This window comes from Burkholderia sp. Leaf177 (assembly GCF_001424345.1).
Taxonomy (GTDB): domain Bacteria; phylum Pseudomonadota; class Gammaproteobacteria; order Burkholderiales; family Burkholderiaceae; genus Caballeronia.
Genome location: NZ_LMPF01000024.1, coordinates 115,344 through 173,014, shown reverse-complemented (window position 1 = coordinate 173,014; position 57,671 = coordinate 115,344). Strand labels below are relative to the sequence as shown.

46 protein-coding genes and 2 tRNA genes (1 of these 48 only partly in view) are annotated in these 57,671 nt (G+C 60.7%); 24 read left to right on the top strand and 24 right to left on the bottom strand.

The window, feature by feature from the left end:
• The 4 genes from ASG35_RS25150 to ASG35_RS25135 all read right to left on the bottom strand — a co-directional run.
• Positions 1–676: the 5' end (the start) of a DHA2 family efflux MFS transporter permease subunit gene (locus ASG35_RS25150; protein WP_056364129.1), read on the bottom strand. Its footprint begins 884 nt before the window's first position; only the first 676 of its 1,560 coding nucleotides appear in the window; it begins with the start codon at positions 674–676; its stop codon lies off the left edge, out of view.
• 30 nt (positions 677–706) lie between these two features.
• A complete protein-coding gene (locus ASG35_RS25145) occupies positions 707–1,966 on the bottom strand; it encodes an HlyD family secretion protein (protein ID WP_056364127.1) in 1,260 nt (419 codons plus the stop codon).
• 57 nt (positions 1,967–2,023) lie between these two features.
• Positions 2,024–3,550 (bottom strand): efflux transporter outer membrane subunit, encoded by a 1,527-nt coding sequence (locus tag ASG35_RS25140; protein WP_056364125.1) that lies wholly within the window; start codon positions 3,548–3,550, stop codon positions 2,024–2,026.
• 133 nt (positions 3,551–3,683) lie between these two features.
• Positions 3,684–4,205: a MarR family winged helix-turn-helix transcriptional regulator gene (locus ASG35_RS25135; RefSeq protein ID WP_056364123.1), complete on the bottom strand. Its 522-nt coding sequence runs from the start codon at positions 4,203–4,205 to the stop codon at positions 3,684–3,686.
• Positions 4,206–4,614: 409 nt separating this feature from the next.
• Between ASG35_RS25135 and typA the strand changes: the two genes are divergently transcribed.
• From typA to ASG35_RS25105, 6 genes are all read left to right on the top strand, one after another.
• Positions 4,615–6,441, top strand: a complete 1,827-nt coding sequence (gene typA, locus ASG35_RS25130; protein WP_056364121.1) for a translational GTPase TypA — start codon at positions 4,615–4,617, stop codon at positions 6,439–6,441.
• Positions 6,442–6,743: 302 nt separating this feature from the next.
• Complete coding sequence (locus ASG35_RS25125; protein WP_056364119.1) at positions 6,744–9,602, top strand: 2-oxoglutarate dehydrogenase E1 component; 2,859 nt, start codon at positions 6,744–6,746, stop codon at positions 9,600–9,602.
• Positions 9,603–9,808: 206 nt separating this feature from the next.
• Complete coding sequence (odhB, locus tag ASG35_RS25120) at positions 9,809–11,122, top strand: 2-oxoglutarate dehydrogenase complex dihydrolipoyllysine-residue succinyltransferase (protein ID WP_056364117.1); 1,314 nt, start codon at positions 9,809–9,811, stop codon at positions 11,120–11,122.
• A gap of 104 nt (positions 11,123–11,226) precedes the next feature.
• Positions 11,227–12,657, top strand: coding sequence for a dihydrolipoyl dehydrogenase (gene lpdA, locus ASG35_RS25115; protein ID WP_056364115.1), 1,431 nt, complete (start codon positions 11,227–11,229; stop codon positions 12,655–12,657).
• 105 nt (positions 12,658–12,762) lie between these two features.
• Entirely contained in the window at positions 12,763–13,860 is a 1,098-nt protein-coding gene (zapE, locus tag ASG35_RS25110; RefSeq protein ID WP_056364114.1) for a cell division protein ZapE, read from the top strand.
• 163 nt (positions 13,861–14,023) lie between these two features.
• Entirely contained in the window at positions 14,024–14,512 is a 489-nt protein-coding gene (locus tag ASG35_RS25105) for a transposase (protein WP_056364112.1), read from the top strand.
• Positions 14,513–14,575: 63 nt separating this feature from the next.
• Here ASG35_RS25105 and ASG35_RS25100 read toward each other — a convergent pair whose 3' ends face one another.
• The 3 genes from ASG35_RS25100 to ASG35_RS25090 all read right to left on the bottom strand — a co-directional run bounded on the left by ASG35_RS25100 (position 14,576) and on the right by ASG35_RS25090 (position 19,190).
• Positions 14,576–15,049 (bottom strand): DUF2147 domain-containing protein, encoded by a 474-nt coding sequence (locus ASG35_RS25100; RefSeq protein WP_056364107.1) that lies wholly within the window; start codon positions 15,047–15,049, stop codon positions 14,576–14,578.
• A gap of 151 nt (positions 15,050–15,200) precedes the next feature.
• Positions 15,201–16,904: a ShlB/FhaC/HecB family hemolysin secretion/activation protein gene (locus ASG35_RS25095; protein WP_056364106.1), complete on the bottom strand. Its 1,704-nt coding sequence runs from the start codon at positions 16,902–16,904 to the stop codon at positions 15,201–15,203.
• A 453-nt stretch (positions 16,905–17,357) separates the two neighbouring features.
• Positions 17,358–19,190 (bottom strand): collagen-like triple helix repeat-containing protein, encoded by a 1,833-nt coding sequence (locus ASG35_RS25090; RefSeq protein WP_056364105.1) that lies wholly within the window; start codon positions 19,188–19,190, stop codon positions 17,358–17,360.
• Positions 19,191–20,026: 836 nt separating this feature from the next.
• On the opposite strand from ASG35_RS25090, the gene ASG35_RS31090 reads away from it, so the two are divergent.
• The 13 genes from ASG35_RS31090 to ASG35_RS25030 all read left to right on the top strand — a co-directional run bounded on the left by ASG35_RS31090 (position 20,027) and on the right by ASG35_RS25030 (position 33,359).
• Complete coding sequence (locus ASG35_RS31090; protein ID WP_082508601.1) at positions 20,027–20,188, top strand: Flp family type IVb pilin; 162 nt, start codon at positions 20,027–20,029, stop codon at positions 20,186–20,188.
• 195 nt (positions 20,189–20,383) lie between these two features.
• Positions 20,384–20,953: an A24 family peptidase gene (locus tag ASG35_RS25085; RefSeq protein ID WP_056364104.1), complete on the top strand. Its 570-nt coding sequence runs from the start codon at positions 20,384–20,386 to the stop codon at positions 20,951–20,953.
• A gap of 8 nt (positions 20,954–20,961) precedes the next feature.
• On the top strand, positions 20,962–21,429 hold the full coding sequence (locus ASG35_RS25080) for a TadE/TadG family type IV pilus assembly protein (RefSeq protein ID WP_056364103.1): 468 nt from the start codon (positions 20,962–20,964) through the stop codon (positions 21,427–21,429).
• 30 nt (positions 21,430–21,459) lie between these two features.
• Complete coding sequence (gene cpaB / locus ASG35_RS25075; RefSeq protein ID WP_056364101.1) at positions 21,460–22,419, top strand: Flp pilus assembly protein CpaB; 960 nt, start codon at positions 21,460–21,462, stop codon at positions 22,417–22,419.
• A 109-nt stretch (positions 22,420–22,528) separates the two neighbouring features.
• Positions 22,529–24,049 (top strand): type II and III secretion system protein family protein, encoded by a 1,521-nt coding sequence (locus ASG35_RS25070; protein ID WP_082508600.1) that lies wholly within the window; start codon positions 22,529–22,531, stop codon positions 24,047–24,049.
• Between the two features lie 51 nt (positions 24,050–24,100).
• Entirely contained in the window at positions 24,101–25,438 is a 1,338-nt protein-coding gene (locus ASG35_RS25065) for a fimbrial protein (RefSeq protein ID WP_056364633.1), read from the top strand.
• A 3-nt stretch (positions 25,439–25,441) separates the two neighbouring features.
• On the top strand, positions 25,442–26,809 hold the full coding sequence (locus ASG35_RS25060) for a CpaF family protein (protein ID WP_056364097.1): 1,368 nt from the start codon (positions 25,442–25,444) through the stop codon (positions 26,807–26,809).
• Positions 26,802–27,803 carry a type II secretion system F family protein gene (locus tag ASG35_RS25055; protein WP_056364095.1) on the top strand — a complete coding sequence of 334 codons (1,002 nt, stop codon included), beginning with the start codon at positions 26,802–26,804 and terminating at the stop codon, positions 27,801–27,803. Before ASG35_RS25060 ends, ASG35_RS25055 begins: the two co-directional genes overlap by 8 nt.
• Before the next feature lies 1 nt (position 27,804).
• A complete protein-coding gene (locus tag ASG35_RS25050) occupies positions 27,805–28,806 on the top strand; it encodes a type II secretion system F family protein (RefSeq protein WP_056364093.1) in 1,002 nt (333 codons plus the stop codon).
• 29 nt (positions 28,807–28,835) lie between these two features.
• On the top strand, positions 28,836–29,744 hold the full coding sequence (locus ASG35_RS25045; protein ID WP_200945781.1) for a tetratricopeptide repeat protein: 909 nt from the start codon (positions 28,836–28,838) through the stop codon (positions 29,742–29,744).
• 10 nt (positions 29,745–29,754) lie between these two features.
• Entirely contained in the window at positions 29,755–30,135 is a 381-nt protein-coding gene (locus ASG35_RS25040) for a DUF3613 domain-containing protein (RefSeq protein WP_082508599.1), read from the top strand.
• 1 nt (position 30,136) lies between these two features.
• Positions 30,137–31,891: a TadG family pilus assembly protein gene (locus ASG35_RS25035; protein WP_056364086.1), complete on the top strand. Its 1,755-nt coding sequence runs from the start codon at positions 30,137–30,139 to the stop codon at positions 31,889–31,891.
• Between the two features lie 76 nt (positions 31,892–31,967).
• Entirely contained in the window at positions 31,968–33,359 is a 1,392-nt protein-coding gene (locus tag ASG35_RS25030; protein ID WP_056364082.1) for a sigma 54-interacting transcriptional regulator, read from the top strand.
• 9 nt (positions 33,360–33,368) lie between these two features.
• On the opposite strand, the gene surE is transcribed toward ASG35_RS25030, so the two are convergent.
• The 9 genes from surE to ASG35_RS24985 all read right to left on the bottom strand — a co-directional run bounded on the left by surE (position 33,369) and on the right by ASG35_RS24985 (position 43,860).
• On the bottom strand, positions 33,369–34,172 hold the full coding sequence (gene surE / locus ASG35_RS25025; protein WP_056364081.1) for a 5'/3'-nucleotidase SurE: 804 nt from the start codon (positions 34,170–34,172) through the stop codon (positions 33,369–33,371).
• 82 nt (positions 34,173–34,254) lie between these two features.
• Positions 34,255–34,494, bottom strand: coding sequence for a hypothetical protein (locus tag ASG35_RS25020; RefSeq protein ID WP_056364080.1), 240 nt, complete (start codon positions 34,492–34,494; stop codon positions 34,255–34,257).
• 170 nt (positions 34,495–34,664) lie between these two features.
• Positions 34,665–35,684, bottom strand: a complete 1,020-nt coding sequence (locus ASG35_RS25015) for a DUF1571 domain-containing protein (RefSeq protein ID WP_082508624.1) — start codon at positions 35,682–35,684, stop codon at positions 34,665–34,667.
• A gap of 175 nt (positions 35,685–35,859) precedes the next feature.
• Positions 35,860–37,167 carry an acetyl-CoA C-acetyltransferase gene (locus ASG35_RS25010; protein WP_056364079.1) on the bottom strand — a complete coding sequence of 436 codons (1,308 nt, stop codon included), beginning with the start codon at positions 37,165–37,167 and terminating at the stop codon, positions 35,860–35,862.
• Positions 37,164–38,066 carry a MaoC family dehydratase gene (locus ASG35_RS25005; RefSeq protein WP_056364629.1) on the bottom strand — a complete coding sequence of 301 codons (903 nt, stop codon included), beginning with the start codon at positions 38,064–38,066 and terminating at the stop codon, positions 37,164–37,166. Before ASG35_RS25005 ends, ASG35_RS25010 begins: the two co-directional genes overlap by 4 nt.
• A 5-nt stretch (positions 38,067–38,071) precedes the next feature.
• Complete coding sequence (locus ASG35_RS25000) at positions 38,072–39,502, bottom strand: 3-oxoacyl-ACP reductase (RefSeq protein ID WP_056364078.1); 1,431 nt, start codon at positions 39,500–39,502, stop codon at positions 38,072–38,074.
• Positions 39,503–39,668: 166 nt separating this feature from the next.
• Positions 39,669–40,412: a TetR/AcrR family transcriptional regulator gene (locus ASG35_RS24995; RefSeq protein WP_056364076.1), complete on the bottom strand. Its 744-nt coding sequence runs from the start codon at positions 40,410–40,412 to the stop codon at positions 39,669–39,671.
• Between the two features lie 175 nt (positions 40,413–40,587).
• A complete protein-coding gene (locus tag ASG35_RS24990; protein WP_056364074.1) occupies positions 40,588–41,814 on the bottom strand; it encodes an MFS transporter in 1,227 nt (408 codons plus the stop codon).
• Between the two features lie 270 nt (positions 41,815–42,084).
• Positions 42,085–43,860: a chloride channel protein gene (locus ASG35_RS24985; RefSeq protein WP_056364072.1), complete on the bottom strand. Its 1,776-nt coding sequence runs from the start codon at positions 43,858–43,860 to the stop codon at positions 42,085–42,087.
• 561 nt (positions 43,861–44,421) lie between these two features.
• Between ASG35_RS24985 and ASG35_RS24980 the strand changes: the two genes are divergently transcribed.
• Together ASG35_RS24980 and ASG35_RS24975 are read left to right on the top strand one after the other, a co-directional pair.
• Entirely contained in the window at positions 44,422–45,612 is a 1,191-nt protein-coding gene (locus ASG35_RS24980) for an HPP family protein (protein WP_056364070.1), read from the top strand.
• Between the two features lie 56 nt (positions 45,613–45,668).
• The gene (locus ASG35_RS24975) at positions 45,669–46,082 is read left to right on the top strand and encodes a MarR family winged helix-turn-helix transcriptional regulator (RefSeq protein ID WP_056364068.1); all 414 of its coding nucleotides are present in this window, start codon (positions 45,669–45,671) and stop codon (positions 46,080–46,082) included.
• A gap of 5 nt (positions 46,083–46,087) precedes the next feature.
• On the opposite strand, the gene ASG35_RS24970 is transcribed toward ASG35_RS24975, so the two are convergent.
• On the bottom strand, positions 46,088–46,618 hold the full coding sequence (locus tag ASG35_RS24970) for an Lrp/AsnC family transcriptional regulator (RefSeq protein WP_056364066.1): 531 nt from the start codon (positions 46,616–46,618) through the stop codon (positions 46,088–46,090).
• 152 nt (positions 46,619–46,770) lie between these two features.
• Between ASG35_RS24970 and mdeB the strand changes: the two genes are divergently transcribed.
• On the top strand, positions 46,771–49,491 hold the full coding sequence (gene mdeB / locus ASG35_RS24965) for an alpha-ketoglutarate dehydrogenase (protein WP_056364064.1): 2,721 nt from the start codon (positions 46,771–46,773) through the stop codon (positions 49,489–49,491).
• A gap of 17 nt (positions 49,492–49,508) precedes the next feature.
• Here mdeB and ASG35_RS24960 read toward each other — a convergent pair whose 3' ends face one another.
• Both ASG35_RS24960 and ASG35_RS24955 read right to left on the bottom strand, forming a co-directional pair.
• The gene (locus ASG35_RS24960; protein WP_235527709.1) at positions 49,509–50,036 is read right to left on the bottom strand and encodes a septal ring lytic transglycosylase RlpA family protein; all 528 of its coding nucleotides are present in this window, start codon (positions 50,034–50,036) and stop codon (positions 49,509–49,511) included.
• Between the two features lie 237 nt (positions 50,037–50,273).
• Positions 50,274–51,023 carry a sulfite exporter TauE/SafE family protein gene (locus tag ASG35_RS24955; protein WP_056364062.1) on the bottom strand — a complete coding sequence of 250 codons (750 nt, stop codon included), beginning with the start codon at positions 51,021–51,023 and terminating at the stop codon, positions 50,274–50,276.
• Positions 51,024–51,145: 122 nt separating this feature from the next.
• Between ASG35_RS24955 and ASG35_RS24950 the strand changes: the two genes are divergently transcribed.
• Positions 51,146–52,048 carry a LysR family transcriptional regulator gene (locus ASG35_RS24950; RefSeq protein ID WP_056364054.1) on the top strand — a complete coding sequence of 301 codons (903 nt, stop codon included), beginning with the start codon at positions 51,146–51,148 and terminating at the stop codon, positions 52,046–52,048.
• On the opposite strand, the gene ASG35_RS24945 is transcribed toward ASG35_RS24950, so the two are convergent.
• On the bottom strand, positions 52,027–53,124 hold the full coding sequence (locus ASG35_RS24945; protein ID WP_056364052.1) for a DNA alkylation repair protein: 1,098 nt from the start codon (positions 53,122–53,124) through the stop codon (positions 52,027–52,029). The two genes, ASG35_RS24950 and ASG35_RS24945, sit on opposite strands and share 22 nt — an antisense overlap.
• A 323-nt stretch (positions 53,125–53,447) precedes the next feature.
• Between ASG35_RS24945 and ASG35_RS24940 the strand changes: the two genes are divergently transcribed.
• Positions 53,448–54,989: a methyl-accepting chemotaxis protein gene (locus ASG35_RS24940; RefSeq protein WP_056364050.1), complete on the top strand. Its 1,542-nt coding sequence runs from the start codon at positions 53,448–53,450 to the stop codon at positions 54,987–54,989.
• Between the two features lie 20 nt (positions 54,990–55,009).
• On the opposite strand, the gene ASG35_RS24935 is transcribed toward ASG35_RS24940, so the two are convergent.
• The 4 genes from ASG35_RS24935 to ASG35_RS24920 all read right to left on the bottom strand — a co-directional run bounded on the left by ASG35_RS24935 (position 55,010) and on the right by ASG35_RS24920 (position 57,566).
• On the bottom strand, positions 55,010–55,705 hold the full coding sequence (locus tag ASG35_RS24935) for a cation diffusion facilitator family transporter (RefSeq protein WP_056364048.1): 696 nt from the start codon (positions 55,703–55,705) through the stop codon (positions 55,010–55,012).
• A gap of 184 nt (positions 55,706–55,889) precedes the next feature.
• Positions 55,890–55,974 (bottom strand) — tRNA-Leu (locus ASG35_RS24930).
• 103 nt (positions 55,975–56,077) lie between these two features.
• On the bottom strand, positions 56,078–57,145 hold the full coding sequence (alr, locus tag ASG35_RS24925; RefSeq protein WP_056364047.1) for an alanine racemase: 1,068 nt from the start codon (positions 57,143–57,145) through the stop codon (positions 56,078–56,080).
• A 336-nt stretch (positions 57,146–57,481) separates the two neighbouring features.
• Positions 57,482–57,566: transfer RNA gene (locus ASG35_RS24920), tRNA-Leu, on the bottom strand.
• Positions 57,567–57,671: the final 105 nt, after the last annotated feature.

The following is a 57,671-nucleotide window of genomic DNA, read 5'->3' as shown; positions in this document are numbered from 1 at the left end:
TATCGAGCATGACCTGCAGCGATCCGACCCAGATGACGAGCAAACTTAATCCCACCGTATCGATAGGCGCCTTGCGGATCACGGAATCACGTTCGCGGAAGATCGCAAACGTGGCAATCGCGGCGACGAAACCAACCGGAATGTTGACGTAGAAAATCCACGGCCACGAGATATTGTCGGAGATCCAGCCGCCGAGAATCGGCCCGGCGACTGGCGCGATCAGCGTGGTCATCGACCACATGGAAAGCGCCATGGGCGCCTTCGCGCGCGGATAACTCGCCAGCAAAAGCGTTTGCGAAAGTGGGATCATCGGCCCGGCGACCGCGCCTTGCAACACGCGCGCGGCGAGCAGGAAGGGCAGGCTCGGCGCGAGCCCGCAGAGCCACGACGCGATCACGAATAGCACGATCGACGTCATGAACAAACGCACTTGCCCAAATCGCTGCGTGAGCCAGCCCGTGAGCGGCACGGAGATCGCGTTGGCGACGGCGAACGACGTAATCACCCACGTGCCCTGATCCGACGATACCCCGAGGTCACCGGATATCGACGGAATGGAGACGTTTGCGATGGATGTGTCGAGCACATTCATGAACACCGCAAGCGATACCGCGATCGTGCCGATCACGAGTTTCGCGCCTTCCAGCGGCGGATGAACGGCGTTGGGTTGAGACATGAGAACGGTTCCGGAAAACTTGAAGGGCGCTTACATCAGCTTGGCGAGATCTTGCTTGGTCGCCGGCTGAACTTTTTCCTTCGATGTCTTCTGCGAACCGCCGCCCGTTCCCGGACCCGACGTACCCTCGTTCGCGGCGATGATGCGCGCGATTTCGGCATCGGCCTGATCGCCGTATTTGGCGAACACGTCGGTCTGATACACAGTGTTCGGCGCGGCTCCGAGCTGGCCGCCGTTCTCGTCCTTGATGGTTACATCCACGTTCATCGACAAACCGATGCGCAGCGGATGTTTTTCGAGTTCCTGCGGATCGAGCGCGATACGCACCGGCAGACGTTGCACGACCTTGATCCAGTTACCCGTTGCGTTTTGCGCCGGCAGCAGCGAGAACGCCGAGCCCGTGCCCGCCGAGAAGCCGATCACCTTGCCGTGGAACACGACACCCGAACCATAAACGTCCGCCGTCAATTCAACCGGCTGGCCGATGCGCATATGCGTCAACTGCACTTCCTTAAAATTAGCATCGATCCATACGCCGTTCAGCGGCACGATCGCCATAAGCGGATTGCCCGGCGAGACGCGTTGGCCGACCTGCACCGAACGCTTGGCGACATAACCCGTCACGGGCGCCGGCATGGTGTTGCGTGCATAGTTGATATACGAATCGCGGACCTTGGCAGCGGCCGCAAGCACGTTCGGATGGCTCGCAATCGTCGTATTCGATGTCAGCGAACGATTCGACTGCAGCTCTTGCTGCGCGGCGTTGAGCGAGGCTTGCGCGCCGCGCACAGCGTCGCGTGCGTGGGAAATTTCTTCGCCCGAGATCGCGCCGGTCTGCGCAATCGTCAAACGGCGGCGCAGGTCGTCCTGAGCCCGCGAAAGATCCGATTGACGCAGCGCGACTTGCGCCTGGTATTGATTGTCGTTGACGAAAAGCGTGCGAACCTGGCGCACGGTCTGCGCGAGATTGGCCTCGGCCTGATCGAGCGCGACCTTGGAATCGGCTGGATCGAGCACGACGAGCGGATCGCCCATCTTCACGGTTTGCGTATCGTCCGCGTTCACGGAGATCACCGTGCCCACCACTTGCGGCGTGATCTGCACGATGTTGCCATTCACATACGCGTCGTCGGTGCTTTCGTGAAAACGCGCGACGAGGAAGTAGTACAGCCCGTAGGCCACCGCCGCGATGATCACGACCAGCACGATCAGGGACATCAGCACGCGGCGCTTGGTGTTGCTGGTTTTAGGCGCCGGTGCTGCTGCGGCATTTTGTTGAGAGTCGCTCATGAATAGCTCCGTATTCTCTGTCTTGAGTTGCTGCTAATCGATTCGATTCGGTTTGGTTCAGTCGGCGCTCTTCGGCGCGACCGATGCGGTCTTCGACGTTTGCCCGTCGATGGCGAGATTCGCGTCGGCGGCATCGAAACCACCGCCCAGCGCCTTGATCAGGCCGATCTGAAGATCGCGGCGTTTCATCCGCAAGTTCGTCACGGTTTGTTCGTTCGACAAACGGTTCTGGTCGGCGGTCAGCACCTGAAGTTGCGGCGACAACCCAGCTTTGTACCGGATCACGGCGAGCTGGTAGGCGTGCGTGGAGGCGTCGAGTGCGCGGGTGGCATCGTTGGTTTGCTGATCGACCGAGCGAATCGAAGCAATTTGCGTTGCCACATCGTTCAGCGCGTTCACCAGCGTCTGGTTGTAGTTCGCGATGTCGAGATCGAAGTCCGCATAACGGCCTTTCAGCTGTGCGCGCAACGCGCCGGCGTCGAAGATCGGCAAATGGATGGCCGGGCCCGCGTTGAACTGGCGGCTGCTGGAGGTGAAGAATCGGCCCCATCCGAAGGCGTCGAAGCCTGCCGCCGCCGACAGATTGATATCGGGGAAAAACTCGGCCTTCGCTTCCTTCACGTTCGACGTCGCCGCTTCCACCTGCCAGCGCGCCGCGACAATGTCCGGCCGGCGCGCAATCAGGTCGGCGGGTACGTTGTCCGGCAACGTGACGTCGATCCTGGAAGTGAGCACCGGGTTCGCGATTTTCAGGCCGCGGTCCGGTCCCTGGCCGAGCAGCGCGCCGAGTTGGTAACGCGTGGTCGTGATCTGGCCGTCGAGCTCGGACAGATTCGTCTGGCTCGTCGCGATATTGCCTTCGGCCGTGCGGATTTCGACGTTGGTATCGAGCCCGGCAGTCACGCGGCCGTTCGTGATGCGGCCTACGTCGGTGCGGTTCGCAATCTCGCGCTGGGCGACATCGCGCAAAGCGTAGAGCAGCGCGAGCTGGTTGTACGTCTGCGCAACCGATGCCGCCAGCGTCACGCGCGCCTGCTGCATGTCGGCCTCGGCGGCCTTTTGCTGCGAGACGGCCTGATTCAGACGCGAGCGGTTCTTGCCCCACAAGTCCAGGTCCCACGACGCGCTCACCAGCGCATTGTTCTCGCTATACCAGGTGCCGCCGTACGGAGGCGGGTAGAGCGCGTTCGCGGAGAAAAGCTCGCGACTCCACGAATACGAGCCGTTTACCTTCGGATATAGCCCGGCTCGCGAGCTCTCTATATAAGACGATGCCTTCGCGATCCGCGCCTGCGCCTGCGCGATCGACGGATTGCCGGCAAGCGCTTCGTCGATCAGCTGCGGCAATTGCGGATCGCCGAATTGCTTCGCCCAGTCGAGCGATGGCCACTGGCCGCCTTGCGACGGCACGCTTTGCGTGGCTTGCAGCGCATCGCTCTGCGGCTCGGTGATCTGCTTGTCGCTCGAAATGCCCGCGTAGTTGGCGCAGCCTGCAAGGACCAGCACGGCAGCGGCCAAAGCGCTGCGTTTCAAACTTGTTGTAGACGTCGCGAATACGGACGCGGACGAATCAGGGAATTTCATCGCTCGACTCTCGGAGATGATATGTAAAGATGGACGCAGCAACCAATTTCTTTCAGTTTTATTACCCGATAAGGGGGCCGCTGAAGTGCGTCTTCAGAATATGAGCTTGGATTAAGGGAATGCGCCGCCCTGGTCAGGAAGTCGCTTTTGGCGTGGAGCTTTCGTACCCGCTGATCAGCGCGATGGCTGCCGGATCGCCCGAATTGAGCAGGATCCGGCGCAGCATACTCTTCAAAAATCCGACTTCCTCGGGTGTAAAACCGCCGAGAAGCTTGTCCAGCACCTTCGTGAAAATAGCCGGAATCTGTCCGGCAAGCTCGCGGCCTTCCGGTGTCAATGCAAGGCGAACAACGCGCCTGTCTTCCTCGCTGCGCACGCGGGTAATGAGTCCGCGCTTTTCCAGCCGGTCGATCAGGCGGGTGACGGCGCTTGCATCGATACCGTATTCACGCGCGAGATCTGCCGCTGCAAGACTGCGTCCGCTCGCGAGCATGAACATGATGCTCGCTTGCGTGCTCGTAATGCCGAGGTCGGCCATGGTGAGTTGCGTCACGTTGTTCCAGAGCGTGGAGCGCACGCGGCTAAGCAGATAGCCGACGCTCTCGCAAAGCACATAGTTGGCAATTTCAGGAACCGGCTGTTCGACGTCGCTCATGGATACTCGTGCGCTTGCAATAATTGACTATGCAAGATTATAAAAGGCAGTTCATTGACGCGGCAAGTACTTTCAGATCCGTTCTGATGTGCTCGCATTGAGCCGGCCAACCAAAGATTGTTGTTATTTTGAGATTCGAATCGCCCTGGCAAATGCCCGACGATAGGCGTTGACAGGGGTTTTCGGCTATCTCGGAAAGGAGAATTGAGGCAAAAACCCTTCCGGGTTTCGTCCTATTGCACATCGAGGAAGAAGAGGACACGCCGCCGTGCTACACTCTCGGGTTCCCATCGCGCCGAGTGCGGGGAAGTGGATTGTCTTCATGTTCGTTCCACGGCTAATTCCATTTGCTGACAACTAGCTTGCACCCACGGCGCTCAACTATCTGTACAAAGCTCCTCAAGCTCCTATGACCCGCGCCCTTCGCAACATTGCCATCATTGCCCACGTCGACCACGGCAAGACTACGCTCGTCGACCAATTGCTCCGCCAGACCGCCACGTTCCGAGAGAACCAGGCTGTGGTCGAGCGCGTGATGGACTCGAACGACATTGAAAAGGAACGTGGCATCACGATCCTTTCGAAGAACTGCGCGGTCGAGTACGAAGGCACGCACATCAATATTGTCGACACGCCGGGACACGCCGACTTCGGCGGCGAAGTGGAACGCGTGCTGTCGATGGTCGACTCCGTGTTGCTGCTGGTGGACGCCGTAGAAGGTCCGATGCCGCAGACGCGTTTCGTGACCAAGAAAGCGCTTGCGCTTGGTCTCAAGCCAATCGTGGTGATCAACAAGGTTGACCGGCCGGGCGCGCGGATCGACTGGGTGATCAACCAGACGTTCGACCTGTTCGACAAACTCGGCGCCACTGACGAACAACTCGATTTCCCGATCGTGTATGCATCGGGTTTGAATGGTTACGCAGGATTGAAGCCGGACGTGCGCGAAGGCGACATGCGTCCTCTGTTCGACGCAGTCCTGGAACACGTTCCGGTTCGCCCGGCCGATCCGGAAGCGCCGCTGCAGTTGCAAATCACGTCGCTGGATTATTCGTCGTACGTTGGCCGTATCGGCGTTGGCCGGATCACCCGTGGCCGTATCAAGCCGGGTATGTCGGTGGCCGTTCGTTCAGGCCCGGATGGCGCGATCATCAACCGCAAGATCAACCAGGTTCTGTCGTTCAAGGGCCTGGAGCGCGTGCAGGTCGAATCGGCTGAAGCCGGCGATATCGTGCTGATCAACGGCATTGAAGAAATCGGCATTGGCGTGACCATCTGCGCGCCGGACGTTCCGGAAGCGCTGCCCATGATCACCGTGGACGAACCCACGCTGACCATGAACTTCCTCGTGAACTCCTCGCCGCTGGCAGGACGCGAAGGCAAGTTCGTCACGAGCCGCCAGATTCGCGATCGCCTGATGAAGGAACTGAATCACAACGTGGCGTTGCGCGTGAAGGAAACCGGCGACGAAACCACGTTCGAAGTGTCGGGTCGCGGCGAACTGCACCTGACCATTCTCGTGGAAAACATGCGTCGGGAAGGTTACGAACTCGCCGTGTCGCGTCCGCGCGTGGTCATGACCGAAGTCGACGGCGTGAAGCATGAGCCGTACGAAAACCTGACCGTCGACATGGAAGATGCAAACCAGGGCGGCGTGATGGAAGAACTGGGCCGCCGCAAGGGTGAAATGCTCGACATGGCGTCGGACGGCCGTGGTCGTACGCGTCTCGAATATCGTATTTCGGCGCGTGGCCTGATTGGCTTCCAGTCGGAATTTCTGACGCTCACGCGCGGTACGGGTCTGATGAGCCACACGTTCGATTCGTATCAGCCGGTGAAGGAAGGCGGCGTGGGCGAGCGTCGTAACGGCGTGCTCATTTCCCAGGACGATGGCGCTGCTGTCGCCTACGCATTGTGGAAGCTGCAGGATCGCGGCCGCATGTTCGTCTCGCCGGGCGAGCCGCTTTACGAAGGCATGATCATCGGCATCCACAGCCGCGACAATGACCTGGTCGTGAACCCAATCAAGGGTAAGCAGCTGACCAACGTGCGTTCGTCGGGTACGGACGAAGCAGTGCGCCTCGTGCCGCCGATCCAGATGTCGCTGGAATACGCGGTCGAGTTTATCGACGACGACGAACTGGTCGAAGTCACGCCGCAATCCATCCGTCTGCGCAAGCGTTACCTGAAGGAACACGAGCGTCGCAGCGCCAGCCGCAAGGGCGCAGTGGATTAATTTCCGCCTGCTCGAGCCTCGCAAAAAGCCACCCTCGGGTGGCTTTTTTGTTGCGCCGCATCCTGCCGTTGCATGTGTCCCTTATTCGCGAAAGGTCCACGAAAGCCCGCCAGACAAGCTTTCCGGGCGCGACCATCGGCGCGTCGACTTAATGATATGTGCTATGCTAGCGGATGCATTGCCAGTTTTAGGTCCTTCCAAGCAGACTTGATTCGCGCAATCCGCTAAACGGTCAGGCCGTGTTGCGGAAGGTTGAGTAACCCGCTATTTCTCGAGAAACTCGAAGAAAGGTGAGCGTAAAAATGATGAAGCAATCCCAGCTGAACTCCTATTTGTTCGGCGGTAATGCCCCGTACGTCGAAGAACAGTACGAGGCATATCTCGATAATCCCGCGTCAGTGCCCGAGACCTGGCGTACCTATTTCGATGCGTTGCAAAACGTGCCCGCATCGGATGGGACAAATCACAACGACGTGGCCCACGGCCCAATCGTCGAGTCGTTCGCTCAGCGTGCGAAATCGAACGGCTTCGTGCCGCGCGAAAGCAGTGCTGACCTCGCGACCGCGCGCAAGCAGGTCTTCGTTCAGTCGCTGATCGGCGCGTACCGCTTCCTCGGCTCGCAATGGGCCAATCTCGATCCGCTCAAGCGCCGCGAGCGCCCGGCAATTCCCGAGCTCGAACCCGCGTTCTACGACTTCACCGAAGCCGACATGGACCAGACGTTCCATGCGCAGAACCTGTATTTCGGGCTCGAGCAGGCGTCGTTGCGTGAAATCGTCAAGGCGTTGCGCGATACGTATTGCGGCACCATCGGCGCCGAGTTCATGTACATCAGCGATCCGGAACAGAAGCGCTGGTGGAAAGAACGCCTCGAGTCGATCCGCTCCACACCGAATTTCTCCGCCGACAAGAAAAAGCACATTCTTCAGCGCCTGACGGCGTCGGAAGGACTCGAGCGTTTCCTGCACACCAAATATGTTGGCCAGAAGCGCTTCTCGCTGGAAGGCGGCGAAAGCTTTATCGCGTCGATGGACGAAGTCGTTCGCCATGCGGGCGCTGCGGGCGTGCAGGAAATCATCATCGGCATGGCTCACCGTGGACGCTTGAACGTCCTGGTGAACACGCTCGGCAAGATGCCGGCTGATCTTTTCGCCGAATTCGAAGGCAAGCACGTCGATGACCTGCCGGCTGGCGACGTGAAGTATCACAAGGGTTTCTCGTCGGACGTTTCAACCGATGGCGGCCCGGTTCACCTGTCGCTCGCGTTCAACCCGTCGCACCTTGAAATCGTGAATCCGGTGGTCGAGGGTTCGGCGAAAGCGCGGATGGATCGTCGCGGCGACGTGGACGGCCTGCAAGTGCTGCCGGTCCAGATTCACGGCGACGCGGCGTTTGCCGGTCAGGGCGTGGTCATGGAAACGCTGAACCTCGCGCAAACGCGTGGTTACGGCACGCACGGCACGCTGCATATCGTCATCAACAATCAGATCGGCTTTACGACGTCCGACCCGCGCGATGCACGTTCGACGCTGTATTGCTCGGACGTGGCGAAGATGATCGAAGCGCCGGTGCTGCACGTGAACGGCGACGATCCGGAAGCGGTCGTGCTGTGCACGCAGCTGGCTATCGATTACCGTATGCAGTTCCACAAGGACGTGGTTGTCGACATCATCTGTTTCCGCAAGTTGGGTCACAACGAGCAGGACACGCCGGCGGTCACGCAGCCGCTGATGTACAAGACGATCGCCAAGCATCCGGGTACGCGCGCGCTGTACGCTGAAAAGCTCGTGCAGCAGGGCGTGATCACGGCGGAAGACGCTGACGGTTATGTGAAGGCGTATCGCCAGGCAATGGATGACGGTCATCACACGGTCGATCCGGTGCTCTCGAACTACAAGAGCAAGTACGCGGTGGACTGGGTTCCTTTCCTGAACCGCAAGTGGACCGACGCAGCCGACACAGCCGTGCCGCTCGCCGAACTGAAGCGTCTGGCCGAGCGCATCACCACGATCCCGGAAAACTTCAAGGTGCATCCGCTGGTCGAGCGCGTGATCAACGATCGCCGTGCAATGGGCCGCGGCGAAGCGAAGCTTGACTGGGGCATGGGCGAACATCTCGCGTATGCGTCGCTGGTGGCATCGGGTTATGCCGTGCGTCTGACGGGCCAGGATTCGGGTCGCGGCACGTTCACGCATCGTCACGCTGTTTTGCACGATCAAAACCGCGAGCGCTGGAACGACGGCACGTACATTCCGTTGCAGAACATTGCCGATGGTCAGGCGAAGTTCACGGTGATCGACTCGGTGTTGTCGGAAGAAGCGGTGCTCGGTTTCGAGTACGGCTATTCGACGGCCGAGCCGAACACGCTGGTTGCTTGGGAAGCACAATTCGGTGACTTCGTGAACGGCGCGCAGGTTGTGATCGACCAGTTCATCTCGTCGGGCGAAGTGAAGTGGGGCCGCGTTTCAGGTCTCACCATGCTGTTGCCGCACGGTTATGAAGGACAGGGTCCGGAGCACTCGTCGGCGCGTATCGAACGATTCCTGCAGCTTTGCGCGGATCACAACATGCAAGTGGTTCAGCCGACCACGCCGGCGCAGATCTTCCATCTGTTGCGCCGTCAGATGATCCGCTTGTTCAGGAAGCCGCTGATCGTCGCCACGCCGAAGTCGCTGCTGCGCCACAAGGAAGCAGTGTCGGACCTGTCGGAACTGGCGAAGGGTTCGTTCCAGCCGATCATCGGCGAAACGGATACCGCGATCGAGCCGAAGAAGGTCAAGCGCGTGATCGTGTGTTCGGGCCGTGTTTATTACGACCTGATCGCGCATCGCCGCGAAGCGAAGGCGAACGACGTTGCGATCGTTCGTATCGAGCAGTTGTACCCGTTTGCCCACAAGCAGTTCGACGCGGAAATCAAGAAATACGAACACGCGACGGAAGTGGTCTGGGCACAGGACGAGCCGCAGAATCAGGGCGCCTGGTTCTACGTCGAGCATCATTTGCGCGAAGGCATGCGTGAAGGACAGAAGCTGGCTTACAGCGGCCGTCCGGCATCGGCATCCCCGGCAGTCGGTTATTACGCGAAGCACTACGAGCAGCTGAAGGCGCTGATCGAAGGCGCGTTTGGCCGGTTGAAGGGCGCGCAGACGATCTCGAAGTAAGCGGTTCCGACCGGGGAGCGCCGTAACGCGGCTCCCCGGTTGTTCATGCGCTGTCCTGTGATTCGATTTGGAATGTGGAATGCACAAGCAGCGCTCGCCGTAAGTTAGATGCGCGCTGCATTCACACGCTCTGGAAAACCCAAGAATAACGGCGTCGAACTCAATGGTCACGATGCCGTACCCAGATACATTCAGGAAAAAACATAATGTCTATCGTAGAAGTCAAGGTTCCCCAGCTGTCTGAGTCCGTGTCGGAAGGCACCATGTTGTCGTGGAAGAAGAAGCCGGGCGAGGCGATCGCCATCGACGAAATCCTCATTGAAATTGAAACGGACAAGGTCGTGCTGGAAGTGCCGGCACCGGCTGCGGGCGTGCTCACGCAAGTCATCAAACATGACGGCGACGTGGTCGGCGCGGAAGAAGTGATCGCAATGATCGATACGGAAGCGAAGGCCGGCGAAGCACCGGTGGCCGCAGCTGCTGGCGACGCAGAAGTGGCGCCGGCTCCGCAACCGCAACAGGAAGCCGCACCGGCCACGACGAGCGCTTCGGCTTCGAACACGTCGGCTTCGCCTTCGGCAGCGAAGATCCTTGCTGAAAAGAATGTGTCGAGCGATCAGGTTTCGGGTTCGGGCCGCGATGGCCGCGTGACCAAGGGTGATGCATTGGCCGCCACGCAAGGCGCGCCGGCTGTTGCTGCCACGCAAAGCGCGCCGGCGCCTGCGCCTGCTGCAAAAGCGCCGGCTGCGAAGGCTCCGGCTGCCGCCAAGCCGTCCCTGCCGGACGTGAAGGCACCGGGCGCCGACCAGTGGTTGAAGGATCGTCCGGAACAACGCGTTCCCATGTCGCGTCTGCGCGCGCGTATTGCCGAGCGTCTGCTCGAATCGCAGCAAACCAACGCCATCCTGACCACGTTCAACGAAGTGAATATGGCGCCGGTTATGGATCTGCGTAACAAGTACAAGGATCGCTTCGAGAAGGAACATGGCGTGAAGCTTGGCTTCATGTCGTTCTTCGTGAAGGCCGCCGTTCACGCGCTGAAGAAGTTCCCTCTGGTGAACGCTTCTATCGACGGTAACGACATCGTCTATCACGGTTACTTCGATATCGGTATTGCCGTCGGTTCGCCGCGTGGCCTGGTGGTGCCGATCCTGCGCAACGCCGACCAGCTGAGCCTGGCCGAGATCGAAAAGAAGATTGCCGAATTCGGTGCGAAGGCACGTGATGGCAAGCTGTCGATCGAAGAAATGACGGGCGGCACGTTCTCGATCTCGAATGGCGGCGTGTTCGGCTCCATGTTGTCGACGCCGATTATCAATCCGCCGCAATCGGCCATTCTCGGCGTGCACGCAACGAAAGAACGCGCGGTGGTCGAGAACGGCCAGATCGTGATCCGTCCAATGAACTACCTGGCGCTCTCCTACGATCACCGGATCATCGACGGTCGCGAAGCGGTGCTGTCGCTGGTTGCCATGAAGGACGCGCTGGAAGATCCGGCTCGCTTGCTGCTGGACCTGTAAGCCCGGAAGTTGCCCTTTAAATTCAGCGTTAGAACCTTATTTGGGACTCATGGCACGCTCGATAGACTCGGGCGTGCCGTGTATCCAACAAGAGAAGGATAGTCATGTCCAAAGAATTTGATGTCGTCGTGATTGGTGCAGGCCCTGGCGGGTACATCGCGGCGATTCGCGCGGCGCAACTCGGCAAGTCGGTTGCGTGCATTGAAAGCTGGAAGAACCCGGCCGGTAACCTGAAGCTCGGCGGCACGTGCCTGAACGTGGGCTGCATTCCGTCGAAGGCGTTGCTGGCGTCGTCGGAAGAATTTGAAAACGTCTCGCATCATCTCGGCGATCACGGCATCAACGTGGGCGACGTGAAGCTCGATATCTCGAAAATGCTTGCTCGTAAAGACGGCATTGTCGAGAAGATGACGAAAGGAATCGAGTTTCTGTTTCGCAAGAACAAGATCACGTGGCTGAAGGGCCATGGCAAGTTCACCGGCAAGACGGACGCCGGCGTGCAGATCGAAGTGAGCGGCGAAGCGGAAACGGAAACCGTGACGGCGAAGAACGTGATCATCGCGACGGGCTCGAAGGCGCGCCATCTGCCGACCATTCCTGTGGACAACCGAATCGTCTCGGACAACGAAGGCGCACTGACGTTTGATTCGGTGCCGCAGAAGCTGGCTGTGATCGGCGCGGGCGTGATCGGCCTGGAGCTGGGTTCCGTTTGGCGCCGTCTGGGCGCGAGCGTGACCGTGCTCGAAGCGTTGCCCGCGTTCCTCGGCGCATGCGACGAATCGCTTTCGAAGGAAGCCGCAAAGCAGTTCAAGAAGCAGGGTCTCGACATTCATCTCGGCGTGAAGATCGGCGAAGTGAAGACGACGGATTCGAGCGTTTCGGTCGCGTACACGGACAAGGACGGCAACGCGCAAACGCTCGACGCCGATCGTTTGATCGTATCGATTGGCCGCGTGCCGAACACGGACAACCTCGGTCTGGAAGCAATTGGCTTGAAGACGGACGAACGCGGTTTTGTTCCCGTCGATGACCATTGCGCGACGAGCGTGCCGAACGTGTACGCAATCGGCGACGTGGTGCGCGGCCCGATGCTCGCGCACAAGGCGGAAGACGAAGGCGTGCTGGTGGCCGAGATCATCGATGGTCAGAAGCCGCATATCGACTACAACTGCATTCCGTGGGTGATCTACACCGAACCGGAAATTGCGTGGGTCGGCAAGACGGAACAGCAACTGAAGGCTGAAGGCCGCGAGATCAAGACCGGGCAGTTCCCGATGATGGCGAATGGCCGCGCGCTCGGTATCGGCAAGGCTGACGGGTTTGTGAAGATGATCGCCGATGCGAAGACCGACGAACTGCTCGGTTGCCACATCATCGCGGCGAATGCGTCGGATTTGATCGCCGAAGCGGTCGTGGCGATGGAGTTCAAGGCGGCATCGGAAGATATCGGCCGGATCTGCCATCCGCATCCGTCGTTGTCGGAAGTGATGCGCGAAGCTGCGCTCGCCGTCGACAAGCGCGCGCTCAACATGTAATTGCAGCAGGCTTGAGCAGCATGGCGAAGGCGGGCGGGAGTTATCCCGCTCGCCTTTGTTTTTGTCCGTCTTCCTCAGTCTCAATTGGCCTTGAACCCACGCACCATGAACGTCACCGAATACTACGAACACGAACTAGAGACGCGGGGATATCAGTCGGACGCGGCGCAGCTCTCGGCGGTCGAACGCCTGCAGCGCTGCTACGACGAATGGGTCGCGTACAAGGCGCGCCGCTCGAACGCGTTCAAGAAGCTGATCTCGCGTCCGGAGTTGCCGCGCGGCGTGTACATGTGGGGCGGAGTGGGGCGCGGCAAGAGCTTTCTGATGGACAGCTTTTTTGCTGTCGTGCCGGTGCAGCGCAAGACGCGTCTGCATTTTCATGAGTTCATGCGCGAGGTGCATCGCGAGCTGGAAGAACTGAAGGGCATGGCCGATCCGCTCGATGAACTCGCGCGGCGCGTGGCGAAGCGGTATCGGCTGATTTGCTTCGACGAGTTTCACGTGTCGGATATCGCCGACGCCATGATCCTGTACCGTCTGCTCGACCGCTTGTTCGGCGCGGGCGTGCAGTTCGTGATGACGTCGAATTACGACCCTGACTTGCTGTATCCCGATGGTTTGCATCGTGACCGCTTGCTGCCTGCCATCGAACTGATCAAGTCCAAGCTCGACGTGATCAATGTCGATGCCGGCACGGATTATCGCAAGCGTACGTTGTCGCAAGTGAAGGCGTACCACACGCCGCTTGGCGCCACCGCGGACAAAGCCTTGCGCGCCGACTTTGCGAAGCTCGCCGCCGTGCCCGATGAAAGCCCGATCCTGCGCATTGAAAAGCGTGAATTGAAGGCGCTGCGCAAGGCCGACGGCGTGGTCTGGTTCGACTTCGCCACGCTCTGTGGCGGACCGCGATCGCAAAACGATTACCTCGAACTGGCAAGCCGTTTTCATGCCGTGATTCTCTCGGAAGTCCCGAAGATGTCGCCGCGCAATGCATCGGAGGCACGTCGTTTTACGTGGCTGATCGACGTGTTCTACGACCACAAGGTAAAGCTGCTGATGTCGGCGGAAGTGCCGGCCGAGGAGCTCTACGTCGAAGGTCCGATGGCCAACGAATTCGCGCGCACCGTCTCGCGGATCACCGAGATGCAGTCGAAGGAATATCTGGAGTCCGAACGTCGGCTGGTCGATACATCGCTGACCTGAGGACATAGACCGAACGGACGATTGACAATGCGAGACTCATAATTTCGCGCGCAGGTATCTGCCGTAAGGCTTTGCGCGCTATTTCAAGATTCAGACATGTCTGATACCGGGGTATCGGGCGGATGCGTATCTTCTGATCACTTACTTGTGATTGGAGGAAACCATGAAGCCTTACCGCGATATGTCCGACGAAGAATGGCAATTGGTGGCGCCGCTTCTGCCCGAATTGCGTCCCCGTTCAGAGTTGCGCGGCCGGCCGCTCGCCAACACCCGCGCCGTGCTCAACGGCGTACTCTGGGTGATGTACAGCGGCGCTTCATGGTCCACGCTGCCCCGCAAATATCCGTCGTATCAAACATGTCATCGCCGCTTCAAGGCGTGGCATGACTCGGGCGTGCTGGCTCGTGTGATGCAGCAATTGTTCGGCGGCGCGAGTGAAGGTTTGTACTTGCTGATGACATCGCGTATGCGTGTGCCTGTGGAGCTGCCAGCCGGTCTCGGCGGTCACTCGGCCGATCTGGTACGCAGCACATCGGTGAACGGCGATGCTCGTCCGGTTTTCGTGCCTGTCGTGCAAGCGCCGAATGCCACGCCCGGTGCCGCTCCAACTGTGCCCGGTGATTATGTCGATGGCGTACGCCGCGCCGCTTGATGCCTTAAAAAAAATCCGGCCTGGTGCCGGATTTTTGTTTTGGCCTCCGAACGTTCGCAAGGCTTATTGCTGCCTGACCCACGTTTGCGAGCGTCCAAGCAGCGACACACCAATGTAGCCGCGAACCACGAGCTTCTGGCCGTCTTCGTCAAGATGCATCTTGCACTTGTACAGCTTGCCGTTCTCGGGATCGAGAATCTGGCCGCCATCCCACGCATCGCCATCCGGCTTCATGCCGTTGATGATCGTCATGCCCTTGAGCAATTGATCCTTGCGGGAATCCGTGCAGGCTGTGCATCGGCGAGTGGGATCGTTGTTGTTGCCTATCCCTTCGAGAATTTTGCCGGATAGCGTGCCGTCGCTGTCCTGCATGATCTGAACCACGGCTTTGGGCTGGCCGGTTTTATCGTCGATGGTCTGCCAGAGTCCAGCTGGCGATGCAGCCTGTGCAAGCGTACTCGCGGCCGATGCCAGCAGCGCGCCGGTCAGCAAGATGCGTCTGAATTGCCGATGCGCGCGATCAGTCGTACTCGTCATGCTTCCTCCTGGAGGTGAAACGTCTCTTGATTGTATTTGCCGCTAGTTGGCGGACAGAATACGTTAAAGCATCATGGACGTTTGATAGGACTTCCTCTAGTTGGTTCGTGGCGGGCAGGCACGACTATCGCGCGCATCGTTCGGCCAGCGCTTAGTTGAACTGAAAGGAGAATGTCGCGTTTACGCGTGGGCTGCGCGATCCGTTGCCTTCCACGGGTGCGTCGCCAACAGGTTTTGCCAGCGATAAATCCAGGCTGTAGTACTTCGCATCCGACACGCGAAAGCCGACTCCGACCGACGCCAGCCTGCTCGGTTTCGCCGCGCCGCCATGCAGGTAGACGCGTGCGGTATCCACCGATACGTAGGGCGTGAAGGTCTTCAGGAACGCAAGCCCGATTGCGAATGGCCGGTTCACTTCGGCCGACGCCGCCCAGCCCGAATCGCCCGATACTTCGCCCGGCTGATAACCAAGTGCAAAGCGCTGGCTGCCGAACGCGATCTGCTCCGACGTCGGCAGCGAGTCCGGGCTGTATTGCCCGGTCGCGGCGACCGTAGTGCCGATCTTGTACGGCCATTCGTTGGTTTGCGAAATCGTGGCGCCCGTGCGCACGAAGGTGAGCGAGATCGGGTTGGTCGTGACAACGCCGGGAATATTGGTTTCGGCCGCCTTCGATGCCCCCAGCACGTTCAACGCCTTCGCCACGTTAATGCTTGCTCGCCGCACGGTCCCGGTATCGACGCCGGTGTAGTCGAGCTGGAGCGTCGTCACGCGGACTTGCGAACGCTGGCCGAGTTGCGCGCCCGTGATCGTGTTCTTGAAACGGTCTTCATCGTGGGACGCATATGCGCCGGCCGTTCCGATCAGGCTGCGTGTATTGCTCAAAATGAACGGGTACGAAGCCGACAAACCCACCTTGTCGTTGACGACGGTACGTTCGACGAAAGAGGGCAGGCCGGGGTTATCGACGGGATGACCGTAGTAATGCGAAGCATCGACCTTGGCGGTGAAACCATCGGTGCCGATGGGCAATGCGCCGTTGACCGCGAAGTAGGTTTGATCGTTGCGGCCCTTCGGCAGCAGGGCCGACGCGCCGATCGTCTCGCCCTGACCCAGCACGCCGTTTTCGGTGGCGCTCACGATGCCCTGCAGGCCCGGGTGATTCATGTCGATACCCGTGGCGAAGTTGAACGGCTTGCGTTCCACATCGAGTTCGAGCGACGTGGCGCCATCGGTCGTTTGCGGCGGCGCGACGGTTGCCGCGATCTTCACGCCAGGCGTGAGGCCAAGCATGTTGACGTAGCGTTCGAACGTATCCTGCTTGAGCGGGCGATCGGCGCGAATCCGGTCGGCGACGGCGCGAATGCGCTTTTCCGCGGTGCCGGGATCGCCTTTTATTTTTACATCGGCTACGAAACCTTCGACCACCGTGATGCGCACCACGCCGTCATCGAAGGTCTGCGCAGGCACAAACGCGAAAGACAGCGCGTAGCCACGTTCCTTGTAGAGCGCGGTCACGCCGTTCGCGGTTTCCATCAATTCGCCGATCGTGACGTCTTTGCCCACAAGAGGCGTGAAGCGTTGGGCGATTTCATCGAAGGGGAGAGTCTTGACGCCTTCAATCTGGATTTTCTGCGGCGTCAAATGACGCGCGAGCAACTCCTGGAGGTGAGGCGTTTGCGTCTGGACATCGACAGTGACCGACGGCGGCTTTTGCGGCGCGTTCACCTGCGGCAATGCGTCGAGCGGATTACCCGCCACGGACGGGCGCACGGCTTGCCCGCTGGTTTGCGCTTCAGCGGCGTGCGCAGCCACCGCTGCGGCCAGCAGCGTCCATTTCCATTCCTTGATCTTCACGGTACGGCCCTCGTTGACTTTTATCGTGCGAACTGCGGCTCTCGCCCGCGTTCGTCATCGTTTGCTGCTGATGCAGTGATACACGTCTGTATTACGGCTCTTACGGCCTTAACTTTCGCTTTATTTGCGGCTTATTTGCCGGTCTATTTTCTTTCCCCGATAAAACTCCGGGGCAGCGGGTGGTCATCCTCGCGTCGATCTTTTTGTCCGTCGTGCGCCGTCTGGCCGGGCGGGCTGCATCGATGGATCAAGTGTTTGCGTTCATGCGAAAACGGCGCCGCAAAGGGCGCCGGCGAAACCATGTATTGCGGGACATTAGAGCGTTCGAAGGGATCATGAAGGGGCGTATGGACGCGTACCTCCTCGTCGCAGGGACGTATCGAAGAAGTTTCACCATGAAACGCCGCCTGGGGATGGCGACGCTTCATGGACCCGTCTGCAGTGCCTTCAGTGTTACTTGTTATGCGCGCCAAGCAAGCCGCCGACAAGCGTGGTCACGCCGCCGAGAGGATTGGCCGGCGAATTGCTCGCGCTGCCGCCCGTGGTGCTCGCGAGACCGACGCCCACGCCCACTCCGGCGGTCGTTGTCGTCGTGCCGGTCGATGGCGATTTGGTCGTCGTCGCGCCTGCACCCACACCCACGCCTGCAGCCAGCGAGCCCGTCAATCCACCAACCACGCCCGATACCGGCGCGAGCAAGTTGCCCGCAGCGCCCGTGCCATTGCCCGAGGTCGCGCTGGTCAGGGCGCTTGTCGTGCCGCCGACCGCACCTGCAACCGGCGTAGCGACGCCTGTCGCGACCGTGCCGATGGTATTCGTCAAGCCACCCACCAGCCCCGACACCGGCGCGAGGGGACCTGCGCCTCCGGGCGCTGCGCCTACGCTGGCCAATGTGCCCGTCAGGCCGCTGACAAGGCCGGTAACCGGAGCCAGGGCGCCCGTTGCGCCGCCCGCGCCGCCGACACTACCCAGGCTGCCGGTCACGCCGCTGACAAGCGATGCAACCGGTGCAAGCGGACCTGCTGCGCCCGGCGCTGCGCCTAGTCCGGCAACCGTATTCGTCAAGCCGCCGACAAGACCCGTTACCGGGGCGAGGGGACTTCCTGAGCCGCCCGCGCCACCCGTTGTGCCGCTCAGGCCGGAAAGAATGCCGGTGATCGGCGACAGCGGCGTTGCGCCCGGCGTGCCGTTCACGAGACCGCCTGCCGATGCCAGCGTCGTCCCGGTGCTGGACACCACGTCGCCAAGACCGCTGGCAAGCGGATTGTTCCCCGTCGATGCCACCGTCTGACCCGCCGAGTTCAGCGTGCCGCCGAGCGTGGTAAGCAGGTTGTTGACCGGTGCGCCCAGGCCCGTCGCCGAGCCGACCGTTTGCGTGAGCGAGCTGGCCATCGTGGTGATCGGGGTGATCGCCGTGCTGACGCCTTGCGTGACCTGACTGACAGCGCCCGTCGATAACGTCGTGCCAAGCGCACCGCCGACCTGCGTAACCGCGCCGCCTACGCCGGTCACGAGCGTGCCGACCGGCGTGGTAACGGGTGCGAGCGGGGACAGCGCACCGCTGCCGACGCTCGTGACAAGTTCGCCTGTGCTCGATACCGCGTCGCCTGCCTTCTGCACAACGCCGCCGGTGCTGGCGAGTGTGGTGCCGACCGGATTTGCGCTCGATCCAATCTGTCCGAGGCCTTGCGATACGCCGTTGCCGAGCGCGCCCACGGCGCCGCCCAGATTCGATACAACGTCGCCCGCTGCCTGAGTTGTTGCAGGGCTCACGCCCGGAAGGTTGGCATTACCAACGACTGAGCCGAGACCAGAAACCGTATTGCCCACTGCCGTTACGACGTTGCCCGCATTCGTGGCGATGCCAGCGACCGGAGTCACGGTCGGCGTACCGCCGCCGGTTCCGCCGCCACCCGTGCCTCCACCGCCTGTGCCACCGCCGTTCCCACCGCCTGTACCGCCACCCGTTCCGCCGCCTGTACCTGTTCCACCGCCACCAACCACGACTGTTCCACCACCACCGACCACGACAGAGCCGCCGCCGGTTGTGCCCGTTCCGCTGCCACCGCTGGCGGTGTCGGTGCCGGTTCCGGATGTGCCGCCATTGCCGGCCGACGTACTTCCGTCACCGCCGGTGGTGGGAATCGCACCGCTCGAGCCGGAGCTACCGAGTTGTTTGCTGGTTGAACCTGAACCGCCGCATGCGCCGAGCGTCAGCATGGTCGCAATGGCAGCAGTAAGAATGGTGACGCGCAGTGCGCCCGTGTGATTGTGTGTGGTCTTCATAACGCCCTCGGATGGTATTTAGTTTTGTGTGCTCTTTTGAACTGCCATCGTTTTAATGCAGGACGCGTGCCATTGCGCACAGACATTTGCGCAGGACTCTGAACTACGATCGGGTTAACCAGATAGTACAAGGCGCGGTATGGCTTTGCGGGATGAGAAGGGAACGCGCGTGCAAGTGTTCCTGTTCCGGGCGACGTGTCACGTAACGTAACGTCCGTGCGATGTCGTTACGAAACAGGACGTAACACGTTTTGTCGCGGGCGCTGAAAAGCTTTCGAAATATCGAGAGTCCAAAATTGCAGCGCGTATGCCGCCATAAAGCACAGGTCAAACCCGCCGTTAACTAAATAGTGAACCGTAAAAAGTGAACGCGTATGCGTAACGACTCGCCGAACGCAACTCCACGCCAAATGCAACAACTCGGCAAACTCAATTCGATACATCTAATTCAGAGAACGCTAACAACGCGCACGAAAATGACACAGAATTTGACGATTGCCGCCAAGTCGTTGAGCAGAAAGTGTTGTTGTTCCACAATGCTTACCGATCAAGGGTATCAACCAATAAAATTATTGCCATGTACCCGTTGATTTCAAGATAGCGTTCAGCTATAAATCGTTACATGGATGCATCATTTAACATCGCGACGGGTGGAGGCTACATCGAGTACATATCTAGAACCTGAGAGAATCGACGAGTGAACCAGCGCGCCAAGACGCGCAACAAGGCATACGGACACAAGACTGCGGGTTAGAGAGAACCCGCTGGCTACGATCCACAGAAATGCCGGACCACTTGTCAAAAATGGCCATTAAAAAATATCCGAGGGCAACATCATGTCGAACTTCATCAAACGTTTTTCTCACGACGAACGCGGCGTCACAGCGATCGAATACGGGCTCATCGCCGGAATCATTGCTGTAGCGCTTGCCACGTCCATCACTGCGGTGTCGGGCAAGCTCACGACCGTGTTCACGGCCATCGTTACCGCGCTTTAATAACCTGGGCTTCGCGCAGCCAGGCTTAGAGCGCCACGTTCTCATTGCGTATTGGCTCCTGTATATATCGGCATTTCGCCGGTATATACAGGGCGCTGCCTGTTACTGCGTTTATTCGCAATAACGCAGGCGGCGCTTAGCCATGCGCGGCCGTGTCGCAATGCTTTTTAATCAAATGCGATAAACCGCAATTGATTGGAAAGCCGTGTCTGGCGTTTGCGATTCAATATCGTGATTAACGCCGCGTTATTCGTTAGCTGGGCACTCGCGGTCGTTTTACTCGATTGCTTTTGGCGCCGCATTCCAAACTGGCTGGTTATCCTTGGCCTGCTGCTCGCGTGCGCGCTTGCGGCAATCGGCTATTCGCCATTTCACATTACGTTGAAGGACGCCGCACTCGGGATTTTGGCCGGTCTTACCGCGCTCGTGCCGTTTTATTTGATGGGCGTAATGGGCGCGGCGGACGTCAAGATTTTTGCGGCGTTGGGCGCGTGGTGCGGCGTGCATGCACTGCTCGGCTTATGGATGGCCGCGAGCGTCTTTGCCGGCATTCACGCGGTATGCCTGATCGTTCGGGCGATGATAAAAGCGCGGCAAGCCGACACGGCACATGTCGTTCACGTCGACAACGGCGTCGTGCGCACCGGACGTGCGCGTCACGCGACCTTCATGGTCGGTGGCCGCCGGGCAACGCCTTATGCCGCATTGCTCGCGGCTTCTGCGTTGGCGAGTCTCATGCTCCAGACCGTCGGAGCCATGCGATGAAACAGCTAATGAAGCGAGCTTCTACACAACGCCGTCGGCGGCTGCAACGTGGCAGCACGGCCGTGGAGTTCGCGCTCGTCTTCCCCGTCTTTTTCCTGATCTTCTACGCGATCGTCACTTACAGCGTGATCTTCGCAGCGAAGCAATCGCTTGCGCTCGCAGCTTCCGAAGGGGCACGTGCCGCGCTGAAGTTCCAACCATCGGCGACCAGTGCAGCGACCGCGCTCACGCTGCGTGCGACCGCGGCATGTACCACCGCCAACGGACTTTTGAACTGGCTTGCGAATGCTGCGCCCTGTACGGCGACCTACGCGCCTTGTTCGTTCGATGCATCGATGCAATGCGTGAATGTCTCGCTGAAATACAACTACGCGAGCAAGCCGCTCGTTCCTATTCTGCCGCTCATCGGATTGCCGACGCCGGCCACGCTCACGGCAAACGCCATGGTGCAACTCAACCCGGAGAACCTGTTCTGAGCGTGACACGCGTTCCGGACGAACATGAACATGGCCAATATCACTCGTATCCTCGCCGGCTCTCTGATCGCGTTGGCGCTGCTGCTCGGCATCTTCGCGTGGTCGCTTTCGCGTCGCGCGCCGGCGCCTGTTGCGCCTGTCGTGCAATGGGAGGCCAGCTTCCCCGTGGTCGTGGCCTCACGCGATCTCCCTGCAGGCAAACCGATAGAAGCCGATGCGCTCACGCTGCGCATGGCGCCGTCGCGTGGAGCAGGCGAATTCGGGGATGCCGCGCCGTTGATCGGCCGCCTTCCGGTCATCGCGATCGCGGCGAACACTACGCTTACCGAGGCCAGTCTTTCGATGGGACTCGCCGATGCCATCGCGCCCGGAGAACGTGCTGTCGCGGTTCGCGTCGATGAAGGCAATGCCGTGGGCAACCGCGTGCGGCCGGGCAATTTCGTCGATGTGTTTTTCATGCTCAAGCGTGACATGAACGCGGGTCCCGGCGCCGAGGCCGAGGTTGCGGCAACGCAGGCGCGGTTGTTGTTGTCGAGAGTGCGGGTGCTGAGTTTCGGCGACGCCACGTTGCCCGGCACAGCGGACAACGGCGATGCCGCGTCCAGTGCCACGCGCGCGCCGAGCGCCGCCGGCGGATCGCGTACCGCCGTGCTGGCGGTGCGTACGGCCGATATCGACGCATTGACGCTTGCCGAAGGGGCGGGGCGTCTGGTGCTCGCGCTGCGCAATCCCGCCGATCGCGATGTGGCAGAACCCGTTGCGATGGCGCCGCTTCTGGCATCGCTAAGGATCACGAAGGAAAACAAGGGATCGACGCCAACGGGATTGTCGCTGCAGACGCTGGCTGGCGGGTCTGCGGCCCAGCCGGCAAAGCAGGTGTCGCCGCCGCCGTTACCCGACATGGCTGCTGCCAGGTCGCCGCGTGTCCAGGCGGCATCGAATGATCTGGAAGTGATTCGCGGCGCACATAGGGAAAAAATAACCTACTGAAACTCTGGCGAGTGACGTAAACCTAGTTAGAAGTACCGAATATATTGAAAGTGAAGGTCGGGGCCATGCCGCCGTGTGGCGACAACGCAGTACGTAGTCGATATTAAAAATGATTAAAGCCAAGGGTTCTGTTCGAGGACGGTTTGATTGCAGCGCCCGGCGAGTATCAATCGCCTTGCTGGCGTGTTTGTGCGCGCTGGCCGCGGGAAGCACGCTTGGCGCCAATACCGCACGTGCCGCGAGCGCTGCATCGGGCGGAGATGGCGCGGCGGACCCTGCTTCGCGCGTGCTGGAGATCGCGGTTGGCGCACAACGGCAAATCGCACCGGGCCGCGCATTGCAGCGAGTAGCGGTAGGTGACCCGAGCGTCGCCGATGTCCTTTGGCTCAAAAGCAGCAGCGGCGCCGCAAGCGGCTTGCTGTTGGTCGGAAAAAGCGCGGGTCATACGGAAATGATGTTGTGGGAAAAGGGCAGCGCGCAGCCGCGTACTTACTCGATCAATGTCACCACGCAAGCCGCGCGTGAGCTGCTCGGCAGGGATACACCCGCGGTCAACGTGCTCGGCGGCACGGCGGTGATCACCGGATCTGCCGCGACCGTGGAGTCGCATCAGCGCGCTCTTGCTGTCGCGAAAGATGCAGTGGGTAAAACTGCGGATGGCGCGGCCGGTTCCGATTCGAAAGATGCTGGAAAACAGGACGGCGGTTCATCGGATGCATCGGCGGGCGGCGCGAAAAGCGCATCTATTCTGGATGCATCCACGGTAGCCGTGCGTCCCGTGGTTCAGGTCGATGTGAAGGTCGTGGAGTTCAGTAAATCCGTGTTGAAGCAGGCAGGGTTCAACCTCTTCAAGCAAAACAACGCGTTTGCCTTCGGGACGTTCTCGCCTTCGTCGCTTGCGTCCTACACGGGCGGCGCGACCACGAACCTGCAGGTCCAGTCCGCGTCGCCTATCAGCAGCGCGTTCAACCTCATCGTAAATCTGGGCACGCGCGGGATCTTCGCGAACTTGAGCCTGCTGGAATCGAATAATCTTGCGCGCGTCCTGGCCGAACCTACGCTCGTCGCCTTGTCCGGCCAGAGCGCAAGTTTCCTGGCCGGCGGCGAAATTCCTGTTCCAGTACCGCAAACGCTGGGCACGATTAGCATCATCTACAAGCCGTATGGCATTGGCCTCACGGTCACGCCGACGGTGCTCGGGCCGCAACGTATCGCGCTGAAGGTCGCGCCGGAAGCGAGCCAGCTCGACTTCCAGCATGCATTGACCATCAACGGTATTTCCGTGCCCGCGATCACCACGCGTCGCGCCGATACCACCGTGGAACTCGGCGATGGCGAGAGTTATGTAATCGGCGGCCTGATCGATCGCGAGACGATGTCGAACGTCGACAAAGTACCCATGCTCGGCGACCTGCCGATCATCGGCTCATTTTTCAAGACCTTGCAGTACACGCAGAACGATCGCGAACTGGTGATCGTCGTGACACCGCATCTCGTCTCGCCGATAGCAAAAGGCGCGCCGTTGCCCGGCACGCCGGGCGAGCAATCCGAGCAGCGCGACGGACCCGTGTGGCGTTCGTTCATGGGCGGTGTGGCATCCAGCGATATGGCACCGGGGTTTTCCAAATGATGCGCAATGGCCGGGATGTTCCAAAGCAAGAAACCACCAGAGGTGCGCGCGATGAACGCGAGAGCTCTTTCCTTGACTGAATTAGAAGCGCATGCACAAGGCATGCGGTTCCTGTGCGTCTGCGCGGATGCGGGACGACGCGCATGGCTCACGCGCGCGATCGGCACGCTGGGTCAGATCGAACATGTGCTGTTCGATCCGGTTGCGCTCGTGCCGAAGATCGCGGCGCTCGACGCGTCGCTTGTTTTCATCGACTTCGGGCCCGCACCGCTCGAGGCGCCGCAAGCGAGTATTGAGACCGCGACGGCGCTCGCCGCCGCCGTGCGCGATGCCTTTCCGGGCGTTGCCATCGTTGCGCTTGGGTCGATGCAGCATTCCGGCGGCGCGATAGCGGCATTGCGTGCGGGCGTGCGAGATTTTATCGATGTAGACGGAGAGCCCGAAGAAGCACTTCGGATTACGATGCAATTGCTGAAGCAGGCAAATGTCTCCGCACAAGTGGAGCGCGTGGCGAACCGTCACGGCAAGATTACCGTGCTGCTCGGCGCACGCATTGGCGTGGGCGTCAGCACGCTGGCCGCCAATCTCGCAGTCAAGCTGCAAAAGCGCGACGCCGCCGCGTTGAAGACCGCAGCGTTGCTCGACCTCGGCATTCCCGCCGCCGACAGTTCCGTGCTGCTGGACACGCACAGCGAATTCCATTTCGTCGATGCCGTGCGCAACCTTCGACGCTTCGACCAGACTTTTGTTCACACCGCGTTCGGCCGTCACGCCAGTGGTCTCGCCGTCACCACGCTGCCAGCCGATCTCGCGTCCATGCGCGAGGTGTCGTATGCATCGGCGGTAAGTCTGCTTAACCGCCTGCGGACGTTTTTCGATCATCAACTGGTGGATCTGGGTGGCTTCACGAACCTCGAGTTCATCGGTCAGGTCGTGCGTGCCGCGGACAACGTATGGCTCGTCTGCGATCCGAACGTGGCGTCCGCGGTGTCAGCGGTCGAGTTGCTCGAAAGCCTGCGCGAGCACGACGCGGATCTGCACGCCGATGCTCCACGCAAGCTGCAGCTCGTCGTGAACAAGTTCGATGCAACGCTGCACTTCGGCGCCGAGCAGATTGCCGAGCGTCTCGGGTTGCCATTGCTGGCGGTATTGCCTGCGCGCCCGCAGGCGCTCGGGCGCGCCGTCAACCAGGGCCAGTTGCTCGCGGATATAGCCGAGCGCGACCCTTACGTGCGCGCACTCGATACCTTGCTTTCGCGGCTCGGCGGCGGCAAGGCGCCGGACGCAAGAGCGTCCGTGCCGGCACCCGATGGCGCCACGACCGGCGCTTCCGCCGACGCGGCAAGCAGCGTCAAGCGATTCCTTTCCACTTTTAAAAAGCGGTCATAGACGATGGCAAAAGACATCGAATTCGCCGACGACGCCACTTCGTTCGCGCACACGCAACAGTTCCAGGACATCAAGAACGCGGCGCATGAACATCTGCTCACGCGCATCGAGGAACTGGGTGCGGAGTTCGGGCGATGGTCGCGTCAGGCGATCCATCAGTTCGTCGATCTGGAAATCGATGGCTTCGCGCGCCTGCGGCGCATTCCGCTCAACGAAAGCGAAGTGCGCCTGATCGCCGAGGCGTTGACGAAGGAACTGGCGGGGTTCGGGCCGATCGAGGATCTGCTCGCCGATCCGGCCGTTGAAGACATCCTGATCAACGGCTTCGACGACGTCTACGTGTCCCGTCACGGCATGCTCGCGAAGATCCCCGTGCGTTTCGCCGATAACGCGCATTTGCTGCGCATCGTGCGGCGCATTCTGGCGCCTATTGGACGGCGGCTGGATGAATCGAATCCCATGGTCGATGCCCGCTTGCCGGACGGCGGCCGCGTGAATGTCGTGATCGAGCCGCTGTCGCTCGACGGCCCGGTTGTGTCGATACGAAAGTTTCGCCGCGATCCCCTGCGTCCCGACGATCTGCTCGCGAACGGCACGTTCAATCCGGAGATCAGCGCGCTGCTCGACGCAGCGGTCGCGGCGCGCTGCAACGTGCTTGTATCGGGCGGAACGAGTTCCGGCAAGACGTCCTTGCTCAATGCGCTCGCGTTCTTCATTCCGAAACACGAGCGCGTGGTGACGATCGAAGATACCGCCGAACTTTCGCTCAATCATCCGCATGTGGTGCGGCTCGAAAGCCGCCCGGGCGGTTTCGACGGGGCGGGCATCGTGTCGATCCGCGACCTGCTGCGCAATACGCTGCGGATGCGGCCTGACAGGATCATCGTGGGCGAGGTTCGCGGCGGCGAAGTGCTCGAAATGCTCCAGGCAATGAACACTGGCCACGATGGTTCCATGGGTACGGTCCACGCGAGTTCGGCACGTGAATGTTTGTACAGGCTGGAAATGCTGGCCGGGTTCGCCGGCTTTCAGGGCACGGAGTCGAGCTTGCGCCGGCAGATTGCGAACGCGATCGATTTCATCGTGCAGATCGGGCGGTTATCCAACGGGCGCAGAAGGATCTTGTCGATCACGGAAGTGACGGGACTGTCCGACAATATCGTCGCGACGCAGGAGTTGTATCGATACGAACCGGTCTTGCTCGAAGGCGGCGAGGAACAGGACAACTGGGTGTCGCTCGGCATTCATCCGAGTTCGCCGAAGCTTGCGAAGTACCGGCAAACGCTCGGCAACGACATGCGCGAACGTGACAGTTTTAACGATGGTTTCGGCCGCGGCTTCGGGCGCTCGGGCGGGGGCTTCAATGTCTAGCGGTATCGGCTTCGTGCTGATGGTCGCGCTGCTCTGCGCAGCGGGCGGCTTGTTGCTGTGGCAGCGCGCGCAGGACACGCGCAACCGCGCGATGACGGACCGTTTTGTCGACCGCCGCGTGGCTTCCGTTCAAGCCGCCGCGCCGGCTTCCAGTGCAGCGCAGGCGCAACGGCCGCGCGTGAATGCGCCGTCCGCGATGCCAGCCCAGACCGTGCCACGCGGCGTTCGCGAACACGTTACGCACCAGCGCGAGCGCGTCTTGTACGCGTTCGGCAACCTGATGAGCCGCGCCGGAATTACCAATCCGCGTGCGCTGTTGCTCACCACCGGCACGCTGGTCGCCGCCGGCGCGATCGCAATCGGCCTGAGAACGCATTGGCTGATCGGAATGGGGTTCATTGCTTTCGGCGCCGTGTGTTTATATGCGTCGCTCTCGTGGCGCGCGCAAAAACGTTATCAGCGCATCACGCGGCAGTTGCCGGTTTTCCTCGATGGCATCGTGCGCCTGATCATTATCGGCAATAGCGTGCCGGCCTCGTTCCAGGCTGCGCTCACCACGGCCGACGCGCCCTTGCGCGAATGCCTCGACCGTGTGTCGCGCATGCTGCGCTCGGGCGTGGAGATCGATGTCGCGCTCAAACACGTCGCGCTCGTATATCGCGTCCGTGAGCTGGAGCTGGTTGGGTCGGTGCTGCGGGTATCGGTGCGGTACGGCGGCCGCTCGGACGTCATGCTGGACCGCATGGCAACGCTGATGCGCGACCTGGAACAAGCCGAGCGAGAACTGGTCGCGCTGACTACCGAGACGCGTTTGTCATCGTGGGTGCTGGGCTTGCTGCCGGTGGTCGTCGGCGGTTTCGTCGTCATTTCCAATCCTGCGTACTTCGCCTCGATGTGGGCTGATCCCATGGGCCAGCGCCTCGTGATTGTCGCAGCCGGGCTGCAAGTGCTCGGCGTGTTCCTGCTCTATTCGCTCGCGCGGCTCAAGGACTGACATGGACGCAGACACGTTGTTCGTGATTGCACTGATATGTGCCGCGGCGGCTTGCGCGCTGATCGCCCTGATCGCGTTCAAGGGTCTCGGGCGCAATCGCCGCAGCGCGCGCACGCTCGATCACGCGCTCGGCCAGCGTGCTGCGAGCGCGGCGGCTGCACGCGCGGCCGCGCCGGCATCGAACGACGGAAAAGATTCGAAGCCATCCGGCGATGCAGCGAAATCCCGGTTGACGCGCGTCGACCGCATTGTCCAGACGCTCAGCCAGACCGCGTCGCAATGGCTCGACACGCCGCTCGGAAAAATCGTCGTCGCCGATGAAGATCGCCGCCTGCTTGAGCGCTGCGGTTTCTTCGATACAACCGCGCGCGCCCGGTTTTTTGCAGCACGGCTGGGCGGGTCGGTGCTATTGCCGCTCATCGTTATTTTCTGGCGCAGCGGCGACGCGCGCATTGCGCTGTGGGTGTTCGGCGCGCTCGCCGTCGGCTTCATGTTGCCGAAGTGGCTCGTGCGGCGAAAGGCGACCGCGCGCCAGCGCGCTGTCGTCGTCGAGTTGCCGATGTTCATCGACCTGTTGCGTCTGCTCCAGGGCGTGGGGCTTTCGCTGGATCAAACGCTGCAGGTCATGATCAACGATTTCGCGGCGGTGCTGCCGGTGTTGTCGCAGGAACTCGCGCTCGCGCAGCGGCAATTCAACACGGGGCGCACGCGCGAACAATCGTTGAACCGCCTTGCGACCATTTATGAAAACGACGACCTGACCGCGGTGATGCGCCTGGTCGTTCAGGTCGACAAACACGGCGGCGCCGTGCAGGAACCGCTACGTCAATTCGGCGACCGGCTGCGCGAGTCGCGCCGTGCAACCTTGCGGGAACGCATTGGTGCGCTGACCGTGAAGATGACCGGCGTGATGGTGGTGACCTTGCTGCCGGCGCTGTTGATCATGACAGCGGGACCCGGTTTCCTGGCCGTGTTCAATTCGCTGTCCACGATGCACAAATGACGTCGGTGAGACGTTCAAGAGAGTGAGTCATGAGAAAGACTGCAATTGTTACGATGATCCTTGCAAGCGCGATGGTTGCCGCGCTGGGCGGATGCGCGTCGAAGATGGAAAGCGGTTATGGCGTCGGTATTCAAGCCGAGCGCGAGGCCGCGGTGCGTCAGTCGCAGCAGAAGCAGGATGCGCCCGACACACCCGGCATGTATCTCGCGCTGATCGACAAGATGCAGTCGCAAGGTTTGTTCTATGCGTCGCTGGCGCATATCGACGCATATGAAAAGCAATATGGCGCGACGCCCGATACCGTCTTGCTGCGCGCCGATGCGTTGCGCCAGACCAGTCAGTCGCAGGCGAGCGCCGACGCCTATACGAAGCTCCTGAACACGCCGCTTGCCGCGCGGGGGTATCGCGGGCTCGGGCTGCTTGCGGGAAGCGCGGGAGACTTCGGCCGAGCGTCCGAGTCGCTTGCGACCGCGTCCAGGCTCGAACCCACCGACGCCTTGACGCTCTCCGATCTCGCATACGCACGCTTGCGTCTGGGCGACATAAGCGGTGCGCGCGTGCCGTTGATGAAAGCCGCCGAGCTGGCCCAGAGCAACCCGAAGATCCTGAGCAACGTTGCGTTGTACCTGTTCGTCGATGGACAGCCGGCAGCGGCGCAAGGGCTGATTGCACAGCAGAAGTTTTCGCCCGAGGTGCAGCAGGCAATTCGCGCCGACGCGCAACGGATAAGCGCGGCTTCCACGCAAGCATCGCACGCACGCGTCGCGGCGGTTGCTGCAGCGACGAGCGAGCGGGCGCGCGTGCCGGCATCGAACGTGCCGCAGACTGTCGATTCGTTGCTGCATGCGCAACTGCCTCTGACGCAGACACTCGGCAGCCATGCATTTGATCAATCCGGCGCGACGGCGGCAATAGAGCCGCAACTCGTCGCGCGCTAAGGGGAAGTTCATGAGCATGATTCGATCGACATGCCTGGCAATCGCGATGACCGTCGTGGTGCTGCCGTTCGCACTGCGCGTTCAGGCGCAGACGCAGGTTCAGGCGCCTTTGACTGCGCAGGCGCCCGTTATGCACGAAGAACCGCAACCACAGTACGAGACGGCCACGAAGCAACGGGCCGCAATGCCTCAAACGCAGGTTGGCGATGCCACCATCGCGTTGCTCGCAATCCAGCGCACCGGACGCCTCGCCGCGCCCGCGCAGCCGATGCTCGGCGTTGAAGCCGATGCCGCGTATCGCCGGTATCTGAAGTCGTTCGATCATCCGATTCCCGCGCAACTGAATTCGTCGGTGGGCGAGGTTGGAGCGGGCGCGGGAACGCAGAACTGACATGCGCCGGCCATCGATAACATCTCACCCCACATCCCGCCGCCGCGAGCGCGGCGTTGCGAGCGTGCTCGCGGCTTTCTGGCTGATGGCGGTGGTCGCGACGGTGGCTGTTATCGATATTGGCAACGTTTTTTATCAGCGCCGTTTGTTGCAGGGCGTGGCGGATCTGGCAGCGAGCGCGGGCGTGCAGGTGATCGACGACGCTTGTTCCCGCGCGCCTGTAACCGCTGCGGGGAGCGCCGGTGCGAACGGGTTCACGGCGTCGGGATCGAGCAGCACGATCACGACCGTATGCGGCCGATGGGATTCCAAACTTTACGCCGGACCGACCTATTTCGCTGCATCGGCAACGCCGGTCAACGCGGTGCAGGTCACGGTTGCCAAGCGCGTGCTTTCTTTCTTCGCCGGACCCGGGCGCATGGTCACCGCGACAGCGACCGCGCAAGCGGTGAACGTGGGCGCATTCAGCATTGGCACGACGACCGCGAGCGTCGATCCGACCGTCATCACAAGCCTGCTGAACGCCATGCTGGGGACGAGTATCAATGCGCTGCAGATATCGGCGGCGGGATATGCGGGGCTTGCACAATCGCGCGTTGAAATAGGCGATCTCGTTACGGCCGCAGGCGTGGGCACGGTCGATCAGTTGCTCGCACTGAATCTCACGGCGGCTCAGATCGCCAAGTTGATGCTCACCGCGTTGCAGACAACGCACGTCGCGAATGCGAATTTGTCGGCGGCGGTGGGCGCGCTTCAAACCATCGTGAACGCGAATATTCCGGGACCGGCAACAGTCGCGCTCGGCGCGGTCAACGGCGCGGCGGGCCTGCTGCAAATCGGCCTTGCCAATACGCAATCCGCACTGCACGCCACCATCAGTCCATTCGATGCCTTGATGGTCACCGCCGAAGTCGCGCAAGCAGGGAAGTCGGCGTTGAACGTAGGGACTGCGCTCAACCTGGGCGTGGTCACGGCGTCGATGCAAGTGCAGGTGATACAGCCACCGGTTCTGGCAGTCGGTGAGGCAGGGCAGACGCAGGCGGGGGCGTGGCGCACGGTGGCCAGCTCCGCGCAGTTGCGGGCGTATATAAGAGTTTCTCTTGGCGCTCTGCCGGGTCTTGGATCCCTTGGATTAGGCTCGCCCCTGATTTATTTGCCCGTGAATATTTCGGTAGCGCCGGGACAAGCCTGGCTGGTGTCGACCCAATGTGCGTCGACGCAGTCGGCAAGCAACTCTGTCGTGGGCGTGCAGACCGGCATTGCGCAAGTCTGCGTAGGCGATGCGCCCACCAACCCTTTAGCCTCTGCACCGTTTAGCTGTTCACCGGCAACACTCGTCAACGTGAATCTGCTGACCATTCAGACTGCAGCCGGCTTTCCTGCAAACGTGCCGGCATCGAGTGCTGTGAGCATGACATTCGATGGTATTTCCGGAAACGCGGACGACTACCAGACAACGAATTCGAATCAGGTGGGCGGCGTGCTGTACAACGCGACGCTCGGTCTCGCAACGCAGCTTTCCAGTCCCAGCGGATTGACGCTCAAGGTGTTTGGTTCGGCAACTGCCTTGGGGTCGGCTCTTGGCCAGATTGTCGGCGGCGCACTACTAGGTGTCGTATTGCCGTTGCTCAAGCCTGTATTCAACGCGCTCGATTCGATCCTGGTTCCAGTGCTCCAGTTACTTGGCGCACAGATCGGCGTCAGCACCATTCACGGCTTGCCGCCCGTTTGCGGTCAATCGCAACTGCAGTACTAAGCTTCACGCCGTCAACGCCGTTAATCATGTCAAGCACCGTAAGCACCATTAGCATCAAAGCCATGAGATTCGATCAATGAGACCAGCGACAAAAATCGACGACCTCGATATCTATGTGTGGGAAGGCAAGGCGGATATCGTCGAGCAGGTGGTGCGCTGCATGTCGAGTTTCGAAGTCGACGTGATTCGCGCCGACGGCATGTCGATCGCCTCGAGCGAAATTTCGGAACGGCAGGCAATCGCCATTGTGAGCGTGAGCGTGATCGACACGGGCGCGTTTGCATTGCGCGACTGGGAAGCGCATCGTGGCATGCCGGTGATCTGGGTAGGCGCTGCGCCGCGCGAACGCGATGCAGCCGTTTTCGCTAACGACTACTCGCATATCCTGCCGCTCGACTTCACCGGCGCCGAGTTGCGCCGCATGATCGCCAAGCTTGCTCAGCAGCTTCGCGCGCATGGCGAGGACGTGCAGGAATCGAGCGCGCTGATTGCGAACGCCGAGTGCATGCAGACCTTGCTGCGTGAAGTGGAAACCTTCGCCGACTGCGATACCAGCGTGCTCGTGCACGGCGAAACCGGCGTGGGCAAGGAACGCATTGCGCAGATGCTGCACGATCGGCATTCGCGCTACGCGGAAGGTCCGTTCGTGCCCGTGAACTGCGGCGCGATTCCCGACGGTCTGTTCGAATCGCTGTTCTTTGGTCACGCGAAGGGATCGTTCACGGGCGCGGTAATCGCGCACAAAGGTTATTTTGAACAAGCCGATGGCGGCACGCTGTTCCTCGATGAGATCGGCGACATGCCGCTTTATCAGCAAGTCAAATTGCTGCGCGTGCTTGAGGACAACGCGGTCACGCGCATCGGTTCGGCCACGCCCGTGAAGGTGGATTTCCGGCTGATCGCGGCGAGCCACAAAAGTTTGCCGCAGCTCGTAAAAGACGGGGAATTTCGCGCTGACCTTTATTATCGGTTGGCTGTGATCGAGTTGAAGATTCCGTCGCTGGAAGAACGCGGCGCCGTGGACAAGATCGCGTTGTTCAAGTCGTTTATCGCGCAGGTGGTGGGTCAGGAAAAACTCGCGACGCTGCCCGATCTTCCCTATTGGCTCGCCGATGCAGTCGCCGACAGCTATTTCCCCGGTAACGTTCGTGAGCTGCGCAATCTCGCCGAGCGCATTGGTGTGACGGTGCGCCAGGTCGGATCGTGGGATACGGCCCGGCTGCAGCGTCTGCTCGCACTCGCACGTTCATCGCAGCCGCTGCCGCCGGAACTGAACGCGGACGTGTTCGTGGACCGCAGCAAGTGGGACATGAACGAGCGCAATCGCGTGCTTGCGGCGCTCGACGCCAACGGTTGGCGCCGCCAGGATACGGCAAGTCATCTGGGCATCAGCCGCAAGGTGTTGTGGGAGAAAATGCGCAAGTTCCAGATCTTCGATGAAGAGCCTGAAACCCGCGCCGTCGACTGATTCAGGTCTTCAACGCAATGCCGCCGACAACGCCGCGAACGTGCGTTCGTCGGTGCGTTCGAAGTGCAGCGGCGTGACCGATACACGTCCCGAGGCGACCACCGCCGTCTCGCTGTCGGGCGTATTTTCGCGGGCTCCGCGCTGGAAGCGCAGCCAGTGATATGGCAAGCCGCGCGGGTCTGTCTGCGGCAATACGTCTATGCCTTCCACGAGTCCCACGCCTTGCCGTGTCGGCGTAAGCGGACCTGCCGAAGCGGCGTCTACATCGGGGAAATTCACGTTCAGGCAGGTGGGTGCATCGTGCGCAATATTGGCAAGCTGGCTGATCACGCCCGGTGCGAGTTCGCGCGACGTATCCCAGCGCACGTTGTCGCGATCGCTGAAGGTCTGGCTCAGCGCAATCGACGGCAAGCCGAGCAGCAAGCCTGTCATGGCCGCGCCGACCGTGCCGGAGAACATGGTTTCCACACCCAGATTGGCACCGCGGTTGATGCCGGAAAGCACGAGCGTGGGCCGCGCGTCCTGCATCAGATGGCGCACCGCCATCACGACGCAATCGCCCGGCGTGCCGAGCACGCCGAAGCGTCGCGGGCCGTGCTGGCTCACACGCAAGGGCGAATGCAGGCTGATGGAATGAGACGTGCCGCTTTGATCGTGCTCGGGCGCGACGACCCAGACTTCATCGGCGATTTCCGCTGCAACGGCTTCGAGCACGGCGAGGCCGGGTGCATCGATGCCATCGTCGTTGGTCAGCAGAACGCGTTCAATTCGAGGATAGGGTGTTGACGCAGATGTAGACGATAAAGCCGGCATTGCAGATCTCCTTGGTCGATCGAAAGATAAGCCATCGACCGATTATTCCAGAGATCGTGTTGCGTCGAGCAGCAAGGGCCGGTTATTTGATGCCGAGTCCGCGCAGGACGGCGTTGCCGTCGGCGGTCAGGCGAAACTTCGCTTCGCCTGGCTCCGGATTGACCATCTCCACGTAGCCGTACTCGCTGAGCGACGCGACGTCGGGCGTGGCGGCACGCACGTCTATTGGCGCGTGCAGCAGCAACAGCAGCGTGGCGATTTCGTGATGGCTCAGTAATCTCTTGATGGCTCGCACTGGAGCCGATGCGTCCCGGAGGTTCATGACGAACTCCTTTCGTTGATGCTGATGCGTTGATGCTCGAAAGCGATTTGACTGCGGCAGTCATGATGCAAGTGGGGCGAGGGTATCGACGAAGTCTTAGGCGAAACTTAAAACCGGAATAATCCCGTGTGACGAATCTTTACGGCGTAACCCGGCGTAACGCAATGCGCCTAGAAGTGATAGTCCGGATTCTTCGGATCGAACGTGTTTTCGTCGAAAACCTTGGGCGTGATGGTCTGGAAAACGATGCTTTCGAAGATATTGCCGTCGTTATCGAAGGATTCGGCGGTGCGGAAATACGGCCGCCTGAGGTCGAGTCCAAGCACTTCTTTCTTCGCGTAAAACTGTGGCTGGCCTTGTGGCGCTTCATACGTGAATGCCACCACACGCGCGCCATCCATCGTTTTTACCTCGATGTTATTCGCGCGGGTCACGCCGGCTTCGGCGAACTTCTTGCCCTCCGCTAAAAACTGTTGCGTGATGAATTCGGTGCCGAGATCACGGATGGAATGACGCGATTGCGAGCGCGCGAGCGATCCGTCGAGCGCGGTCCAGAGCGTCATTACGTTCAGAATGCCGCCGAGATGGCCGAGCATTTCGTCGGGGCGGGTGGTTTCGTCGTAGAGGATTTCCTGGCCTGAATGATCGCCGTCGGGCAGCCATTTGGCGTAGACGCGCATGGGGTCGCGCGTGACGCGCACGAGCATGTGATCGGGTTGGTCGGGCCATCGACCGTCGATGCGCTCGCGGCGGATCATGGTGAACTCGTACGATGGATAACCGTTCGGACCTTCCTTCAGGTAGCGTGGCAACGCAAGCGGGTCGAGCGATTGGAACAAGGACACCAGCGCCGCGTCGCCCAGTTTCGCGAGCGTTCCCGAGAGCGCGGCGCGGCTGAGCCAGCGCACCTGACGGTCGAGCGAAAGCTTGCCGACTTGCGACGCGGGCGTTCTTGGCGGCTCGGGCGTGGCGCTCGCGGAGAGCGCCGGGCCGGCAGCAGATGTCGCGGCGGAAACGGGCAGGGCAGGAGTTGCGGCGCTGGCCGTGCCGGTTCCAGACGCGCCGCTGACGGCGTCTTGAGCATTAGCCGATCCCAGCGTGGCCGCGACCAGCGCAAAGCCACCCAGCACGCTCCACGCGCGTCCATGAGTCGATGTAAAGCGTGGGCAACGCTGTCGTGCTCGATGCATGAGATTCTCCGTGGTTCTTCCGATCGGTTTTCGCGGTCGGTGCTTCGACGTCGTGCGTTGCACCGCGAACGTGATCCCGGTGCATTTATCTGTGACACAACGCTCAAGCGCGCCTCGAAATTCCAGGGAGCAGCACTTTATGTGCTTGGGCGCGGGAAGGCTTGGTGAGAAGTCGTCATCGTTCGAGGATTGCGACCACGCCCTGGCCGCCGGCCGCGCAAATCGATATCAAACCACGCGTTGTCGCACCGGAAGAATCCGGCTCCGCTGCAAGCATCTTCGCGAGCGCGCCCACGATTCGTCCACCGGTTGCAGCAAACGGATGACCCGCCGCGAGCGATCCGCCGTTCACGTTCATGCGCGACCGGTCGATCGATCCGAACGGGCCATCGAGGCCGAGTTGCGTGCGGCAGTATTCGTCGTCTTCCCACGCTTTGAGCGTACACAGCACTTGCGCCGCGAACGCCTCGTGGATCTCGTAGAACCTGAAATCCGCGAGCCCGAGACCCGCGCGTTCGAGCATACGCGGAACCGCGTACGCGGGCGCCATCAAAAGCCCTTCCTTTTTATCGATGAAATCAACGGCTGCCGTCGCCGAATACGTCAGATATGCAAGCACGGGCAAGTTGCGCGCGGCCGCCCATTCGTCGGATGCCAGCAGAACCGCCGAAGCGCCGTCGGTGAGCGGCGTGGAATTGCCGGCGGTAAGCGTGCCGGCATCGCGATCGAACACGGGCTCGAGCGCGGCGAGGCGTTCACCGGTCAGATCCGGACGCAGGATGTTGTCGCGCGAAAGACCCTTGTAGGGCGTCATGAGATCGTTGAAAAATCCGCGCTCATAAGCAGCGGCGAGTTTGCGATGACTCTCGAGCGCAAGTTCGTCCTGCGCCTCGCGCGATATCTTCCAGCGCTTGGCCATCAGTTCGCAGTGCTCGCCCATCGACAAACCCGTGCGCGGTTCGCTGTTGCGCGGCAACGCGGGTTTCACCAGCATGCCCGGCCGCAGCTTCGCAAGCGCACTCATGCGCTGCGCCGCCGACTTGCCGCGGTTCGCTTCCAGCAGGATCTTGCGCATCCTTTCGTTCACGCCGATAGGTGCATCGGACGTCGTATCGACACCGCCGGCAATGCCCGCGTCGATCTGTCCGAGCGCGATCTTGTTCGCGACCAAGATCACGGTTTCAAGGCCCGTGCCGCACGCCTGGCTGACATCGTAGGCGGGGGTTTCCTTCGCGAGCGTGGTCGAGAGCACGGCTTCGCGAGTCAGGTTGAAGTCGCGCGAATGCTTGACGACCGCACCCGCCGCGACTTCGCCGAATCGCAGGCCGTGCAGGTCGTATCGATCGATAAGCCCTTGCAGCGCGAACGTCAGCATGTCCTGATTCGATGCCGCCGCATACGCCGTGTTCGAGCGTGCAAACGGAATGCGGTTGCTGCCGATGATCGCCACGCGGCGCACGTTGGGAAGGGCGCTTGTCGTCATGGCAATTCCCAATCGAAGCGGCCGCGCAAGTGCAGCCTGTCGCCAGCAAGATCGCGGACTTCGAAGTCGCGTGCCGTGGTTGATGAAGCGTGGGTCCAGAGCGTGGTTTCGGCGGGCAGGAAGATGGGCGACTTGAATTCGCCGCTGATGTTCGCCGAAGCCAGTTGCTTGCAGGGCTGAATTGCGGCGACGGTGCGGCCAAGCGTCCACATGCCATGAGCGATGGCGCGTGGAAAGCCGAATGCCTTGGCGGTGAGCGCGTGCAGATGGATCGGATTGAAATCGCCGGAAGCTTTCGCGTAGTCGCGCCCGAGTTGCGCGGGCAGTTGCCAGCGCGCTTCACGCTTCAACCCGGGCGTTTCGATGTACGTCGGACCTGACAGGATTGCACCGTCTCCAACGCCTGCAACGCCACGCTTCAGGTACACGCTTTCAGCATCCCAGACCGCTTCACCGCCGCGATAAATCCGCGTATGCAACGTGAACGCCTGGCCTTTGTCGTGCGGAACGAGCGCGCCGCTCTCCACCTCGATGCGCAGCGCCTGTCCCGAATGCAGCGTATTGCGCAAACGCACTGTGTTCGATACATGCACGAGGCTAATCGCGGGCCAGGGAAACTTGGGATCGGTCAGCAGCATCAGATGCAGCGGAAACGCCATGACGTGCGGGAACGTGGACGGCACGCCATGCTCGGGAATGAACCCGCAGACGCGCGCGTATCGTCCGATTTGCTCAGGGTCGAGCCGCACGTCAGGACGTACGAGCCGGATAGACGGCAATTGCGCCGCAGTGCCGCCACGCTTGAAGACGCCTTGCAGCGCCCGGCCGTAGAGCTTCGCCGGCGGCGGCAATGTTGCGACGATCACCGTGCGCATGCGCGCCGCGCCTGGCGCCTGCATCATGTTCATGCTCCGATCAGACTTTGGCCGCACACGCGCACCACATTGCCGGTGATGCCGCTCGACGCCGGACTCGCGAGCCACGCAATGGTCTCGGCAACATCGACGGGCAGGCCGCCTTGACTCATGGAATTCATGCGCCGTCCCGCTTCGCGAAGCCCGAGCGGAATCCTCGCGGTCATTTGCGTTTCGATAAATCCCGGTGCGACCGCATTGATCGTGATGCCGCGCGCGGCGAGAATTTTAGCCATGCTTTGCACGCGCCCGATCACGCCGGCTTTCGACGTCGCGTAGTTTGTCTGCCCGAGATTGCCGGCTATGCCGCTGATCGACGAAACGCCGATGATCCTGCCGCCCATATGCAATACGCCGCGCTCGAGCAGCGTTTCATCGATGCGTTCCTGCGCCGACAGGTTCACGTCGATCACGCTGTCCCACGCGGCCTCGGTCATCTTCGCGATGGTCTTGTCGCGCGTGATGCCGGCGTTGTGCACGACGATATCAATACCGCCGAGCGCTTCGAGCGCCGCCGAAATGGTGGCAGGCGCATCAACCGCAGCGATATCCGCGACGAGCGCCGTATGCGCGCCTTGCGACGGCCACGCGTCTTCCAGCCCGAGCATGGTCTGGTCGAGCGCGTCCTGCGCCTCGGCTACGTCGAGCCCGATCACATGCGCGCCGCGTTCGGCCAGCACCTGCGCAATCGCCGCACCAATGCCGCGCGCCGCACCCGTCACGAGCGCACGCTTGCCCGCCAACGGCTGATTCCAGTCCACAGGCGGCGACGCAGGCGTTGCATCGATACGAACGACTTGTCCCGAGACATATGCCGAGCGCGGCGACAACAGGAAACGCAACGTGCCTTCCATATTGCCGCCGGGATGGACTTGCACGAGGTTCGACGAGATACCGCCGCGTGCCTCCTTGCCAAGCGAACGTGTCATGCCTTCCAGCGCGCGCTGCGCCGTCCACGTCTTCGGTGAGGTGCAAGTTTCCGGCGGCAATCCCAGCACGATAATGCGGCCACTTTTCGCCGTTGACCGAATTGCGTCATGGAAGAAACCATAGAGCGCGTGCAGCTGGGTGCTGTCGGTGATGCCGGTGGCATCGAAGATAAGAGCTTGTACGCGGTCGTTCGGCGGCGCGTCAAGTGAGCGCGGTTCGAAACGGCCGCTCATCGCGCCATGCCGCGCGGCAATTTGAAGCCAGTGCAAAGCGCTTTCGTGCGCCACGCTCGTCATGCCGACAGAACCGAGCAGCGTCATCAATGGCTCGAACAACGTTGGCGACGGACCTGCACCGATCGCCGCGATTCCGCCGAACTCCGCACGTCCTTGTGCATGCCGGCGCAGCACTTCCGGCCGGGGCAAGCCGATAGAACGCGCGACGCTCGCGCCGAACGGCTTGTTGACGAAGTCGAGATAGCGATCTTTCATGGTTGCCCGATGCGCGTCTGAGTGCGCGTGTGAAGGATCATGCCGGGATTTTCTATGGCTCGTTCGCGAGCGCCTGATGACGCCTTTGCCACGCATCAAGGATACCGAATTCCGCTTCGAAGTCGCCAATCTTCAGCACATTGTGTACCCGCCCTTTGCCGGCGTTTCAAGCCAGCGCGTGTTGTGTTTCCCGTGGTTCCGGCGTTTCGATTGGCGCAGCGTTGCACTCGGCGAACATCGACTGGAAAGGGCAAATCTCGTTTGTCGCGGCTTGCGGCGCCTTGAGCGCCGCCACCATGATCAGCGCAAGGCGTCCTATCAATTGCGGATCTTCGAGGCGCCGGCCTTGCGTGAAGTCATCGATAAGACTGTTCGTATCGGCGCCCGCGAGAATCCCGGAAAGCGATCCAATGCAAAAGTGCAGCCGCCAGCCGAGTTCTTCGCGCGGCAAGTGGGGCAGCACGGTTTGGAAGGCCAGGAAAAATCGCTCGGCGACATCGGTGTACATCGTGCGTAGAAAATCGCGAATGAATGGCGACGGATCCGTGTAAGCGCGCCCCAGGAGACGTAGCAACGCCGGGCCGCTTTTCTCCGCGCAACGGGATTGCTGAAGCGCCGGAATGAACATCGCGCCGAGGACATGCTCGCAGGTGAGATGCGGGCCGTGCATCGACTGGAAACGTTCCAGCAGCGCGAGGCGATTGCGGTTGAGTCCGTCGAGGCGTCGCGTCAGCATGGCGTGGATCAGCGCGTCCTTGCCGCCGAAGTGATAATTCACCGCCGCAAGATTGGCGTTCGCGCGCGCTGTGATGTGGCGCAAGGCCATGGCCTCGTAGCCCGAGTCGATGTATTGCGCTTCAGCGGCGTCGAGGAGGCGGGTCTTGGTGTCGGCAATGGAACGGCTTGGCAATGGCGTCTCCGGATGGTTTGGCCTCTGATTGAAACGGGCGTTTAACCGAAGATAAAAACGTTTGCCCGGATCGACAAGCCATTTAGTGGAGCGCGCTCTCTAGAAAGTGCACGACCGTGCGCGACGCAAAGAGGGAAAGCGGGGTGCCGGACGGCACCCCGAAGGGCTTTGAAAATTACGCCGATGCTTGCGCTGCGACTTTCTCGGCAGACTCTGTCATGTCGATACCGCGCCGCTCCCGGCTGAAGAAGATCAGCGCGGCGATGACCACGGCGACCGTACCGCCGACGAGCGCCATCGCAAGTCCGTAGTTATCGCCGTTCTTGACAGCAATGGACGCCTGCATGGTCGCGTTGACCGATGCCAGCAAATTGCCCAGCTGATAAATCAGTCCGGGGAACGTGGCGCGGATTTCATCGGGCGAGATCTCGTTCAAATGAACCGGGATGACACCCCATGCGCCTTGCACCGATATCTGCATGAGAAACGCGCCGGCGGCAAGCGCGACCGGACCGCTCGAAAAAGCCCACAGCGGCAATACCGGCAATGCGATTAATGCGGCAATAAAAATTGCCCATCGACGGCCGATTTTTTCGGACATCGACCCAAAGAAAAGGCCACCGCAAATCGCGCCGATATTCAACACGATCGTAATGAGTGAAACCGTGTGGGGATCGAAATGATGCTGTTCGCGCAGGAAGGTCGGGTAAAGATCCTGAGTGCCGTGCGAAAAGAAATTGAATGCCGTCATCAAGATGATGGAATACACCGACAACTGCCAGTTTTGCTTCAGCGTCTTGAGCAAACCGGGCCGCGGTTTTTTCTCCATTGCTTTCCATGCTGGCGATTCAGGAACATGCGCACGCACATACAAAACCAGTAACGCAGGCGCCACGCCGATAAAAAACATGCCGCGCCAGCCGACGTATTGATAAGCGACGCCGAATACGATTGAAGCAAGCAGATAACCGCTTGGATATCCCGCTTGCAAAAGGCCGGAAACGAATCCGCGCGCTTTGGTCGGCACGGTTTCCATGGTCAGCGCGGAACCCACACCCCATTCGCCGCCCATCGCAATGCCGAACAACGAGCGCAATACCAGGAGCGTGAAGAGATTGGGCGAAAAACCCGACAGCAATTCGAGCAGGGAATAGATCGCGATGTTGATCATCAGCGTGGGGCGCCGGCCGAATTTATCGGCAAGACGTCCAAAGATCAGCGCTCCGATAGGTCGCATTGCGAGCGTCAAGGTAATCGCGAACGCGACCTCCGGGATCTTGGTATGAAACTCGGCCGCGATATCTTTCAATATGAAAACCATCAGAAAGAAGTCGAATGCGTCGAGTGTCCAGCCCAGATAGGCCGCTATGGTCACGTTCCTCTGTTCTCGCGTCCAGCTCATTGCCGTATTCCCCTATTCGCGTAATCTGATTAATAGAACGACGAGGCCGCGCTCTCTTGTGCGCCGCGCCGCATAAGGCGCCCGGCTTGCGTCGGCACGAGGAAGTGTACGCCGCTGTTTAAGCGGATGCTTGAAACGATCTGCTGGATTGGTATTTACCCCGGTTACTTTATGCGGCGCATACACCATTTGCCAATCGTACGGCTTTCGATGTATTCGACGGATTAAATATAATGAAAGTAAATTGAATTAATTCTGTATTAATTTGATTTACGAAGCGTGGTCTTTTAGCGGTTCCATATGGCGTCCGAAGCTAATCCGGCGAAAACGCTCGTGCCGGCGTTCATCGTTAAAGACCGACAACGATGGTTTGACCAGATCGTGGCGCGACACAATACCCACCAGCCGCAAGGTTTTAGCATCGGCGACAACCGGGACACGATCAAGCGAATGCGCGGCGAGCCGCGCGGCGACAGAGCGGCACGTTTCATGAGGCAAAGCGAAGTGCGGCTCTGACTCGGCGAACAGGTCGCCAGTGAGCGCGTGCGGCGCATTCTCGTGTGCCGTGGCAAGCGTGTCCCTGTCCAGAACGCCCAGCAGCACGCCATTGCAGATAACGGGGTAAGCACGATGCTTCTGCAGCGGTCCGAACTGCTGCGCGAGAGCATCGGCGAGGCTCTGGTTTGCGTCGAGCGTTTGCACGTCAGCTGTCATGACTTCATCGACATGATGGCGTTCTAGCGGATCGACTCCGTATTCAGAATAGGTATGGCGCCCGCGCCGCGAAATCTTTTCCGTGAGGATGGAGCGGCGCATGAACAGCACGGTAAATCCGTACGACACCGCCGAAGCCGTCAGCACGGGCAGAAGCGCGTTGGCATCGTGCGTAAGTTCGAACGCGAACACCACGGCGGTGATCGGCGCCCGCATCATGCCGCCCAGCATGGCCGCCATGAAAATGAGCGGCCACACGCCCGGCGCACCGCCCGGCATGCTCGGCCCGAGCAATGCGCCAACGCCCGCGCCCATCATCAACAGCGGGGCGAGCACCCCGCCCGATGTGCCCGATCCGAGCGCGATGACCCAGATAACAGCTTTCACGAGCACGATGGCAAGCACCACGCCTGCCGCGAGGTGTCCGAGCAGGATATCGCCCATGACGTCATAGCCCACGCCTAATGCACGTGGCTGGAAGTACCCGCCGATCCCGACCGCAAGACCACCAATCCCGGGCCACCACATCCAGTGAACGGGCAAGCGATGAAACCAGTCCTCGACTTTATAAAGCGAGCTCGACAAGAACCAAGCGAGCGCGCCCGTCACGATTCCGGCACCGGCGCACGACACAATCCCGACTGTGCCCAGCGGCAACGTCTGCATGGGAAACAAAGCGCCGCTTGCGATCAGCAGCGGCCGGCTGAATCCGGCAACCGCGCACGCCACGGCAACCGGCAGCAAACTGCGCGGCCGCAATTCGAACAACAGCAATTCGATGGCGAGCAAAACCGCGGCCACTGGCGAACCGAAAACGGCCGTCATGCCCGCGACGGCGCCTGCAACCAGCAGCGTCTTGCGCTCGCCGCTCGACAGATGAAAGAACTGCGCGATAAACGATCCGATTGCGCCGCCTGTCATGATGATCGGACCTTCGGCGCCGAACGGTCCGCCGCTGCCGATCGCGATGCCCGACGCCAATGGTTTGAGCACGGCCACTTTGGGCGACATCTTGCTTTTGTTGAACAGGATCGCTTCGATGGCTTCGGGAATGCCGTGGCCGCGAACCTGCTCGGACCCGAGCCGCGCGATCAGCCCGACGATCAATCCGCCGATGACCGGCACCACGATCACCCAAAGACCAAGCGTATTGGCCGAAGGAGAATGGTCGGCACTCGAAAGGGACTGATAGAAAAAGAAGTTGGTAAAAAAGCGGATGACATGCAGCAGGAAGTCTGCTGCCAGCGTGCTCAGGATGCCGACCACCGCGGCAATTGCCGTGATGCGAAGCAGCCGGACATCGGTGGCGAAATCTCCTTTTATCGTTTTCATATGAACGTCGATCCTGACGATGGTGTGACGAAGCGCAATGGGCGATACGAGTCCCGGGCGTGACCGGAACGATGATCGTCATAATTTATGCGGGGAGAAAAACTATATCACGATGTGACGTATTTACGCTTTTGCGACTCTTCGCCTTGGGCATGCTTAGTCAGGAAAGATGCTTGTTTCCTTGGCCGAATCTTTGGACGTTGGGTGCCGGTTTGCCTTGGCGTCTTCAAGCGAACGAAAATTGCAGCGCGAATCGATGAAACGACGTACATCACTCACCAAAGCCTCGTCCAGGGGTTTTCCGTCGCACCAAAACTTTGATCTTCGTCAATGTATTCCTCAGTATGTGATATATTACGCACTGATACAGTGCTTGCGGCCTGCAGAAAGGTGCACTCCGAATGTACGGAGGATTGCCAAAAAAACGCGCCGCACTGCAGCAAAAGGAGACAGATTTGTATATCACAATCACATATAAAGACCGCTCAAAGCGCTGCGCCGATCACTCCGTGTCCGGCTTGAACACAGCTCGCTTTTCATAACGCACGGTTCGCCCTGATCTTGTCCAAATCTGCTATCGGCTTTTGGCTGCGTGGATTTTTACCCGCGCCCGTTGCCATCAAATGGCCTGAACGTTTTCGTTCGTGCGTGGGCGCGTTGATCGGTATTGCGTTCGCCGGTTCTGCAATACATCTCCTGCCCGGATCGGCGTCGGCAATACCATTTCTCGTTGCGCCAATGGGCGCTTCCGCTGTGCTCCTGTTCGCGGTGCCCGCCAGCCCGCTTGCGCAACCGTGGTCAATCATCGGCGGGAATCTCGTATCGGCGACCGTGGGCGTTGCGTGCGCGATGCTGATTGCCAACCCCGTGTGCGCTGCGGCGTTGGCGGTGGCGCTTTCCATCGGCTTCATGTTTGCGCTTCGGTGCGTGCATCCGCCGTCGGGCGCCGTTGCATTGACCGCGGTGCTCGGCGGTCCTGCCGTGCATGCCATGGGTTTCGGATTCGTGATCGCGCCGATTGCGTTCCAGTCGGGCGCGCTGCTGGCCGCGGCCATCGTCTATCACGCAGTGACCGGGCATCGTTATCCGCACTCAGCGCATGCAGCGCATCACGCGCCGGCGCAGGATGACGATGCAGGGACGATAACGCCGATTCCGGGCGTTACCCGCGCCGATATAAAAGCCGTGCTCGACCGTCGCGACGAAATCCTGGACATCGTTCCGGATGATCTCGAATCGTTGATACGCGACACACAAATGCTCGCTTACGCGCGCTCGTTTCGCGATCTGGCGTGCGCGGACATCATGTCGAGACCAGTGGTCACGGTCGCCGCGTCCGCGCTTGCAACGTCTGCCCGGGACTTGCTCAAGGACCACGACGTCAAGGCGCTTCCCGTGACCGACGACGCTCAGCGGGTCATCGGTATCGTCACGCGCTCGGACCTGATGGACAAGTACAGCACCGCCACCGGATTCGATGTATCGAGCATCACGCCACGCTGGCTAAAGCGCAGCACGGCACCCGTGCCTTTGGTTCGTTCGCTGATGAGCCGCCACGTTCGAACGGTCGACGCAAGCGCGTCCATCGCCGATCTGATGCCGATCTTCGCGACCTGGGGACATCACCACATTCCCGTGCTCAACGCCGATAAAAAACTGGCGGGGATGATCACGCAGTCGGATCTGCTCGCGGGTTTGTATCGGCAGGCTCATAGGGTGCAGATGCGACCAAGTGAAACGGCCGCGGGTTGACGCTGACGAGGCAGCGAGTCCTGCTATATTTTCGTTTTCACTGCAACGGATCTTCGATGACAGAACGGACTCGCGGCCTGGCCAAAGGCGACTTCGAGCAGCTATCGGAGTTCCGCTACCAGATGCGCCGCTTCGAGCGATTCTCCGAGCAGGCCGCACAAAGTGAAGGCATCACGCCGTTGCAGTACTTGCTGCTGCTTCACATCAAGGGATATCCGGATCGAGAATGGGCGACCATCGGCGAGCTGGCGGAGCGGCTGCAGGCGCAACATCATGGCGTCGTTGCACTGGTCTCGCGATGCGAAGCGCTGAAGCTCGTCAAACGGAAGGTCAGCGAGACGGACCGTCGTCAGGTTGAAGTGCATCTGTTGAAGACCGGCGAACAACTGCTTTTGCGTCTGGCCGAGTTGCATCGCGCGGAACTCCGGTCGCTGACGAGTTCGTTCCGCGTTCCGCAGATCGATCTGTGAAGTCATCAACTCCACTCGGTATCGGCGCCTTCATCGGGATTCTGTAACGTCATTCCCGCCGATGGCAACGGCAGCGCCGTCTTGTACCGAACCTGCTTGAGCGCAAAGCTCGATCGAATGTTCGATACCCCCGAAATCTTCGTCAGCCGCTCCACGATAAACCGCTGCAACGCCTGAATATCCGGCACCATCACGCGCAACAGGTAATCGGCGTCTCCCGTCATCAGGTAGCACTCCATGACCTCGGGCCGTTCGCTGATCGCTTCCTCGAAGCGCCGCAACCCGTCTTCGTCCTGCTTGGCAAGGCTCACCTGAATGAACACGTTGATGCGCAAGCCGAGCAATTCGGGATTGAGCAACGTGACCTGCTGCTTGAAAAGCCCCAGTTTTTCGAGTGCGCGCACGCGATTGAAGCACGGCGTTTGCGACAGGTTCACCGCCTGCGCCAGCTCGGCATTCGTGATGCGCGCATTGTGCTGCAGCTGATTCAATATTCCGATGTCGATCCGGTCCAGGCGTTTAGGCGATGTCGTCATAACTCGAATATTCTGGAAAAGTGGGGCGGCGCAGAATAAATACACTATCCGTAGACTGGATGAAAAGCAAATCAGAGGCACATTCTGCGCGCCGATAGCTAAGCTGTAGTGATAAGCAGCGGACTTGTCCCTATTGAACGCGGAGCCTCGCCATGACCGATTTATCCAGCGGAACCGAACATATCCTGTCAATTTCGAAAGGCCGGGAAGATAGCGATCCCGCCGAAACCGCCGAATGGCTGGAAGCCCTGGATGCGGTCACGGAACATGTCGGCCGCGACCGCGCGCAGTATTTATACGATCGGCTCGCGGAGCACGCGTTGTCGCTTGGGATCGAGTCGTCGCGCGCGCGGGTCACGCCGTATGCGAACAGTATTCCGCTTGCAAAGCAGCCGCGTTACCCGGGCAATCTGGAGATCGAAGAGAAGCTCGCCGCGGCGCTGCGCTGGAACGCGCTCGCCATGGTCGTGCGCGCGAACCAGGCGTACGGCGAACTCGGCGGGCACATTGCGAGTTATGCATCGGCGGCGGATCTGTTCGAGGTCGGCTTCAACCATTTCTTTCGCGCGGCCGGGCCCGATGCCGGCGAAGGAACGGGCGGCGATCTCGTGTACTTCCAGCCGCATTCATCGCCCGGCGTTTATGCCCGCGCATATCTGGAAGGCTTCTTGAGCGAAGAGCACCTGGAGCATTATCGGCAGGAAATCGCGGGGCCCGGATTGTGTTCGTATCCGCATCCGTGGCTCATGCCGGATTTCTGGCAATTCCCGACCGGGTCCATGGGCATCGGTCCGATCAACTCCATATACCAAGCGCGTTTCATGCGCTATCTGCACAACCGCGGCCTTGCCAGAACGCAGGACAGAAAGGTGTGGGGTTTCTTCGGCGACGGCGAAATGGACGAGCCTGAATCGATCGGCGCGTTGTCGCTCGCCGCGCGCGAGCAGCTCGACAACCTTGTGTTCGTGATCAACTGCAACCTGCAGCGGCTCGATGGTCCCGTGCGCAGCAATGGGCGCATTATCGACGAGCTTGAAGCGCAGTTTATTGGCGCGGGCTGGAACGTGATCAAGGTGCTGTGGGGATCGGACTGGGACGCGCTTTTTGCGCGTGACGAGACGAACGCGTTGTTGCGCGCATTCGCGCATACCGTCGATGGCCAGTTCCAGACCTTTTCCGCGAACGACGGCGCGTACAACCGCGAACGTTTCTTCGGCCAGAATCCGGAGCTTGCCGCGCTGGCATCGCACTTGAGCGATGAAGACATCGACCGCCTGCGCCGCGGCGGTCACGATGTGCGCAAGCTCCACGCCGCCTATGCAAAGGCGCTTGGACACAAAGGCCAGCCGACGGTGATCCTGGCGAAGACCATGAAGGGCTTCGGCATGGGGACATCGGGCCAGGGCCGCATGACGACGCATCAGCAGAAAAAGCTCGGCTTCGATGACCTCAAGGCGTTCCGCGATCGTTTCCGTTTGCCGCTTTCCGACGCGGACGTAGAAGCCGTGAAGTTCCACAAGCCCGCCGCCGACTCGCCCGAAATGCAATATCTCCATGCGCGGCGTGCATCGCTTGGCGGCTATTTGCCGAGGCGGCGCAGGGTTGCGTCGAAGGGACTGGTGGTGCCTTCAATCTCGAGTTGGGGCCAGTTTGCGCTCGATGCCGGCGGCAAGGAAATGTCGACGACCATGGCGATCGTGCGCATGTTCGGCAGCCTGATGAAAGACGCGTCGCTGGGTTCGCGCGTGGTCCCGGTCGTCGCCGATGAAGCCCGCACCTTCGGCATGGCGAACATGTTCCGGCAGGTCGGCATCTATTCGCCGCTTGGTCAGTTGTATGAGCCGGAAGACCTCGGCTCCATGCTTTATTACCGCGAGGACACGAAGGGGCAGATTCTGGAGGAGGGCATTTCGGAGGCGGGTGCGATGTCGTCGTGGATTGCCGCCGCGACCTCGTACAGCGTGCACGACCTGCCCATGCTGCCGTTTTACATCTACTACTCCATGTTCGGCTTTCAGCGCATTGGCGACATCATCTGGGCAGCGGCCGATCAGCGCGCGCGTGGTTTCCTGATCGGCGCGACGGCCGGCAAGACCACGCTCGGCGGCGAGGGGCTGCAGCATCAGGATGGCAGCAGCCATCTGGTGGCATCGACCATTCCGAATTGCCGTGCATACGATCCCGCGTTCGCGTACGAACTCGCGGCGATCGTCGACGAAGGCATGCACGAAATGGTCGAGCGCCAGCACGACGTGTTCTATTACATCACGGCCATGAACGAGAACTACGCTCAGCCTTCGGTGCCCGGAGGCGATCTTGCACTCGTGCGCGATGGCATTCTCAAGGGCATGTATCCGCTCGCGACGAAACCGGATGAATCGGCGCAAGTGCAGTTGCTCGGCGCGGGCGCGATACTCGGTGAAGTGATCGCGGCGCAGCGTATGTTGAGCGACGATTGGGGTATCGGTGCAGCGGTGTGGAGCGTGACCAGCTTCACCGAGTTGCAACGAGATGGAATGGCGGCCGAGCGTCTGGCGCGGCTTGGAGAAGACGTACCGGCGCCCTACGTGAGCACCGCGCTTGGCGCGTCGCGCGGTCCGGTGATTGCCGCGACGGATTACGTGCGTGCGGTGCCCGAACTGATCCGCGCCTATGTTCCGCGACGTTACGTGGCGCTCGGCACGGATGGTTTCGGGCGCAGCGACACGCGTCAGGCGCTGCGGGAATTCTTCGAGGTGGATCGTGCGTCGATCGTGATTGCCGCGCTCAAGGCGCTTGCCGATGACGGCGAGATTGAACTGTCGGTTGTGCGCGCGGCGTCGCAAAAGTATGGGAAAGCGGGGAAGGAATCTGCGGCGCCCTGGCAACGATAACCGAGAGATTCCGCATTTTACTGGCTTCCGGTGGCACCCGCGCCCGGCTTGACGGTGCCATCGGCTTGCGGAACTTCCACCGGCTTGACTTCGACCGGCGCGGTGCCGTTCTCTTTCAGCCCGAGTTTATCCGCGACTTTCGGCGATACGTCCACGATTCGATTCTTGACGTACGGACCGCGATCCTTGATTTCAACCTCTTCGGTCTTGCCGTTTTCGAGATTCGTCACGCGCGCTTTGGTGCCGAGCGGCAAGGTCTTGCTCGCGGCGACATTCGATTGCGGATTCATCGGCGTTCCGTCGGCCATCTTCTTCGAGTAAAACTTCGGGCCGTAATACGAGGCCGTCCCTTTGCGTGTCTTGCCGGTTCGATCGAGATTCTTGTGATAAGCGCCTTTCGCGTTGGCCTGGCTCGCAGCGGCGGGCGCCGCTTTTTGCGCGTAAAGCGCGGTACTCAGGCAAGGCGACAGGACCACGAGCATCAATAGTCGAAGTTTGTGCTTTTGCCGGCGCCACGAACGGGTTGCACGAAAGTCGTTTTCCATTTACCACTCGTTTTTGCATATGCAGGGTGCTCAAAAGCCTGCCATGCCGAGCGGGCATGTATGTGCGGTATCGAACGAAATTTCGTTGATAAGCCGGCCGTTGCAGCTATCTGCGCCGATCGCACAGCGCGCGAAGATTGACCACGAGGCTTGCCAGTATCGCCAGGGCGCCGAGTGTTTCGAGTAGTGGAGACAACATCGCGTCGGATCTCCTCGTGATTCAACGGTCCTTCAGCGCTAGAAAAAACGCCGTAGAAGCAACTGAAGACCGAGCGCGAGCAGGCAGATGAAAAACCATCTGCGAAAGCTTGCGGGGCTGATGCGCTCGCGCACGCTCTGTCCAATCCACATGCCGAGCAGCGCGGGAACGACAGCAAGCAGCGAATGGTTGATATCGCCGAATGCGAACGCATTTTCGCGCGCGAGACCTATGGCAAGCGCCACCGTCGATACCGTAAATGATAGGCCGAGCGCCTGGACCAGATCCTCTTTTTTGAGGTCGAGCGCCTGCAAGTAAGGCACTGCGGGAACGACAAATACACCGGTCCCGCCGGTGATGAGGCCGGTGACGATCCCGACCAGAGGCGAGAAGCGGCGCTCGTATTGCGGCGACACCGAAAACCGCCACGCCAGCAATCCGGACACGGCATAAAGCGTCAACGCCGCGCCCAGTCCTGTCACGGCCCAGGTTCCGCCACCGCCTGCAATGAACGACGCCGCGATGACCGTGCCAACCACAATGCCGGCCATCATCAACCAGAAGCGCCTGATCAGCGCGATCACGCCAGGGCCCGCAAGGAGCTGCCACACGTTGGTGATGAACGACGGCAAGATCAGCAGCGACGCCGCTTGCGCCGGCAACATCAGCGTGCCGAGCACGCCCATTGCCACGGTCGGCAGGCCCATGCCCGTGACGCCCTTGACGGTTCCGGCGATCAAGAAAGTCATCGCAACTATGGCGATATGCGCTGCAGCAGGAGAAGTCATCGGCTGGCCGGGAAAGGATCAATCGACGTCATTCTGCCGCTATGGCTGCGGATCACAATGCGGATGATATGTACTGTGCCTTAGGGTATAACTAAGGCTGATCCATCAAATCCATTCAGCCGATGCGCTTCGATCTCATCGATTTACGCCTCTTTCTCTACGTCCTCGAAACCGGCAGCATCACGCATGGCGCGGCGCAGGCGAACATGTCGCTGCCGTCCGCCAGCGCACGGCTGAAGGGCATGGAAGAGGCGCTTGGCATGCCGCTGCTCGAACGCGGCCGGCGTGGCGTGGAGACGACTCCGGCCGGCGATACACTCGCGCACCACGCGCGTCTGGTTCTCGGTCAGATCGAGCGTATGCAGGGTGAACTCGGCGAGCATTCGCAAGCGCGCAAGACGCGCATCCGCTTATGGGCGAATACCGCCGCGGTCACTGAATTCCTTCCACGTCCACTCGCCGAATTTCTTCGCGATCATCCGAATGTTCATATCGACATGAAAGAGCGGCAAAGCGCCGAAACCGTCAAGGCGGTGCTCAACGAGTCGGCGGAAATCGGCATTGTCGCCGATGCCGTGGAGCACGGCGCGCTGCAGGCGTTCCCATTCGCGACCGACAAACTCGTGCTGATCGTTGCCCGCAATCATGCGCTGAGCGCCCGGCGGAAGGTCGCGCTTAAGGACGTGGTCGGCGAGGATTTCATCGGCTTGAGTGCGGGCAGCGCGCTCTCGGAATATCTCGGTGAGCAGGCGCTGTTCGCAGGGCAGAATTTCTATTTCCGTGCGCGCATGCGGACCTTCGAAAACATCTGCTGCATGGTGGAACACGGCGCCGGAATCGCGATTGTTCCGGTGACGGCGGCGCGGCGTTATCGCGGAACGCTGGGTATTCGCGTGGTGGAACTGACCGATCGATGGGCGCCGCGCCAGCTGTTGATTGTCGTGCGCGATCTGGACGCGCTGCAACGGCCGGAAAGGGCGCTGGTCGACGGCCTGATCCAGATTCAGCAAGTCAGGTCGAAATAACCCATCGCAAGGCAAACGCCGTTCACGAGGATCTCGACGTCATGCCGCCCGGCGTAATGCACGCGCGTGGTGAAGTCGCGAATGTTTTGCGTGCGTTCAATCGATACACGCTGACCGCCGTCCAGCGTCAGTTCCTTCAGCTTGAAAACTTTCGCCGCGGTTGCGCCGGATTTTTTCACGTAGTGCATCCGGTAGTCGATCACGAGGCGCTGGCTTTCAGCGCTTTTCGATGCAAGATCGAATGTCAACTTGATACGTTCTCCAAGCCCGACCTGCGACGGCGAAATGGTGAACTTGCTGAGCTTGACATCGGGCGCGCCGCCCGCGCCAATCAACGCCAGCGCGCTGCTGTTGCCGTCCTTGATCAGCGAACGCAACGCGCGTTTTGCGATCCACGCGGTATGAGCGTTATCGATGGGCCACGTCTTCAGCCGATCCAGCACCCACTCGGGATGAACCTTGGTCACGTCGTTGAGATGGTTGGCGACCGATTTGCGCACATAAAGGCTCGGATCCGCGCGCAGGTTTTCGAGTATGGGCGCGGCGAGCGCGGGGTCGGCCATGATGGCGTCGAGACGGAACGACCACGGCAGGCGCGGACGGGAACCCTCGCTTGCAAGCCGGCGCACGTGCTCGCTTTCATCGCGCGACCAGGTTTTCATGATGGCAAGCGCCCGCTTCAGATCGCGGCGCAGGAACTCACGGACCGCAAACTCGGACGAGCCGAATCCAGTGAAGTACTTGAGCGCGTCCATGGAAAGATCGAAGTCGTCCAGACCGTACTGTCCAACGTAATCGGGAAGAACCAGCGTCGAAAATCCCGTCTGCATGCGCGGCGCGAGCGTGCGAAGAACATCGAGCGCCTCGCTGAAATTCTCGGGAAGCGTGGCGTGCAGCGCGTGCGTCATGCGGCGGAGCCGCTGCATCAGGCTCAGGCTTTCCAGGTCCGCGAGCGCGAGTTTCAAGAAACGGCGTGTGTCGAACGACGGATAGATCGCCTTGACTTCTCGAGCAGCCAGGCGAAAGCGGGCTTCGTTGAAAATTTCCTTTAGCGCGGGATTTTCGGTGGTCGTCATCGATATTTTCAGGGGAGTGGGACCGCAAAGCATAGCGGCAACGCCCGCCGGATTGTGTCAGGAGGCGCAAACCGTGCCTCAAGTATGGCTGCGGATCGCCGTTAACAATGGCGTCACCCTACGCACGCTCCTATCCCGCCTCCGATCACTCGACCACTCTTCCCGCGAATACGTTGCGCTTTCCACGCCTCATAAAAATGCATCGCGTTGCGCTCGCAGCAACGAATCGCGTTCACTGGCTGCGTTTCACGGGGTCATCAGTCGGAAGGCCGGGGTGCACGCGGACAACATCGAAATATTCCGTCTTAATGAGTCGTCAAAAAATGCTTAAGAAGATAAGTGTCTCAACCGGCTTGCTAGTCGTGCTCGCCGTGTTTTGTTTGTTCCAGGTCGTGACCGAAGGCATCGGTTTCTGGTCCCTCACATCCACTCACGCCGACGTCAGCAACCTGTCCGACATCGCGCTGAAACAGGTCAACGCCGTCAACGAAACCACGCAACGCCTGATGGATGCCCGCATCAACCTGTCGCGCGCGGGCACGCGCATGGTTCGCGGCGGCACGGAACCGGTCGAGATCGTGCAGCACGCGCGCGAACAGCTTTCACTCGCCGATAAATCGTTCAGCGCGTTCCTTGCCGCACCGAAAACCGGCGATGAAAACCAGGCGCGCGCCGCCGCATTGCAGGAAAAATTCAAGGCATATCACGGCGCGCTGACCGAACTTGCCCAGTTTCTCGATGGCAACAATATCCAGGCTTTCCTCGATCAACCCACGCAAGGTTTCCAGGATCGCTACCTCGCCGAACAACGCACCTTCGCCAATTTCAGCGATGCCGCAAGCCAGTCGTATCTCGATTCCATCGATGCACGCCTGAACCTGTTCCGCGGTGTCGGACTGGCGATTTTCGCGGCGCTGGTCGCGGGCGTCGTGCTGGTTCACATCGCGTTGCGGCGGGGCGTGATTGCGCCGCTCGAGGAAGCGGGTCATCACTTCGAGCGGATCGCCGAAGGCAAGCTGGACGAGCGCATCGCGGATCGCGGCAGCAACGAGATCGGCCGTTTGTTCGCGGGCCTCGCCGCCATGCAGGCAAGCGTTGCGCACACCGTGAGGACCGTGCGCGAGTCGTCCGATTCCATCAACCTCGGCGCCGACGAAATTGCAACCGGCAACGCCGATCTTTCGGCGCGCACCGAGAATCAGGCGGCGTCGCTGGAAGAAACGGCGTCGAGCATGGAGGAACTGACCGCGACCGTGCGCCAGAACGCCGATCACGCCCGCGATGCCAACAGCCTCGCCGGCGATGCATTGACGGCGACTTCGCGCGGCACCGGCGTGGTCGATCAGGTCGTGGAAAAGATGAGCAGCATTGCGAAGAGTTCGGACAAGATCGCGGAGATCATTTCGGTGATCGACGGCATTGCGTTCCAGACCAATATCCTCGCGTTGAACGCGGCGGTCGAGGCAGCGCGGGCGGGCGAGCAGGGCCGCGGGTTCGCGGTCGTCGCGAGCGAAGTGCGCGGCCTTGCGCAACGCAGCGCGCAATCGGCGAAAGAGATCAAGGCGCTGATCGGCGAATCGGTATCGCAAGTGAACGACGGCTCCGCGCTCGCCGAACGCGCCGGCGAGGCAATGCGCGAAGTATCCACCTCCATTTCCCGCTTGACGCAGATGATGGCGGAGATCAGCGCGTCATCGCTTGAACAGAGCACGGGTATCGAACAGGTGAATCAGGCGGTCGTCCAGATGGATGAAATGACGCAGCAAAACGCCGCGTTGGTGGAGCAGGCCGCTGCCGCGGCGACGTCGCTGCACGAGCAAACGCGCCATCTGAAAGCGGCGGTCTCGGTGTTCCGGATCGCCTGAGTTGCGCGTGAGCCGCACGCTTATTGGCCGGTGGTTTCGGCGGCGGGTCGCGCGAACGAATCCTTGAAGGTTTTCCTGCCGAGCGTCCAGCCCATGCGCGCGATCATCAAGCCGATGACCGCCGCGGCGACGCGATCCGACATCGGCACGCCGGCCATGCTGCCGAGAATCCCGAGCACGGCAATACACGCCGATATCGCGTCCGAGCGCGCATGCCACGCACTCGCGACGAGGACGCTCGAGCGCGTGCGTTTGGCGACGCTCATGATGTATCGGAACAAGCCTTCCTTCGCGACGATCACGAACACCGCCACCACGAGCGCGGCTGCATGAACGGAAGGGCCGTTGCCTGTGTCGTTCATGTGGCTGAGGCTCGTCCAGAGCGTTTCCATTCCGGTTGCGATCAGCAGGATCGAGATGAAGAGGGCGCCGGCGCTTTCGTAGCGCTCGGAGCGGCCGATGCGCTCGTATTCGAATCCCGCCCGGCGATCCGCTGCCGCCGCACTCAGACGCAACACGATCAGGATCATGCCGTCGGCGCCGAGATCGGCGAGGGTATGAACGCCATCGGCGAGCAGGCCATCTGAAAAAGCCATCCATCCGATTACGATTTGCGCCGTCATCAGCACCGCGTTCAACAGGACACTCGCTTGCGCCGCTCTGAAGGCGGAGGCAGCGTCGTGCTTTTTGCGGCCGTGCTCGGACGTCGGCGACATCGTGGGGATGGTTTTTGTGGTGATGCAGCACCGTAACCGTGTCGCGTGGCGAAGAGATGACACGGGCGCGTTGAGCAGAAGCAGGTGAGTAGAAGCAGGTAAGCAAGCGCGGATGAAAAACAAAAAACCCCGCGAGCCAAAAGCATCACGGGGTTTCTCGATATTTCCTTGCTACCTGAATCTTTGGTGCCCAAGAGAGGACTCGAACCTCCACACCTTGCGGCGCATGGACCTGAACCATGTGCGTCTACCAATTCCGCCACCTGGGCCAAGCGGTACAGCGAAGAGCGCTATTTTAGCGAACCATCCCACGCTGTCAATGGGCGCGTGAGAAATAGCCGTGCATCCACGCCAGGAAACCCAGAACGAACTTCAAACGATACCCACTGGAACGCGGCGCGCGAGTCCGCACATGAGCTCGTATCCGATAGTGCCCGCGCCGCTCGCAACGTCGTCTATGCGAATCTGATCGCCCCACAATTCCACGCTCGATCCGACCCGCGCGGCAGGCACGGGCGTCAGGTCGACGGTCAGCATATCCATCGATATCCGGCCCACCAAACGCGTCTCGATGCCATCCACCGCGATCGGCGTACCGGTTGGCGCGTGCCGTGGATATCCGTCGGCATAACCACACGCGACTACGCCGATGCGCGTGGCGTGAGGCGCCGTGAAAGTTCGCCCGTACCCGACAGTTTCACCTTCCTGCAGCGTCTGGATGCCGATCAATTCGCTGCGCAAAGTCATGGACGCCTGAAGCGGCACATCGGCGATATGTTGCGCCTTTCCTGTGGGCGACGCGCCATACAGGACGATGCCCGAGCGCACCCAGTCGCGGTGCGTTTCCGGATGCCAAAGCACCGCCGCCGAGTTCGCAAGACAGCGTTGTCCCGGCATGTTGGCGGTGGTGGCATCGAAGCGATGCATTTGCCAGTCGACTTCGCCTTCGTCGGCGTTGGCGAAGTGGTTCATCAGCGTGATCTCGCCGATATTTGCACATTCGCGCGCGCGTTCCCAGGCTGCGCGAAAAGCGTCTGGCACGAAACCCAGGCGGTTCATGCCCGTGTTCATTTTCAGATAGATATCGATGGGACGCGTCGGCTTATGGCTTTCCAGCAGCGCGAGTTGTTCATCGCAATGAACGGCGGTGGTCAGCCGATACCGGTCGGCGATCTGCACGTCTTCCGCCGTGAAAATCCCTTCGAGCAGCAGAATGGGCTTGGTCCAGCCGAGTTCGCGCACGCGGACGGCTTCGTTCAGGTCGAGCAGGCCGATTCCGTCGGCGGCTTCCAGCCCCGGATATATCCGTTCGATGCCATGACCGTAAGCGTCCGCCTTCACCACGGCCCAAATGCGCGCGCCCGCGGCACGGCGCTTGGCGAGTTCGAGATTGTGCCTGACGGCGTTCGGGCGAATTTCGGCGAAGATCGGGCGTGGCATGGCGGCGGAGAGTGGCAAAGGAATTTGGCCGCCGGGCACACCGTCTCAACCAAGCCGAGGCTGACTAGATGGAAACGGATACGCAAAGCAGCAGGAATTGCCACTATCGTAACGACGTGCGCGCAGTTTTTGTTTTTGTATTGAAGCGCTTCGGCAGTTGTATCGACTGAAGCAGGGAGACGAGGTTGCGTAAATTCCGCGAAAGAAAATCCGCGCTGGAAACGAAAAAGCCTTCCGGGTTAGGGAAGGCTTTTTGTGAACCAAGGCTGCTTTTGCGGAGCAGAAACTACGTTGCATCAACTTCTACTACGACCGCGAAGCCTTGATCCAGCTTGTTGGTGCCCAAGAGAGGACTCGAACCTCCACACCTTGCGGCGCATGGACCTGAACCATGTGCGTCTACCAATTCCGCCACCTGGGCAGTGTACGTATGCAGCAAAGAACGCAATTATAGCCGGGCTTATCGCGCTGTCAAGCATTTTGAGACCAAAAGTGAAACCGGGCTGCGAGCCATTGTCCGTATGGC

Excerpts from the sequence above, each read along its gene's own strand:
- lpdA (WP_056364115.1), top strand. The coding sequence starts at position 11,227 with ATGTCCAAAGAATTTGATGTCGTCGTGATTGGTGCAGGCCCTGGCGGG.
- cpaB (WP_056364101.1), top strand. The coding sequence starts at position 21,460 with ATGGCCAATATCACTCGTATCCTCGCCGGCTCTCTGATCGCGTTGGCG.
- ASG35_RS25145 (WP_056364127.1), bottom strand. The coding sequence starts at position 1,966 with ATGAGCGACTCTCAACAAAATGCCGCAGCAGCACCGGCGCCTAAAACC.
- ASG35_RS24935 (WP_056364048.1), bottom strand. The coding sequence starts at position 55,705 with ATGTCGCCGACGTCCGAGCACGGCCGCAAAAAGCACGACGCTGCCTCC.
- ASG35_RS25010 (WP_056364079.1), bottom strand. The coding sequence starts at position 37,167 with ATGACGACAAGCGCCCTTCCCAACGTGCGCCGCGTGGCGATCATCGGC.
- alr (WP_056364047.1), bottom strand. The coding sequence starts at position 57,145 with ATGCCACGCCCGATCTTCGCCGAAATTCGCCCGAACGCCGTCAGGCAC.
- ASG35_RS25035 (WP_056364086.1), top strand. The coding sequence starts at position 30,137 with ATGCGCCGGCCATCGATAACATCTCACCCCACATCCCGCCGCCGCGAG.
- ASG35_RS25065 (WP_056364633.1), top strand. The coding sequence starts at position 24,101 with ATGAACGCGAGAGCTCTTTCCTTGACTGAATTAGAAGCGCATGCACAA.
- ASG35_RS24975 (WP_056364068.1), top strand. The coding sequence starts at position 45,669 with ATGACAGAACGGACTCGCGGCCTGGCCAAAGGCGACTTCGAGCAGCTA.
- ASG35_RS31090 (WP_082508601.1), top strand. The coding sequence starts at position 20,027 with ATGTCGAACTTCATCAAACGTTTTTCTCACGACGAACGCGGCGTCACA.
- ASG35_RS24955 (WP_056364062.1), bottom strand. The coding sequence starts at position 51,023 with ATGACTTCTCCTGCTGCAGCGCATATCGCCATAGTTGCGATGACTTTC.
- ASG35_RS25030 (WP_056364082.1), top strand. The coding sequence starts at position 31,968 with ATGAGACCAGCGACAAAAATCGACGACCTCGATATCTATGTGTGGGAA.
- ASG35_RS24950 (WP_056364054.1), top strand. The coding sequence starts at position 51,146 with ATGCGCTTCGATCTCATCGATTTACGCCTCTTTCTCTACGTCCTCGAA.
- zapE (WP_056364114.1), top strand. The coding sequence starts at position 12,763 with ATGAACGTCACCGAATACTACGAACACGAACTAGAGACGCGGGGATAT.
- ASG35_RS25040 (WP_082508599.1), top strand. The coding sequence starts at position 29,755 with ATGAGCATGATTCGATCGACATGCCTGGCAATCGCGATGACCGTCGTG.
- ASG35_RS25125 (WP_056364119.1), top strand. The coding sequence starts at position 6,744 with ATGATGAAGCAATCCCAGCTGAACTCCTATTTGTTCGGCGGTAATGCC.
- ASG35_RS25070 (WP_082508600.1), top strand. The coding sequence starts at position 22,529 with ATGATTAAAGCCAAGGGTTCTGTTCGAGGACGGTTTGATTGCAGCGCC.
- ASG35_RS25045 (WP_200945781.1), top strand. The coding sequence starts at position 28,836 with ATGAGAAAGACTGCAATTGTTACGATGATCCTTGCAAGCGCGATGGTT.
- surE (WP_056364081.1), bottom strand. The coding sequence starts at position 34,172 with ATGCCGGCTTTATCGTCTACATCTGCGTCAACACCCTATCCTCGAATT.
- odhB (WP_056364117.1), top strand. The coding sequence starts at position 9,809 with ATGTCTATCGTAGAAGTCAAGGTTCCCCAGCTGTCTGAGTCCGTGTCG.
- ASG35_RS25060 (WP_056364097.1), top strand. The coding sequence starts at position 25,442 with ATGGCAAAAGACATCGAATTCGCCGACGACGCCACTTCGTTCGCGCAC.
- ASG35_RS24940 (WP_056364050.1), top strand. The coding sequence starts at position 53,448 with ATGCTTAAGAAGATAAGTGTCTCAACCGGCTTGCTAGTCGTGCTCGCC.
- typA (WP_056364121.1), top strand. The coding sequence starts at position 4,615 with ATGACCCGCGCCCTTCGCAACATTGCCATCATTGCCCACGTCGACCAC.
- ASG35_RS24960 (WP_235527709.1), bottom strand. The coding sequence starts at position 50,036 with ATGGAAAACGACTTTCGTGCAACCCGTTCGTGGCGCCGGCAAAAGCAC.
- ASG35_RS25020 (WP_056364080.1), bottom strand. The coding sequence starts at position 34,494 with ATGAACCTCCGGGACGCATCGGCTCCAGTGCGAGCCATCAAGAGATTA.
- ASG35_RS25090 (WP_056364105.1), bottom strand. The coding sequence starts at position 19,190 with ATGAAGACCACACACAATCACACGGGCGCACTGCGCGTCACCATTCTT.
- ASG35_RS25005 (WP_056364629.1), bottom strand. The coding sequence starts at position 38,066 with ATGCAGGCGCCAGGCGCGGCGCGCATGCGCACGGTGATCGTCGCAACA.
- ASG35_RS25135 (WP_056364123.1), bottom strand. The coding sequence starts at position 4,205 with ATGAGCGACGTCGAACAGCCGGTTCCTGAAATTGCCAACTATGTGCTT.
- ASG35_RS25140 (WP_056364125.1), bottom strand. The coding sequence starts at position 3,550 with ATGAAATTCCCTGATTCGTCCGCGTCCGTATTCGCGACGTCTACAACA.
- ASG35_RS25055 (WP_056364095.1), top strand. The coding sequence starts at position 26,802 with ATGTCTAGCGGTATCGGCTTCGTGCTGATGGTCGCGCTGCTCTGCGCA.
- ASG35_RS25000 (WP_056364078.1), bottom strand. The coding sequence starts at position 39,502 with ATGAAAGATCGCTATCTCGACTTCGTCAACAAGCCGTTCGGCGCGAGC.
- ASG35_RS25080 (WP_056364103.1), top strand. The coding sequence starts at position 20,962 with ATGAAGCGAGCTTCTACACAACGCCGTCGGCGGCTGCAACGTGGCAGC.
- ASG35_RS25015 (WP_082508624.1), bottom strand. The coding sequence starts at position 35,684 with ATGCATCGAGCACGACAGCGTTGCCCACGCTTTACATCGACTCATGGA.
- ASG35_RS24970 (WP_056364066.1), bottom strand. The coding sequence starts at position 46,618 with ATGACGACATCGCCTAAACGCCTGGACCGGATCGACATCGGAATATTG.
- ASG35_RS25100 (WP_056364107.1), bottom strand. The coding sequence starts at position 15,049 with ATGACGAGTACGACTGATCGCGCGCATCGGCAATTCAGACGCATCTTG.
- ASG35_RS25050 (WP_056364093.1), top strand. The coding sequence starts at position 27,805 with ATGGACGCAGACACGTTGTTCGTGATTGCACTGATATGTGCCGCGGCG.
- ASG35_RS24945 (WP_056364052.1), bottom strand. The coding sequence starts at position 53,124 with ATGACGACCACCGAAAATCCCGCGCTAAAGGAAATTTTCAACGAAGCC.
- ASG35_RS24985 (WP_056364072.1), bottom strand. The coding sequence starts at position 43,860 with ATGAAAACGATAAAAGGAGATTTCGCCACCGATGTCCGGCTGCTTCGC.
- mdeB (WP_056364064.1), top strand. The coding sequence starts at position 46,771 with ATGACCGATTTATCCAGCGGAACCGAACATATCCTGTCAATTTCGAAA.
- ASG35_RS25105 (WP_056364112.1), top strand. The coding sequence starts at position 14,024 with ATGAAGCCTTACCGCGATATGTCCGACGAAGAATGGCAATTGGTGGCG.
- ASG35_RS24990 (WP_056364074.1), bottom strand. The coding sequence starts at position 41,814 with ATGAGCTGGACGCGAGAACAGAGGAACGTGACCATAGCGGCCTATCTG.